The organism is Vibrio sp. MACH09, assembly GCF_033238805.1.
In the GTDB taxonomy this organism is placed as follows: Bacteria; Pseudomonadota; Gammaproteobacteria; order Enterobacterales; family Vibrionaceae; genus Vibrio.
The window spans coordinates 3,228,423-3,286,093 of record NZ_BSFZ01000001.1; the positions used below are offsets into that span (position 1 = coordinate 3,228,423).

Below are 57,671 nucleotides of genomic sequence, written 5' to 3' on the forward strand. Positions count from 1 at the left end.
TGGTAAGCGTCCCCCCGAAGGTTAAACTACCTACTTCTTTTGCAGCCCACTCCCATGGTGTGACGGGCGGTGTGTACAAGGCCCGGGAACGTATTCACCGTAGCATTCTGATCTACGATTACTAGCGATTCCGACTTCATGGAGTCGAGTTGCAGACTCCAATCCGGACTACGACGCACTTTTTGGGATTCGCTCACTTTCGCAAGTTGGCTGCCCTCTGTATGCGCCATTGTAGCACGTGTGTAGCCCTACTCGTAAGGGCCATGATGACTTGACGTCGTCCCCACCTTCCTCCGGTTTATCACCGGCAGTCTCCCTGAAGTTCCCACCCGAAGTGCTGGCAATCAAGGATAAGGGTTGCGCTCGTTGCGGGACTTAACCCAACATTTCACAACACGAGCTGACGACAGCCATGCAGCACCTGTCTCAGAGCTCCCGAAGGCACACCTGCGTCTCCGCTGGCTTCTCTGGATGTCAAGAGTAGGTAAGGTTCTTCGCGTTGCATCGAATTAAACCACATGCTCCACCGCTTGTGCGGGCCCCCGTCAATTCATTTGAGTTTTAATCTTGCGACCGTACTCCCCAGGCGGTCTACTTAACGCGTTAGCTCCGAAAGCCACGGCTCAAGGCCACAACCTCCAAGTAGACATCGTTTACGGCGTGGACTACCAGGGTATCTAATCCTGTTTGCTCCCCACGCTTTCGCATCTGAGTGTCAGTATCTGTCCAGGGGGCCGCCTTCGCCACTGGTATTCCTTCAGATCTCTACGCATTTCACCGCTACACCTGAAATTCTACCCCCTCTACAGTACTCTAGTTTGCCAGTTTCAAATGACCTTCCCAGGTTGAGCCTGGGGCTTTCACATCTGACTTAACAAACCACCTGCATGCGCTTTACGCCCAGTAATTCCGATTAACGCTCGCACCCTCCGTATTACCGCGGCTGCTGGCACGGAGTTAGCCGGTGCTTCTTCTGTCGCTAACGTCAAATAATTGCGCTATTAACGCAACTACCTTCCTCACGACTGAAAGTGCTTTACAACCCGAAGGCCTTCTTCACACACGCGGCATGGCTGCATCAGGCTTGCGCCCATTGTGCAATATTCCCCACTGCTGCCTCCCGTAGGAGTCTGGACCGTGTCTCAGTTCCAGTGTGGCTGATCATCCTCTCAGACCAGCTAGAGATCGTCGCCTTGGTGAGCCATTACCTCACCAACTAGCTAATCTCACTTAGGCTTATCCAATCGCAGAAGGCCCGAAGGTCCCCTCTTTTCCCCCGTAGGGCGTATGCGGTATTAGCTATCGTTTCCAATAGTTATCCCCCTCGACTGGGCAAATTCCTAAGCATTACTCACCCGTCCGCCGCTCGACGTCCAATAAATCATCCGAAGAATCTTTATTGCCGTTTCCGCTCGACTTGCATGTGTTAGGCCTGCCGCCAGCGTTCAATCTGAGCCATGATCAAACTCTTCAATTTAAAGTTTTGATTTTGTTTCTCTATTAAGAGAAACGGGACTCAACGAATACTGACTTCAAAACTGCTCTTACTCGAAAGTAAGAAGTAATTTTAAAGCTATTACCATTCCAACAGAATGATAATGAATTGACTGTGCTCGATAGCCATTTCTAATAAAAGAAGTGCTATCAAATTGGTCACTCAGTTCATTGAAACCGTTGTTGATTTCGTGCCCGAAAGCAGAGAATCATCTTCGATTGTCATCAACGAGTGCCCACACAGATTGATAGGTTTAAATTGTTAAAGAGCAACTTCAATAAGTAGTAAAACTTTACTTTTAAGCCTTTCAGCTTTCTCATCGAAGTGGGCGGCCATTTTAGCGAGATAACGTAATGTGTCAAACACTTTTTTAAATTATTATCTCAAGACCGAATTTTCTTCCCTTCTCTGAATCCCTTATTTGATAAGGTCTCGTCGTTGGGAGATGCGCATTATAGGGAGATTTCTTTTTGGTGCAACATCTTTTTTTAAATAATTACGATTTTTCTTTTTTCCGGCTAATTTTTCTTCTCTTTGCACAAAAAAAGGCCTAAAAAGGCCTTTTTCGATCAGATATCTTGCCTATCATTATATAAATGAATAAGCATCAGAGAACATACGTTCCACTAAAGCATTTTTTTCCTTAGTAAATTGCTCTCTGGCTGCGCCGGCCATCTCAAACCTGCCCGCAATGTAAATGTCATAATCTTCTAAACTGTCAAAATCATGTTTGATTGCGGATAGAACATTACCTGTCTTCCCTTGCCAGTTTCGGCCAACTTGTTCAACAACAGGAACAAAAGTAATATTGCTGTGTTGTGCGGCTATTTCCATTAACTCTTTATAAGCGTAGAGCTGACAATCCGTTCGAGCCCCCCAATATAAGTAGATATCTCGGTTTATATTCTGGCTTAAGCAGTGATCAAGCATCGAGCGGACATAACTAAAGCCGGTTCCGCCAGCGATCAGTAACAATGGTCTATTTGACTCTTGTAACCATGCATCACCATGAGGAGCATCAATCTCTATAGTACTGTCTTGCTGCATAACTTGACGCATCTTCTCAACCACTTCCTGAGAATACGGGTTTTCATCAGCACTACCGATATGTAACTCTAATTCACCTTGATGGCGGCAAGGACTGCTTGCGATGGAAAATGGTCTTTTATCCTTCTCCCCCATAACAACCATCAAATACTGCCCCGCTTTAAAGTCTACGGATTGAATAGGTTGCAGCACTATTTGACATGTATTAGAGGCCAATGGCTCTATAGACTTTACTTTACAATTAACTATCATTATTTCCTCTTACTCTTCAAAGGTAAGTTTTATATTGGACTTAACATAAGCTAAGCAAGGAAACATCCAACCATCTGCTTGTTCTTTTTCTGTCAGCATTGGTTGCAATTGGTACTCTATGTTTCCTTCCAGTAACCGGCACATGCAACTAGAGCATGCTCCAATATGACAACGATGTGGAAACTTGATATTGCTGTTGAGTGCAGCTTCCAACAAGGTTGTCTCTTCTGACACCTCAAACTCTATATTTTGTGGATATAAAGTTACGATATGGTTCATAAAATATTTAACTCATCCCAAATAGCATCTATTTTCGCGACAAGTTGAGGATCTTTTTTAATCGGCCTTCCCCACTCTCGCTGAGTTTCGCCTTGCCACTTATTAGTTGCATCCAGCCCCATTTTTGATCCCAGCCCCGCGACTGGAGAGGCAAAATCCAAAGAATCAATAGGTGTATTATCAATCATAACGGTATCTCGAGCGGGATCCATTCGAGTTGTTATTGCCCAAATCACATCGTTCCAGTCTCGTGCGTTGACATCATCATCACAGACAATCACAAATTTAGTGTACATAAATTGCCTTAAAAATGACCACACTCCCATCATCACTCTCTTAGCATGTCCTGGGTACTGTTTCTTCATTGTCACTACGGCCATACGATACGAACACCCTTCCGGCGGCAAATAGAAATCAACAATTTCTGGAAACTGCTTTTGTAGTATAGGCACAAAGACTTCGTTAAGAGCAACACCTAGCACTGCTGGCTCATCTGGTGGTCGGCCTGTATATGTGCTGTGGTAAATAGGCTTATTACGCATGGTTACATGAGTTACTGTAAAGACTCGATGTTGCTCCACTTCGTTATAATAACCAGTATGATCCCCATAAGGCCCTTCATCGGCGAACTCTTCGGGATCGATATAACCTTCTAAAACAATCTCTGCCCCGGCAGGAATCTCTAGATCATTGCTTATCGATTTAACCACTTCGGTCTTACTGCCTCGCAGTAATCCAGCAAAAGCGTACTCAGACAAAGTATCAGGAACAGGCGTAACCGCACCGAGAATAGTTGCGGGATCAGCACCAAATGCAATCGTGACAGGAAAGCGCTCTCCTGGATTAGATTCCATCCAATCTTGAAGATCTAACGCTCCACCTCTATGCGCAAGCCATCGCATGATAATTTTGTTTTTACTTAGTTTTTGTTGTCTATAAATACCTAAGTTTTGACGTTTTTTATTTGGACCTTTTGTTATCGTCAAACCCCAAGTTAATAATGGAGCAACATCTTCAGCCCAACAGCTCATTACTGGTATCTTATCTAAATCTACCTCATCACCTTGCCAAATAATCTCTTGGCATGGCGCTTTACGAAGTCGCTTAGTGGGCATATTTAATACTTGTTTAAATACCGGTATTTTATCTATGGCGTCTTTAAGTCCTTTCGGTGGCTCTGGTTCTTTTAAGTAGGCCAACCACTTACCGACTTCTCTTAGCTCAGAGACATCTTCTCTCCCCATCCCCATAGCCACTCGCTGTGCAGTACCAAATAGGTTCGTCAGCACAGGTATGTCATAACCAATCGGGTTTTCAAATAACAGAGCAGGACCACCTGCTCTTAGTGTTCGGTCACTAATTTCTGTCATTTCATAGTGAGGATCGATAGGGTGAGTAATTCGTTTAAGCTGCCCCTGTTTTTCTAAGTAGGCAATAAACTCACGTAAGTCCTTAAAATTCATAGGGCTAAATATCACTAAATAAAAAAACAATATTATAACAAATGGCGTATATACCCAAGCAACTTAGCGGTTCGACCTTGGCTTAGGGTAAGGGGTATTGGTTAACGGTTCGAAACGATATCACTCTGATAACACTTTTTTAATTGCACGGCTATTTACCGAAGGGGTTGATATGAGTAACTCCTTCAACCACTTATCATAACCCTGCTTGGACAACTCACTTGCAGTGAAATAGGCTTTATCATTTTCTTTTACAGACAAACTTGCGACTAAAAAATCTTCTATCACTTCAACTTTCGGTCTTTTAGCGGCAAAATATTTTATCACTTCTTCATTTAAAGAAGGATTAGCAGCGGAACCTATGATCATCTTTATAGAAAACTCATCTGCTACTTCCATCAAACGAAACAACTCTTGCTTACTACTCTTATCCGTCTTCATTTTCCATAGCATGCTATAGAGCTTCGGCTGATTACTTAACTGGGCAAGTTTGACCATGACTGCATTGGAGGGAAGCCAAAAAATTATCTTGTTATCTGTTTGGAGCACTTGTTCGACAAGAAATAAAATAGCCGGAGGGGATAATCCATCCATCTCTGCGATCAAAAATTGCTCTCTAAGTTTATTTTCCGTCAAGCTACCTTCATTGAGCCATTTTTCTAAACTTAATTCTTGCCGCTCAACCGCCAAAATGAATTGGGTTACTTTTTGATCATACTGCCATTTTTTGACAATACGATTAGCTATCGAAGGATAAGAAAATGCAGGCGTCACAAACTCGTAGCCATCACCAAAATGGCGAAGATAAAATGCAGGTGCTATCAATGAGAGGCTCTGTACGTACTCTGCAACCTCTGCGGTAAGCAGCATCTCCTCTGTTTCAATATGCTCTAACAATAAAAAACGTACCGCTTCTTGCTCATTTGTAGGCAACTGACTTAATGCCTGAGCCATAGCATCAACATCGCCAATACGTGCAAAGCGCACTATGTCTGCTGTATTTTGCTGAACATTGTCACTTTCTAGCCATAACTGACGAGTGCTAGGGGTAATCTCTTGTGCAAAAGCGGTTTGAAATAACCAAGGTAGAATCAGTAGAAAGGTCCACAACATTCCATGTCGCATAGTGACTCTCCAAATAAGATTAATAAAAATTAGAGCAAAAAAAACACCACCCATAAAGTATGGCTGGTGTTCTTATATTCAGCTAGCTTAAATGCTACTGTCTTCGCATTGCATCAAAAAACTCGTTGTTGGTTTTAGTCATCGCAAGCTTGTCGATCAAAAACTCCATCGCATCGGTTTCACTCATAGGGTGAACGATTTTACGAAGTATCCACATTTTCTGTAGTTCGTCAGCCTTAGTTAGAAGCTCTTCACGACGAGTACCACTGCGATTAAAGTCAATGGCAGGGAATACACGTTTTTCAGCGATTTTACGGTTAAGGTGCAGTTCCATATTACCTGTACCTTTAAACTCTTCGTAGATAACTTCATCCATTTTAGAGCCTGTATCAACCAATGCAGTTGCAATGATAGTTAAACTACCACCTTCTTCAACATTACGTGCGGCACCAAAGAATCGTTTTGGACGATGTAAAGCATTCGCATCTACACCACCTGTCAGAACTTTACCTGACGAAGGAACCACGGTGTTATAAGCACGAGCTAGACGAGTGATTGAGTCCAATAAAATAATTACATTTTTCTTGTGCTCGACTAGACGTTTCGCTTTTTCAATCACCATCTCAGCAACTTGAACGTGACGAGAGGCTGGCTCATCAAAAGTAGACGCGATAACTTCACCTTTAACTAGGCGCTGCATTTCGGTTACTTCTTCTGGACGCTCATCGATCAAAAGCACCATTAACTCACACTCAGGGTGATTATAAGCAATGCTCTGCGCAATATTTTGCAGCAACATTGTTTTACCGGCTTTTGGTGGGGCAACAATCAAGCCACGTTGTCCTTTACCAATCGGAGATGCCAAATCTAAAACACGTGCCGTGATGTCTTCTGTTGAGCCGTTACCACGCTCCATCACCATGCGCTCATTAGCATGTAATGGTGTTAAGTTTTCAAACAGTATTTTATTGCGGGCATTATCTGGCTTATCGTCATTAACCGTATTTACTTTTAAAAGTGCAAAGTAACGTTCACCATCTTTCGGTGGTCGAATTTTACCGGAAATAGAATCGCCGGTTCTTAGGTTAAAACGACGAATTTGGCTAGGTGATACGTAAATATCATCAGGACCAGCAAGATAAGAACTATCCGCACTTCGTAGGAAACCAAAGCCATCTTGTAAGATTTCAAGAACGCCATCCCCAAAAATATCTTCACCGCTTTTTGCGTGAGCTTTTAGGATAGAGAAAATAATGTCTTGCTTACGCAGACGTGCAAGGTTTTCCAGACCTAGGCTTTCGCCAAGTTTCACAAGCTCAGAAACAGGCCTGTTCTTCAGTTCAGTCAGATTCATAGTAGTAGATACTTTAGTAGTCAAAATAGGATCTGTATGTGTTAGTTAAGATATTTTCGGTCTCAGGATCGACCAAGAAATGAACATTTGTTTATTTATCGTGCGATAAACTATCACTAAAAAGTAGTCTAGTCTAGTTTTACAAAAAACAAAACCGCGCATTTGTTAAGGTGCGCGGTTTCTCGCTCATCGAGTGCAAACTGTATTATAAGTTTGCGTCCAAAAACTCTTTTAATTGAGTTTTTGATAATGCACCAACTTTCGTTGCTGCAACACTTCCATCTTTAAAAAGAAGTAGTGTTGGGATTCCACGAATACCAAATTTAGGTGGAGTTCCTGCATTTTGGTCAATATTTAATTTACCAATGGTGAGCTTACCTTCGTATTCTTCTGCAATTTCATCTAGAATTGGGGCAATCATCTTACAAGGACCACACCATTCAGCCCAAAAATCAACAAGAACCGGGCCTGCAGCTTTGATTACATCACTATCAAATGCTTCATCAGAAAGCTGCAAAATCTTATCACTCATCTTCCACTCCAATGTGTTTATATGCTACTGGTTGGATGATAACCAGAAAATAGATACTCTATTGGAATGTATTTGCTTCCGTATTGCAACCCTAAACTGATATTCTATAACAATGAAAAAGACGCACATCACAGAGCAAAAGTTCGCCGACTTCGATTTACACTCGCAAGTCATTGAAGGATTGGACAAAAAAGGGTTCGAATTTTGTACCCCTATCCAAGCCTTGGCGTTGCCGGTACTGCTCACCGGCCAAGACATTGCAGGCCAGGCCCAAACTGGGACTGGTAAAACCTTAGCGTTTCTTACTGCTATTTTTAATCACTTACTGAAAACACCTGCTGTTGAAGGCAAAAAAGTTTCATCGCCACGAGCAATAATCATGGCGCCTACGCGTGAACTGGCTATTCAGATTTATAACGACGCTGAATCACTGGTTGAATCAACTGGCATCAAAGCTGGCTTAGCGTACGGTGGCGAAAGTTATGACAAGCAACGAGCTAAACTAGAGTCTGGCGTTGATATTTTGATCGGAACAACCGGTCGTATTATCGATTTCTATAAACAAAAAGTTTTCGACCTTAATCATATTCAAGCGGTAGTACTAGACGAAGCTGACCGTATGTTTGATTTAGGCTTTATTAAAGATATCCGCTTTTTGTTCCGTCGCATGCCGGAACCTCAAGATAGACTGAATATGCTATTCTCAGCCACCCTCTCTTATCGAGTACAAGAGTTGGCGTTTGAGCACATGCATAACCCAGAACATGTGGTAGTTGAACCAGAGCAGAAAACCGGCCACAGAATTCAGGAAGAGCTATTTTATCCTTCCAATGAACATAAAATGTCTCTACTGCAAACTCTAATTGAGCAGGATTGGCCAGATCGCGCCATTATTTTCGCGAATACCAAATACAAGTGCGACTCTATCTGGGGACACTTAGCTGCTGATGGTCACCGTGTAGGTCTATTGACTGGGGATGTACCGCAGAAGAAACGTGAAAAAATTCTTGAGCAGTTCACTAATGGCGATGTAGATATACTTGTTGCAACGGATGTCGCAGCTCGCGGACTTCATATTCCTCAAGTGACGCATGTATTCAACTATGATCTCCCTGACGATTGTGAAGACTATGTTCACCGTATAGGTCGTACAGGTCGTGCGGGCGCAAGTGGTCACTCTATCAGCTTTGCTTGTGAAGAGTATGCTATCAATCTAACTGCAATTGAAGAGTATATTGAACATACTATTTCTGTATCTGATTATGATGCTGACGCACTGATTGACGATTTACCTGCTCCTTTACGAAGCAGAAACCGTAACCCAAATATGCGCAGAACGAATACTGGCGGAGCACGAAACGGCAACCGCAATAAACGCAATTATCGTTCAAGACCACCTCGCAACTAAGGGAATACAACGCAAATATGAATCAAGCAGTGTCATCTCCGCTTTATGCAGCTATTGATCTTGGGTCAAATAGCTTTCACATGCTCGTCGTGCGTCATATCGATGGCAGTGTCCAAACTATGGCTAAGATTAAACGAAAAGTACGTTTGGCAGCCGGTTTGGACGAAAACAATGCATTAAGTATTGAAGCCATGCAGCGAGGATGGGACTGTTTAAGTTTATTTGCGGAAAGGTTGCAAGACATACCAAAAGAAAACATCCGTATTGTAGGTACCGCGACCTTACGTACCGCAACCAATGTGGATGTTTTTTTATCAAAAGCGAATAGCATTCTAGGTTACCCGATCGAAGTTATAAGCGGTGAAGAAGAAGCCGCGACTATATATCGAGGTGTGACTCACACATCAGGGGGAACGGGACGCAGGCTGGTGGTTGACATTGGTGGTGCTAGTACCGAAATCATCATCGGTAAAGGGTTCGAAACGAAAGCCCTCACAAGCTTAAAAATGGGCTGTGTCACTTGGCTCGAAAAGCACTTCAAAGATCGTCAACTAACCAATAGCAACTTTAGCAACGCTATAGATGCAGCAAAAAGCACCTTACAGCCTATTTTGCAACAATATCAATCTATCGGTTGGGATGTTTGTGTTGGTGCCAGTGGCACTGTACAAGCATTGCAAGAGATCATGTTGGCTCAAGGTATGGATGAAGTAATTACTTTGTCTAAGCTAAAACGATTGCAAAAACAGGCGATGAGTTCTGTTCACTTAGAAGAGTTGGAAATTGAAGGGTTAACCCTTGAAAGAGCACTCGTTTTTCCTAGTGGGCTATCTATTCTTATTGCTGTCTTTGAACTATTGGAAATCGACTGCATGACTCTGGCAGGTGGAGCATTACGAGAAGGTCTCGCCTACGAAATGATCGAGCCGATGCGTCAAAATGATATTAGAGCGAGAACCATCAACAGTGTTCAAACTCGGTATCAAATAGATAAAGAGTATGCTCATCAAGTTTCCGTTGTCGCCAACACACTATTAAAGCAGTGTGGGCCAAATTGGCTTCCTGAGTCTCACGCTAAAATGTTGCTGGATACCATAGCCCAACTGCATGAAATTGGTCTATCTATAGACTTTAAAAAAGGTGGTGAACATAGCGCCTATCTTTTACAACACCTTGATCTACCTGGTTATACAAGAGCTCAAAAGTGCTACCTGTCAGAAACCGCCAGACGATATAAAGATCAACTCACCACAATGCCTACCCAACATGCTCTGTCAGATACCAGTAGTAAGCGCATACTTCGCCTATTGCGGATATCAATAATACTCACGCATCGTCGTAATTTTGATCTTATCCCTCTCTATCATTTACATGCTGAGGAAGATAACTTGCAATTAAGTATCAGCAAAAAGTGGTTGGATGAAAATCCACTAACCAATGCAGAGTTAGAAATAGAATCTAATCGTCAGTCTGATTTAAATTGGCCGTTAACTGTCATAGCCACTGAATAGATAAGATGGACTAACAAAATATAGATGACATAAAAATAGGGCGAAAATCGCCCTATTTTTGTTTGCATCGAAAGCGCGCTATAAAAGCGTTTAGCTCGCTTCTACACCCGAAATAGTTAGTTTAGGATTAATACTTGTTAACTTTTTAATTAAGTAATTCAGTAATACACCATACATTGGTACAAACAAACCTAAACTAATAACCAGCTTGAAACCGTAATCAACCAACGCAATTTCTTGCCAGTGTTCGGCCATAAATGCGTCAGGACTGTTATAAAAAGCAATCGCAAAGAATGCTAACGTATCTAATGCGTTGCCAAACAAGGTAGAACAAGTTGGTGCAATCCACCACTGCTTCATTTGACGTAGTCGATTAAACACATAAATATCTAATATCTGTCCAAGTAAGTAGGCCATAAAACTGGCTATCGCAATTCGAGCGACAAACAAGTTGAACTCACTTAACTGAGCTAACCCTTGGAATTGTCCTTCAAAAAAGACAACCGACAAGAAATAAGAAACCAATAGCGCAGGCAACATAACAAAGAAAATAATATTTCTTGCTAGTTTGGCACCAAAAATACGAACCGTTAGATCAGTCGCTAGAAAAATAAATGGGAAGGTGAATGCCCCCCAAGTGGTATGTAGCCCGAAAACGGTAAAGGGTATTTGCACTAAATAATTACTAGAACTAATAATCACCAAGTGAAACAGAACAAGAATTGAAAGGGCTTTGCGCAATTGCGCAGGGGTAAAGTTACTCATGCTAAACCTTTTTGTTGATGGGGTGGAGGGAACCCAATTGTTGAAGTGCCAATCACTTCAAACCCGTAATATAAATCGCTCAACTGAGCGGGCGGCGATTATACCTTAATCATATCACGGTGCAATAGCGCAATAATAAGCAAACGTTTTAGTATGAAAATAAGCTAAATATTCCCAATAACATCACTATTAGTCGAATCGTTAAATACCCGCGCTAAAGAGTTTGGCAAGATAGTTCAACTCTTCTTTACTTTCATTAATTGACACCGCTTCTAGCCATATTGACTCTGTGTAATGCTCCGCTCTGAGAAAAAAACGACAGCCTTCAAAGTCAATCAACCAAGAGTGTAAATCAGCATCAAACTGCTTCTCTACGATAGTGGCAGAAAGAGTTCTAACTAACTCATTACCTATTACAGGAAAACTATCAACATCAAATGATGGGCCACTAAGTATTAGTTTGCCATCCGCAATATGCTCTTTAAGTTGCCAAACAACAGAGTTAGCCATGAGTTAAGTGCTCCTGAATAAGGTCGAGAAAATCATCAGCGTATTTATCCAGTTTTACCTGCCCGACGCCATTAACAGCCAGCATTTCACCATAAGATGTTGGTAGAATCTCCGCCATATCAATAAGTGTGGCATCACTGAACACAACGTAAGGAGGGATTCCAGCTTCGTCGGCAATGCTCTTACGCAGTTTTCTCAATTTAGCGAACAGCTTTTTATCATAATGCTTATTCGCCAACTTATCTGACTTAGCATTTCTAACCGAAGTATCCAAGCGAGGAACCGCTAGTTCTAATTCTCTATCCCCTCTGAGCAGTGGACGAGCCTCTTCTGTAAGCTGAAGCGTTGAATTTCGAGTGATGTTTTGGCTCAAAAGCCCTTTGTGTATCAACTGACGGATAATACTAATCCAATAGTCATGACTATGTTCTCGTCCAATGCCATAGGTAGAAATCTTATCGTGACCATTTTCTCTCACTCTAATATTCTGCATACCTCGCAATACTTCAACCACATAACCCATGCCAAATCCTTGCTTTACTCGGTAGACACAGGACAACGCTTTTTGCGCCGCTTCTGTGGCGTCAAAATGTTTAGGAGGGTCAAGGCAAATATCACAGTTTCCGCATGGCTCATGACGATATTCGCCAAAGTAATTAAGAAGCACCTGTCTGCGGCACGTTTGCGCCTCTGCAAACGCCCCCATCGCATTGAGTTTATGACTCTCTACCTGTTTTTGCGCGCCATCTGGCTTTTCATCTAATATACGGCGCAACCATGACATATCCGCAGGGTCATATAACATCATCGCTTCTGCTGGTAAACCATCTCGACCCGCTCGGCCAGTTTCTTGGTAGTAGGATTCAATATTTCTAGGTATATCAAAATGCACCACAAAACGAACATTAGGCTTGTTAATACCCATTCCAAATGCAACAGTGGCCACGACAATTTGTATATCATCTTTTTGAAAGGCATCTTGAACATAAGCTCTTTCATCTGCATCCATACCTGCATGATAACCTGCCGCCCTAATATGGTTATTGCACAGTTTCTCGGTCAACATTTCCACTTTCTTGCGGCTGCCACAGTATATAATGCCGCACTGCCCTTTTTGATTAGCAAGAAAACGAATAACCTGAGAAACAGGCTTATGTTTTTCGACCAAGTTGTAACGGATATTCGGTCTATCAAAGCTACCTAGATATTGGCAAGGATTCTCTAGGCTTAAACGAGATAGTATATCTTCACGCGTCGCTTCATCTGCCGTTGCAGTAAGAGCCATAAAGGGGACGTATGGGAAATGCTGTTTTAATTGCCCCAGAGCAGCGTACTCTGGTCTAAAGTCGTGGCCCCACTGAGAAATACAGTGTGCTTCGTCAACCGCGATCATTGATAAGTTAAGGTGCGAGAGACGCTGAAGAAACTCTTGAGTTAACACTCGTTCAGGAGAAACATACACTAGCTTAAGAACGCCGCTATTCATTCTGTTATAAATAGCAATCAATTCATCTCTGGGTAAAGAGGAGTTGATACACTCAGCTGCGACACCGTCTGCTTTTAATTGATCGACCTGATCTTTCATTAAAGAGATCAGCGGAGAGATAACCAGTGTTAAACCATCTTTTACTAACGCCGGAATTTGATAGCAAAGTGATTTACCACCGCCCGTAGGCATAATAACCAAACTGTCTTGGTTTGATAAAGCTGACTCAATTACTTCTTGTTGGCCGCTCCGGTACTCTTGGTAACCGAATACCTCATTGAGTACACGTTCAGCATCATTAGATTGCAAAGGTTCAGCCAAAAGTGTCGAAGTCATGAGGTTCCTAACATTTAGTCATTGAAACATCTTCATTATGAAGATAAGGCGCACATTGTAGTTTGCTTTGTAACTGAATAAAACATCAAATTATTAGGAGAAATTGAGATCTCACTCTTATACTTAGCATCTTGCTTCTCTTTATCACGTCTAATCAGGTCTTTACGTCAATGACAACAGAACAACAAACACGATCTCGCCAGGGGGTATTGCTGGCAATAGCTGCATACACCATGTGGGGGTTTGCGCCTATTTACTTCAAAGCGCTTGGTGAAGTAACACCTTTAGAAATACTTAGCCATCGAGTGATTTGGTCTTTCGGTTTTCTGGCTCTGCTCATTCACGTTAGTCGCCGCTGGCGTGTAGTACAAAGCGTTTTACGTAATAAAAAAACTTTACTGGTTCTTATCTCTACAGCGATTTTAGTTGGCGTCAACTGGTTAGTCTTCATATGGGCCGTCAATTCCGACCACATGCTAGATGCCAGCTTAGGCTATTACATTAACCCATTATTCAATGTTCTACTGGGGATGTTATTTTTGGGCGAACGGTTAAGAAAGTTACAGTGGCTGGCCGTAGTACTGGCTCTAGTTGGTGTAGCTATTCAAGTTATCGCTTTTGGAAGCATACCCGTCATTGCTCTGATACTCGCGACCAGTTTCGGCTTATACGGCTTATTACGAAAAAAAATCAACTTAGATGCACAGACAGGACTTTTTATTGAGACGCTGATCATGTTACCTATCGCAGCATTCTACTTACTGTTTATTACAACTAGTCCTACTGCAGATCTCAGCCAAAACCCAATGTCACTTAACATTCTATTAATTGCGGCAGGTTTAGTCACAACCTTACCTCTACTGTGTTTCAATGGTGCTGCCACACGAATGATGCTTTCTACATTGGGATTCTTCCAATACATTGGCCCAAGTTTGATGTTTCTACTGGCAGTTTTGGTCTATAACGAACCTTTTAGCTCAGATAAAGCCACCACATTTACGTTTATTTGGAGCGCGCTTGTTTTATTTAGTTTTGACGGTATTCGTCACGCAAAAAACAGACGAAAACAGTAACGCAGCATAAAAAGTCAACATTTGTCACCTTCTATGCAGATGCTAGGTTACGATTTACCTGCATCTGTTTGTAAGAGATCTCTCACATGACCGTAAGAGTTCCCTACTTCTCGTTATCAGACTTAGATTAGATCCATTTGAATTGACCTTATTTATCAACAACTAACGTTAATCCAACTTATTAGACAAGTATTGATATTGCCATTCAGCTATTGCTGTTAGTCCTATATTCGCTAATATTTAACTTGTCGGAAGGATGCTGACACGGAATAGAGAGACCTAAGGATAGGTAATCTTCAGGATGAAGATTTGGTTATTTAGGATGAATAACCAGCAAGGAAAGCAAAATGGACATTGAATGGACGCAATAGTGACTAGGATGGTTACTACTAAGGAAAGACAATGGACACCTCTGGATGAGGCAAGGACTGAACATCAGGATGATGTAAAGGACACCGCTCAAGGAACAAGTGAAGCACGCTAACGAGGATTGTTGGCTGATCAGGATAAGATCAAGGACACCGCTAGGAAGGCGATGAAAAGGAATGCGCTGAAGGATAACAGCACACTATCAAGGATTTGATGCATGGAGCACATTTAGTAGCCGGATTGCTGCGAGTAAGACTATAACCCCGATACGCAAGTATCGGGGTTTTTCTTTTTCATATGTTGTATTGAGTTAGCGCATTATAGTACTTGCAACTTTGCGTATTGCGTCACTAACCATTTAATACCTTCACCATTGAAAGCGACTTGTACACGACTCTGAGGACCACTACCTTCAAAGTTAATAATGGTTCCTTCACCAAACTTAGGGTGTTGCACTCTCTGTCCCAGATTAAAGCCGGTTTCATTAAAGCTCTCTTTCACCGCCGTTTGGCTAAAACGCCCAGAAGAGGTGGATCGACTCACTTGAGCTTTCATTCTTACTTCTTCTAAGCAAGACTCGGGTAACTCACGAATAAATCGTGACGGCTTATGATATTTATCTTGGCCATATAAACGACGCATTTCCGCATAGGTAATGTAGAGTTTAACCTTCGCTCGTGTCATGCCGACATAACATAAGCGACGTTCCTCTTCTAAACGACCCGCTTCCTCCGCGGACATCTGGCTAGGAAACATCCCTTCCTCGACACCAACCATAAATACCATCGGAAACTCTAACCCTTTGGCACTGTGTAGCGTCATGAGTTGAACCGCATCATCAAACTCATCAGCTTGCCCTTCTCCCGCTTCTAATGCTGCATGAGAAAGGAAAGCAGATAACATTGTCATTTCATCGGCTTCTTCAGGCCGCTCAAACTGTCGACATGCGGTGACTAATTCTTCCAGGTTTTCAATACGTGCCTTAGACTTCTCGCCTTTTTCTTGCTGATACATGGCAAATAAACCCGAAGATTTAATGACATGGTCCGCTTGCTCATGTAACGGCATTTCAGCGGAATCATCTTCTAACGCCACGATCAACTCAATGAAGCGACCTAAGGCGCTAGCAGCACGTCCAGCAAGCACTTTTTGCTCCAGTAAAGCGCTGCTCGCTTCCCATAACGTCTCGCCTCTGTCTCTTGCAGCAGCACGAATCGTTTCTAACGTCTTATCACCTAAACCACGGGTGGGTGTATTCACGACCCTTTCAAACGCTGCATCATCACGCCGATTTGCCATCAGTCGAAGGTAACTAAGCGCATCTCTGATCTCCTGACGTTCGAAGAATCGCATACCACCATATATTCGGTATGGTAAACCAGCCTGAATCAATGCTTCTTCCAAAACTCGCGACTGAGCATTGTTTCTATATAACATTGCACATTCGGATAGTGAGCCATCACTCTCTTGCCAAGCCTTTATTTTACTAACGGTAAATCTAGCTTCATCCAATTCATTGTATGCTGAGTAGACTGATATTTTCTCACCGTCATTGCCGTCGGTCCAAAGCTCCTTGCCCATACGCTCAGTATTATTAATAATTAGTTCGTTGGCAGCTTTCAAGATGGTTTTTGTTGAACGATAATTTTGTTCAAGACGAATGGTAGATACAGATAAAAACTCTTCTGTAAATTTATGAATGTTTTCTACTTTTGCGCCACGCCAACCATAAATCGACTGATCATCATCCCCTACAATCATCACTCGACAGTCCTTGCCTGCCATCATTCTCAACCAAGCATATTGGATATTGTTGGTGTCTTGAAACTCATCAACCAATATATGCTTAAAACGAGCCTGATAGTGTTGTCGGATAAACTTGTTTTCCCTAAGCAACTCAGTTGTTCTAAGCAAAATTTCAGCAAAATCGACCAACCCAGCTCGGTCACAGGCATCTTGATATGCTCTATACACTTGCAACCAAGTTTGAGTAACGGGGTCATGATAACTATCAATGTGTTGCGGTCTCAGCCCTTCATCTTTTTTACCATTAATCCACCAACACGCTTGCTTAGCTGGCCACTGCTTTTCATCCAAGTTCTGTGCTTTAATGATTCGACGTAGCATTCTCTGCTGATCATCAGAATCTATAATTTGGAAATCTTGCGGTAATTTGGCGTCGAGATAATGGGCCCGTAAAATACGATGGCAAATACCATGAAAGGTCCCGTTCCACATACCAGATGCACTGCCCATCATTAATTCTTCTATTCGCCCACGCATCTCAGCGGCCGCTTTATTAGTAAAAGTAACCGACATAATCGAAAATGGAGAAGCGTTCTCGATGGCGATAAGCCACGCTATTCTGTGTACCAATACACGAGTTTTACCACTACCAGCACCGGCAAGCACCAGCATATTATCCAGAGGAGCAGCAACAGCCTCACGCTGTTTATCATTTAGGCCATCGAGCAATAGAGATGCGTCCATTATATTTCCTGACGGTTATTTACTGTTTATTTATACATGATTGGCTGATTATACATCAATCTGTGGTGTAATGAGGAAGACATACATAATATTTTTAAAATTATTTAACTCATATAAAACAAATAGATAGAGTAGAAATGGTAATGATAGTGATTATTTTTTATCAATCAGTGAAAGTTTTTTATTAGAAAATTGCTCCTATACTGTAAGCAAGTTGATAGATGCTCAACAAAAATAAATATCAACTTAGCTCATTTAACTTAAGGATCTAGTTTAGAGGAATATTATTATGAAAAAATCAAACTTTGCAGTAACAGCAGCTGTTTCAAGCCTTCTAGCCATTGGTGCCACAGCACTGACTACAACACAAGCAATCGCAGCAGATAAAGAGAAATGCTACGGTGTGGCAAAAGCTGGTAAAAATGACTGTGCAACGAAAACAAGTTCTTGTGCAGGTACTTCTAAAGAAGACAACCAAACCGACGCATTTATAGTGGTTCCAAAAGGTCTTTGTGATCGTTTGGCTGGTGGTAGCACTTCATCTAGCTAATTTTTACCAGCCAGTCACACCCTCCCCTACTGGTGGCTGGCTTTTTTTGTCTTTTTTGTTTTTTACTTGAGGCATAGCTATGAAAAGTGATTTCCACCCCCAAGTTGGCGTCGGCTTACGAACTCCCCATTTAGATTTTTTTAAGCAGAATAAACCCAATCTAACTTGGCTTGAAATACATAGCGAAAACTATTTCCAACCGAACTCTCTGCTACGAAACGATTTGCGTCAGCTTCGTGAGTTTTATGAGATAAGCTGCCATGGTGTAGGATTATCATTGGGATCAGTTAGCCCAGTAAGCGAATCACATTTAGCTAAATTGAAAGCCTTGGTGGATGATATTGAACCCATCTTAGTTTCAGATCATTTGAGTTGGAGCGAGAATGGTGGCCATTATTTTAACGACTTACTCCCTCTTCCTTATACCGAAGAGGCGCTTAGAGTATTTTGTCGTAATGTACTCGAAGTACAAGACTATTTGCGCCAACCTATTTTAATTGAAAATCCATCCAGCTATGTTCGGTTTGACCATTCAACTATCGACGAATGGGTATTTCTGTCCGAGGTACAAAAACGAACAGGCTGTTATATCTTACTCGACTTCAATAACATCCATGTTTCTTCTTTTAATCACGGTTTCAGTTGCAGTGAATATCTAGCGGGTATAGACCCTCAAGTCGTTAAGGAAATTCACCTAGCAGGCTTTACGAAAAAAGTGACCGACAAAGGGGAAGTTTGGATCGATACTCACAGTAAACCTGTCAGTGATGAAGTATGGCAGCTCTTCTCTCAGTGGACGACTGCAAATGGCAGTAGGAAAACACTGATTGAATGGGATTTGGATATACCTGAGCCAGAGGTCTTACTATCAGAGGCAGAGAAAGCTAGCACGTTACTTAATGGTATCGCTCATTCTAGCCAGCCTCCTTTTGAGGTTGCATCATGACAATCTCATTATCTCAGCTACAATCACAGTTTTCGGATGCTCTCCATTATCAAGCGAAAGGAGAGCAGTGTCATATCGTATCGGATCATTTCTCAGCGGATGAACGGATGCAGATATACCGTAATAATTTCGTAATGAGCTTAACCGATGTATTAATGGCTGGATACCCAATGACTGCCGCGCTTGTAGGTGAAGAGTGTTTTAATGGGCTAGCCCGTCTTCATATACTTAAGCACGCTCCTAAAGAGGCTGATGTTAGCTTATATGGCGTCGATTTTTTTAAAACCATTTCTGATACATCAGCCGTTATTGACGCAGTACCTTACCTTGCAGATATAGCACTTTTCGAATGGAAGAAAGATTATTCTAGCCAGATATTTGGCCAACAAATTGACGAATGCCATTTCTCTTCATTTGACCAACTCACTTCTTTATCGCAAGTTCAGCAGCAAAGTATTCTGCTTGTAGCAAACCCTTCTTTACAGTTGTTTGAGAGCAAATTTGCCATCACAGCGATAGAACAAGCAATAATAACTAGTAACTTCGATGAGCTTGATATTCATCAGCCTCAACAAGGAATTGTCGTCACATCGAATAACGGTGAAGTTAAGTCATACACACTCTCTATAAATGAATATCGCTTATTGCAAGCGCTAGTCAAAGGCCAGAGTTTACAGCAGATTTCAGCGGATCTACTTGAACATCTTAACGCGCTACTTACTCTTGATATATTTCTTGGATTTAACATCAACTCAGATGAGGAGAAAAACAATGTTTAATCGCTTTATTCCCATTGTCACTACCTATGATAGTGCAGTGATTCGCCTGCAAGCTGTTGTCGTTCCTCTGTTGTTGTTGTTTTGTCGATTATGGGTTGCTTATGTTTTCTTTAATTCGGGGCTTACCAAAATTGCATCTTGGGACAGTACCTTGTACCTATTCGAGTTTGAGTATCAAGTACCTGTTATTCCATGGCAATTGGCCGCTTACACAGGAACAATAGCGGAACTCGTGTTACCTATTTTTGTCGCGTTAGGTTTATTCACTCGACCAATGGCTATTATTTTATTCGCCTTTAATGCAATTGCGGTGATCTCTTATCCATTATTGTGGGAAAAAGGATTTTATGACCATCAGCTCTGGGGATTAATGATATTAATTAATATTGTCTGGGGAGCAGGTGTCATCTCTTTAGACAAGATATTGAAGACTAAAGTTATTAAGTAATATTCTGCTATATTGAGTTCAATAAAAAACAGCCTCTTATTTTGAGGCTGTTTTTATTTATTTAAGTAGGCTTGTAACTCTTCAGCAGAAATACCGCTGTCAGCAAGTTCTTTTGCAATCAATTCCACTTGCTCACCTTTACGTGATTCTATTACTTTTTGAAACTGATAAACTATATCACGCAAGATGTGCAGCGGGACTTGCTTCGCTGCACTGCGAATCCGTTCTTCACTTTGATTACCAAGTTCAGCAAGTAATTTGCCAAACATAATTTTTTCCGGCGACTCTTCTAATTGCTCAAGTACTCGAGCCATTTCATAAGTAGTTAAAGACATTCGGACGAATATTCCAGGTAGTTAATATATTTTGTTTGAACGCTAAATATACACCTTATTCCGTGGTAGTAAAACAGGTGTCGGCTATTTAACTCAATTATCTTTATTTTTACATATTAGTTGCTTATCTAATTACATTAATTAATAAGTTGGACTAAAAATATTAAGTACACTACCCCGTATAAGACTCGTGCCACTGTTTACCCAACTTACTAACCAGTATTATCAACGCAGGTGCAATAAGCATCATCTGCAGTGATATCGTCATCTGAAGAGTGAGATCAAACCTTTGTAAGGTGCCAACCAATAAGCCAGCACCACTCATTTGAAACAATCCCAATAGAGCAGCTGCGGTTCCCGCTTTATCTCCAAATGGAGCAAGCGCTTTACCAGCAGCAGCCCCTAAAATGAGAGCAAAACTAGTCGATGATATAAATATTGGCAGCATAAATGCCCATGCATATTCATTACTTGGCAATATCAACATGAGTCCACTGGCTAACAACATCATGCTAATGCCAACGATGAGAGCGCGTTTAGTGCCCAATTTATCCATCAATTTAGGTGCAGAAAAAGCAGAAATGATATTAAACACCGCATTGGCTCCGAACCAGTACGTGAACTCATTCATGGTTAAACCAAGCTGCTTCATAAGTACGATTGGTGCCGCAGTTACGTAAGCTAAGATCACCGCCATTGCCAACATACAAAGTGAAGCGTGAAAGGTAAAAGTGGGGTTTCTTAGAACCGCTAGATACCTGTTCAGCTTGAAATACGAGTTACCCGGCTCCTGCTTCGGATTCGTTTCCTTCATTGAGATGAGTAGCACCGTGCCAATTACTGCCGCATATAAGGCCATAAAGCTGAAATTGCTTCTCCATCCAAGTTGTTGTGTTAAGTAACTACCTAAAATTGGAGCTAATGCAGGAATAAAGCAGATCGCACCATTCAGGTAGCTGATCATTTTGCCACTCTTCTCAGGGCCAAACATGTCTCTCACTGTAGCAAATGCAGCAACCGATGTTGCACATGCGCCTAGCCCCTGAAGCAGTCTTGCTAAGAGTAGCCACTCTATATTAATAGACCACCACGCAAGTAAAGAACTTAATCCGTAAATGGCTATACCGGTTATGGCTACCGACTTTCTGCCATATTTGTCAGCTAACGGCCCAGCAAAAATCTGCCCAATACCCATTGAAAAAAGGAACCAAGTAATAGTGTCTTGTACCATTGCATGTTTCACGTGAAACACATCTGCGATCATAGGAAGAGCAGGTAGATAAATATCTATTGCTAAGGGGCTAAACAGAACCAAACTAACCAGCATAACTACTTGCCACTTATTAATATTAGTATTACTCAACTAGACACCTTCATCCTACATTACAATTTGGACACGAAGTTTACATGGCTACTGATATGCAAGGAAATGGCTTATACTCATTGCTATTATTCCTAAATGGAAATTCAGGTGAGCATAGACAAATTAGCAAGAATAGATTTAAACCTTTTGGTTTGTCTAAAAGTTCTATTCGAAGAAGAGAATGTTACCAGAGCCGCTGAGAAACTCTGCCTAAGTCAATCTGCTATGAGTAAGTCATTAGCTAAATTACGGGTACAATTTAATGACCCTCTTTTCACTCGTACCTCTCACGGTTTAAAGCCTACTTCTAGAGCGCAAGCAATTAAACCAAAGCTAAACGCATTGGTTAATCAGTTAAGTGAAATTCACGGGCCCGACAAATTTGAACCCCATTTATCGAATCGCCGATTTAATATCGCGTTAGTAGAAAGTGGATACCCCTTAATCCTCCCCCACTTTCTTCCTTCTCTTTTTGTCGAAGCGCCAAATATTAAAATTAGTACTCATATCTGGGATGACTCCACTTTTAACAAGTTAAAAACTGGAGAGTTAGATATCGGTATTACCGGAAAAGATATTCAGTTTTCCGACGCAGCTCTGACAATGCATCCACCTCAAGGTATAAATGAGCATGTACTTTACCAAGATAATCAGGTTTGTGTGGTTAGAAAGGATCACCCTGTTCTCCAACAAGAGTGGGATCTGCCTAAATACCTTTCATTAAGACACGTACAAGTACGTTGCGATGGTAACGAGAAATGGCTACTAGACTTCAAGCTAGCCAATTTAAATCTACATCGAGATGTCGCAATTACCGTTCCCGATTTTAATAGCGCAGCAAGCTTATGTACCTATACTGATTTCGTGTTTACCGCACCCAGTCACTTCTCAAATCTTGTCGCCAAACACTTTGACTTGGTTGTGTTGCCACTACCTCTTGAGTTTCCACCTATGGCGTATACACTATTTTGGCATAAGGATAATCAGGCTGACCCAGCTTTAGACTGGCTAACCAAGATAATAGAAAATCGAACATTACACCTTGGACAATCTACCCATCAAGAGTAGATATAGACGAATTAGATAAAGGATTCAGATATGCTTTCAACTATAGAATCACGTGTTCATGCTATAAGAGAATGGCTGCTAACAAGTGATTTAGACGCTTTGATCATACCCCACGAAGATGAATTTCTTGGCGAGTATTTGCCAGCAAGAAACGAACGATTGTTATGGGCAACCGGATTTACTGGCTCCGCAGGGGTTTCAGTTATAACAAAAACGGACGCAGCAATATTTGTTGATGGACGCTACACCGTTCAGGTCCAAAAACAAGTACCAGCGGATATTTTTGAGTATCGTCACTTGGTAGATGAACCTATCCAACAATGGTTAGCTAACAGAGCAGACGCCCTGTCTAAGGTCGCCTTTGATGCGCGCCTACATACTGGTGTGTGGCTACAAAGAACAAAAGTGTCTCTACCGGAGTCAATCACATTAGTTCCTTTAGAGTCCAACCCTATAGATGCCCTTTGGCAGGACAGACCTGATTTTGCCAACTCACCAATTAGATTACTTGATATCACATCAGTTGGTATTAATAGCTTAGACAAGCGGAACTCCATTGCTCAATCTCTAAGAGAACAACACGCAGATGCCGCTATCATTACCCAACTGGACGCTATCTGTTGGTTGCTTAACATTCGAGGATTAGATGTCCCTCGCCTTCCAGTTGTGTTATCTCATGCCCTACTATATTCAGATGGTTCGTTAGATCTATTTGTAGACCCATCAAGAGTGCCAGATACACTCAATAACCATGTTGGGGTTGGAGTTCAAGTCTATAACCCTAATGAGTTGGAAAATCGACTCCATATGCTTAAAGGCAAAAACGTTATTATAGACCCGTCAAGCAGTAACGCATGGTTTGAAATGAAGCTTATAGAAGCAGGTGCAACCATTACAAAATCTGACGACCCTTGCTCTCTACAAAAAGCCGTCAAAAACTCAGTGGAAATAGACGGAATGAAGGCGTGCCACATTCGCGACGGCGCTTCAATGGTGACGTTCCTGCATTGGTTAGACAATGAAGTCGAGAAGGGTCAACTGCATGACGAAGCGGTTCTTTCGGACAAATTGGAGCAAATCCGTCGTCTGGATGATAGCTTAGTCGATTTAAGTTTTGACACTATTTCCGCAGCAGGTGACAACGCGGCCATGTGTCATTACAACCATGACGACCAAGAGCAGCCGGGTCGTCTAACAAACAACTCTCTTTACTTAGTGGACTCTGGTGGTCAGTACTTAAATGGAACCACCGACATCACTAGAACCATCGCCATTGGCGAGCCAAATGATGAAATGAAGAAACAGTTTACACTGGTGCTTAAAGGGCATATTTCCTTGTCATCTGCTCTATTCCCGAAAGGAACAAGTGGTCATCAACTTGATGCGCTAGCCAGACAACACTTATGGCAATATGGATTCGATTTTGATCACGGCACAGGTCATGGTGTTGGCCATTTCTTGAGTGTCCATGAAGGCCCGCAAAGCATATCAAAAAGACCAATCACAGTAGCACTTCAAGCAGGTATGGTGGTTTCTAACGAACCTGGCTACTACCGTGCAGATCATTTTGGTATCCGTATAGAAAACTTAGAATTGGTGGTAGAAAAAGAGACTGGCGGTGATTTTGTTGCCTTAGGCTTCGAATCGCTAACACGGTGCCCTATTGATAAGCGCAACATTGTCGTTTCGATGTTGACAGACAAAGAGATAGATTGGCTAAACAAATACCATCGACATGTATGGAATGACGTTAGTCCGTTGGTTAGTGAGGATGCTAGAATTTGGCTTAGCTCAGCAACATCACCTATTACACCTGAAGATTCTACAAACTAGACATAAAGCTTGAAACACATTCGGCTTTGTGACGTGTTGTTCACTAACACTTTCCAGCACAAAGCAATACGCCGCAACAAATGTTGCGGCGTATTATGTTTCACGTGAAACATCTTCTACCCTTTGAACAGAATCTGAAATCCAATCCAAGCAGCAGAAATACTTAAAGTAACATTAAGTAGTACATTTAATCCCATCTTAAAAAATGCTCCCTGTTGCATTAACAACACATTGTCCATCGAAAAGGTCGAAAATGTGGTGAGTGCACCTAAAAATCCAAGGCCAATAATTTGCCTCCAAGGTTCTGTCGCAAGTAGCTCATTTTCGAAAGCGGCAATTAATAATCCCATAATGAAGGAGCCAACAACGTTTACCGTTAGCGTGCCGTATGGGAATCCTCGGCCAAGAAGAACAACACATAATTCTGAAATAAGATAACGAGAACAGGCACCGAAAGCACCACCGATAGCAATAAAACCCAAAATGGTAAGTTGACCCATAACGCCCTCAAAAATACGAAAAGACATGACACAGTTGCCACGATGAAAATAACAACACAATAAAAATTCGGCTATTTCTAACCAAATCGACCTGACCTATTCGTCGCCAAACTTGTGTCTAGTAAAACAGATATATTGTCAGAATGAATAAAACATCGCAAACGAAGAAAAATATCGCCAATTATTTTAAAGCGACTTATATCGGCTAACAGCTTAATACCTCTGCTTGTTAGTACTGAGAACAAGAGAACGGCGACAAAATAACCCAAAAAAACAACACAGTTAGCCACAAAGAATGCTCAGAATAAAAATGTTACAGGAGTCACTTTTATAGCTTGCCAACAGAGAAAACGACAATTAAGTTATAAAAAACTATTTAATATTATCATTTAGACTATACGTTCTGCCCTGCGACAAAACCGCTACTCCAGCAGAACTGAAAATTATAGCCGCCAAGATGCCCTGCAACGTCCAACACCTCTCCAACAAAGTAGAGACCAGCAACAGACTTACATTCCATTGTTTTAGATGAGATACCATCAGTATCTACTCCACCTAAAGTTACCTCTGCGGTTCGGTACCCTTCCGTACCATTAGGCAAAACTTTCCAGTTATGAAGTTTTTCAGAGATAGAATGTAATTGATTCCCGGCAAATTGTTTTAAAGGCTTATCATCGATCTCTTCCCTACTAAACAGCATCTCCACCAAGCGTTTAGGTAAAACCTTAGCCAGTGTGTTCTTTAATGATTGATTGGGATGTTTCTTAACCGCTTCGGCTAACAGTAAAGCAGTATCTACCTCAGGCAACAAATCAATCGTAATGTATTGACCTGCCGTCCAGTAAGAAGAGATCTGTAACACTGATGGTCCCGACAAACCTCGGTGAGTAAACAGCAAAGCCTCTTTAAACGTCTGCCCATTTGTTGCGGTGATCTCCACTGGTATCGCGATACCAGATAACGCAGCCATATGTTCCTTGTCTTCCTTATGCAAGGTAAACGGTACAAGTGCAGCCCTTGTTGTAACGACTTTAAGGCCAAACTGTTCTGCAATTTGATAACCGTATGAGGTCGCGCCAAGTTTAGGCATAGATAACCCCCCAGTCGCGATAACCAAGGAATTACATTGAATTAGGTCATTATCTACTTCAAGTAAAAAACCATCCTGAGAAGGGTTTATAGAAGCTATCTGGGCTTGGTAACGAAATGAAACGGACTTATTGCATTGATCCAGTAGCATGTTGACGATCTGTTTAGCAGAATCGATACAGAACAGCTGACCATGCTCGCGCTCTTCAAATGCAATGTTATAGCTAGAAACTAAAGAGATGAAATCCCAATTGCTGTATTGAGACAAACAAGATTTAACAAAGTGAGGGTTCTGACAAAGGTAGTTATTAGCACTAACGTCATAGTTGGTAAAGTTACATTTACCGCCACCAGATATTAGTATTTTCCGTCCGGGCTTTTTAGCATGCTCTAAAACCAAAACTGAACGGTTTCTTTTACCGGCCTGCGCCGCACACATTAACCCAGCAGCTCCAGCACCAATAACGACAACATCAACCTTTTTCAATATTCGTAACCCCTAAAATAAACAAAAGGATGTACGCTAACGTACACCCTTCATACTAGGGTCACATTCTAACTTCTCTTGTACAACTTGCCAAATGGCAAAGTTATCAAACTAAGAAGGAAGCAAGTAAAGTCACGCCAATTAAGGCAACAAATAAAATAAAAAGCTCTCTGACCTTAACACACTTGCTAACAAATACATCATCATGATGATGAAGATACTCTCTGTCCTTCAGGTAATGAAACAGTCTGACTTGTTTCACTACGTTACCATGAGTGGTAAAGAAGCCGCCACCATCGACTTGCTGATAAAGTAATGGGTGTGCTTCGCGCATAACATAAATAAGAGAGCGCAATGCGGTTAAATACCGCGCTAGGTTTACGCTTACGATTATCATAAGCGTAAATATAATTGTATCTCCACTGATCATCTTCTCCTCCCTACATCTTCTAAGATGCCGAAAGAGAAGACAAATCTGCTTCCCTATTTGCTGAATATGCTATTCAGCGGCGACATCCATCACTGAAGATGAACCTTCTTGTGCCATTGCTGCCAGGTCCTTATCGATAAAGAATAGTGCTTTACCATCTTCACCAACTAGTTCTAGCTTGTCCAATATCCCTTTAAACAATTTCTCTTCTTCATGCTGTTCAGCAACGTACCACTGTAAGAAATTGAACGTTGAGTAGTCTTGAGATGTAAACGCAACATGAGCCAGTTTATTGATTCGTTCCGTAATCATTTGTTCATGTTCGTAAGTCTCACGAAACACTTCCCCAAGGCCTGCAAAATCAAATTTAGGAGCTTCAATAGCACCCAAAATTGGCATAGCGCCTGTCTCACTAACATAAGTAAACAGTCGCTGCATGTGCTCCATCTCTTCCTTGGCGTGAGCTCTTAAAAACAGAGCCGCACCATCAAAACCGTTATCTTCACACCAAGCACTCATTTGTAAGTATAGATTGGATGAGAAAAATTCTAGGTTAATTTGCTCATTTAATTGATCGATCATTGTCTGAGATAGCATGAAAGCTCCTTTTTAACAGGGATAAACCCAATTTTTAACTTTAGTCTAATAGGTGCTAAATAGACGTCGATAACACCTAATGAGAGATCTAATGATTCACTGGTAATCACAATTTGAATAAAACTATACCATGTTCCTATCGTTATCACCGAAAGCAAATCTATAAATAAGACGATGTTATGAGATCGTAACTGCAAAAAAAATCTCAGTTAGCTGCTAATCTATTTATATTGGCCCTGAAATGGAGGTAGTCTAATGAGTTATAAACATATTTTGGTCGCAATTGATCTTTCTGATGAGAGCAAAACCTTAATAGAGAAAGCGGTAGCACTCGCAAAACCATTAGAAGCAGACGTGTCTTTTATTCATATCGATGTAAATTACGCAGAGATATACACAGGCTTAATTGATATCAACCTAGCCGAGACACAAAATCATGCGATGGAAGCATCCCTAGAACAACTAAAAACCTTAGCAGAGCATGCTAACTTTCCGATTAAACATACTTTAGTCGGAAGTGGCGATTTAGGTTATGAATTAAAAGATGCAATACGAGATAAAGAGGTCGATCTGGTTATATGCGGTCACCATCAGGATTTTTGGAGTATGATCCTATCTTCCACTAAACAGCTTCTAAATAGTGTTCCCATCGATATGCTGGTCGTTCCTCTGCATGATGAGTAACAAATTAGATAAATAGCTACAAGACGTATAGGGGCCTATCGGGCCCCTAACTTAAATACCGTTAATGCAACTGCTTGGCCGTACTCTCTGAAGGATGCTTCACTGCGACCGTTGTAAACTTATCTGTTTCAACTTCTAGCTTCGCAAACTGCTTTTTGATTTTCTTCTGCTTCTTAAGCAACTGTTTCTGTTTTTTTGCCAGCTCTTTTAGCCGCTTATGATACTTTTTCTGTTTCTTAAGTGATTTCTTCGCTTTCACTACCGCTAACTTATCGACTAAGCCATTCGCTAGGTGCCTCGGCATATCAGCATCAAAACTCACAGGCTCTATAGGTAATAAACGCGTTTGTCCCTCACTAGCAGAAGCGTGGTCACCACACGATAACGAATGATGACTTGATGCCGAAGGCACTGCGGTAGGTTTGCATAAGCTTTGTTTATCAGAAGAAGAGCGAGCACATGAACGACACAAAAATTTTGGTTGTAAAACTAAACTATGGATAACATTTAGATTATCCGCTATCTCTACTCGGTTATATTTACACAATCTTTTTGTCATAACGACCACCACATAATGTCATTGCAAACACTCTCAGCAAACAGCTCAAAATGTTGATTGAGAATTATTAACAATTAGGTATACAGTGTTCAGTATGGTAATTCAAGTTTTGCAGCAAATTAACTGGCTTTCATTGCCTCTTTTACGTAAACATCAAATCGATTTTTTTTCGTCTCTATTGCCATGGTAGGTTTTTCGTCGTCTAACCAACCTGCATAGCTGGGCCTTTTCACCACAACTCTCTTCGTTGCCAGAGCCAACGCTGGCTTTAACAGTCCGTCAGCGTCGTCATCAGCACCAACGAGGGACTGAAATACTCTCATCTCTTTTTTAATCTGCGCTTTTCTTTTCCCCTCAGGATGAGGGTACATAGGATCCAGATACACCACATCCGGCCGGACGAAGTCTTTATCATCGGCTAGGTTGTGTAAAATGGTATGACTGGATTGATGAATCATAGACAACCTTTCGGACACCCAGCCACCAATTTCAGTATCGCATTTCGCACGACTCAAACCGTCATCTAATAATGCCGCGACAACAGGGTTACGCTCAACCATCTGCACGTAACAGCCAAGAGAAGCCAGTACAAAGGCATCTCGCCCTAACCCTGCGGTAGCATCCAATACTGTAGGAACAACCCCTTTATTCAAGCCTGCTGCCTTCGCTATTGCTTGTCCTTTTCCACCGCCGAATTTACGCCGATGAGCCACAGCACCACCGACAAAATCCACATAGATTGCCCCTAACTTCTCTTCATCTAGCTTACGCAGTTCTAGACGACTATCTGTTAATACCAGAGCAAGCTCTCCGGATTGATCGGACAACAACCCCCACTTTGACGCTAGAGAAGAGATATTGTGTTCTCGCCCTTCGGCTTCACAAAGCAACTGAATTCGCAAAAAATGGACTCCAAATATAATTACATCGGTGCAGAGCGAAGCTCTTCGACAAGTTCATTTAGGGGCTTAGGCTTGCTAATAACATACCCTTGAGCATAATCGACCCCTAGCTCAATTAAGTTGGCGATAATATCACTATTTTCGACAAATTCAGCAACGGTTCGCTTACCCATCTGTTTCGCTAAATCGTTAATAGAACGTACCATAATATAATCGGTCTCATTCACGTCCATATCACGGACAAATAGACCATCTATTTTCACTATATCTACAGGTAGTTTTTTTAAGTAACCAAATGATGAAAGCCCAGAACCGAAGTCATCTAATGCAATACAGCAGCCTAACTGTTTTATCTTACTAAACAGCTCAATAGCTTGTTTCATATTCCCCATTGCTGCGGTCTCAGTGATCTCAATACATATTTTATGATTAGGAACACCGCTATGTTCGATAATATCCAACAAGAAATCGACAAAAGCTCTATTACCCATTGATTGACCAGATAAATTAATGGAACACATACCCAGTTCATCAAAACGAGTAAAATTGGTTTCAAGCCAGGTTAATGTCTTAGTAACAACCGCCTTATCAATCAGGTGAGCAATATTGTATTTCTCAGAAGCAGGCATAAAAATACCGGGGGAGATAACATTATTGTCTGCATCTTGGATTCTAACTAAGATTTCAAAGTACATTGTAGACATCTGCTGCTCTTCTGAAAGCGGCAATATTCGCTGTGCATATAACGTCAGTCGGTCGTTAGCGAGCGCTTCATGGACAATGTTTACACTCTCCATTTCAAGCTGTCTTTGTCGTAACTCCTCGTCATCTTGGTGGTACAGATGAAACCTATTTCTTCCTTCATCTTTGGCAGCATGACAAGCGGTATCCGCTTGAGCATGTACCATTTGCGGAGACTCAGCAGTATGGTCAATTAAACGTATACCGATTGAGCAAGAAATATTGATGGTTAATTGGTCCCAGTTAAAGGCCTTGCTACCGAAACCATTGATAATCAATTTAGCAATTTTTATCGCATCAGCTTGGGTGCAGTCTCTTAACAGGACGGCAAATTCATCCCCCCCCATTCGCGACAACACCGAATTATAAGGAAGAACTGACTCAACAATCATCGCCGAAAACTTAATAGCGGCATCACCAGCATCATGGCCGGCGGTATCATTTAGCACCTTCAACTGATCAAGATCTAAATACAACATTGCATGTGTACGTAAGTTATCACTTACTTCGCTTATAGATTGTACTAACTCTATTTCAAAATGGTTACGATTAAAGGTTTCTGTTAATAGATCATAACGCGCTTGGTACTCAAGCTTCTCTGTTAAACTGTGAACTTCTGTAATGTCTTCTCCCACCAGCAAATACTGCCCCGAACTGCTAAGTGAGCGAACATTTTCCCTAATCCATAAGTGGCTATTATTATGATGACGATATCGAATTTCTCGCTTTCTAATACCGTTAATTGACTGCAATGGATCCGCAATAGTACTTTGAACCGGTTCTGCATCTTGATCGACATATAGCTCATTTAACTTATGGCCGAGAAGATCAATTTCTGCATACCCTAGTAATTCTGTTGCAAAGCGATTAATGGCTTGAATTCTAAAGTGGCTATCGAGCGTCAGCATCATAATAGGCTGTTGCTCATAATAATTACGCATTGACGCTTCTCGCTCGATCAGTTTTTGCTGAGCCAGCTTGCCTTGAGTAATATCGTTCGCTTCCATCAAGAATTGTGGTTTCTTAGCTGTTCCAGCAGGAAGCGCACTTATCACCACGTCGAGCAATACATTACCAGAACGCTTGCATAGCGCTTCTAACTCAAACCGAGTTGAGGATGACATCTCATCGGCAAAAAACTGTTTAAACGCTTCTTTTCCATTGTTTTGCCAAGCAGTAAAGTGCCAAATAGGCGGCTCTAATTCCGCGCCTCTTTCAAATAACAGATCGTGAAGTTTATGATTACTAGAAATGACTCGCCCATCTTCACCCAAAATAGCAATGTATTGCTGACTTTTTTCCAGAACAGACTCAATAAGCATCTGGCTTCTTCGCGCACTTGCTTCACTCATGGCGATACGGCGAAGGTAGTAAAGAAGCACCACAATAACAGCGAACATAATTGCAAATAGAATCAACACCAACTGCACTTGCTTACTCATAGAGTCTGGCTTGTTTATCAAGGTAACAGCATTGTTATCCTCAATATTTAGCCCCCAATGCATCAGCGCTTGGTAATCTAGAACCGTTGCTGGCGTAGCGTAACGAACATTGGGTAGTGACCCCTGTTCACTACCCAATGCATCCACTACAAGCTCTCCTGTAGAGCGACCTTGTGATAAGCTGTTATGAACAACCCCGCCGACGGCTCCTTCCCCTAAGACGCTATCGTGAAAGACATAAACCGGCACAGACGCAATTTCATCCATGACTTTCCATACTTTCTCTTCATTACGAAATGCGCTTTGATCTAGATAAAAGTTCCAAAACAGAACGGCACTATTCGAGGGGAGATGAGAAGTAAATTGCACCAGTTGCTGAAAACTTTCGGGAACAAAATGTTCGACCAAGCTATCTTCATGCGGATTATTGGCTAAATATTTTTCAATGGAAGCACGAACACCACTCCCTGTCACCGACTGACCGGAAATGATATATATCTTCTCTACCTTAGGTTGTAGCCTCTGAATAAGCCCTATATTTCCAGCAACTTCTACCTTAGAAACCACGCCAGTTGCATTTAAATTGGCATGCATACTCGGAGAATAACCATTGATGCCACTAAATATCACCGGGGTATCTTTAATATAACTAGCAAGACGGTTAACTAGATTCAATGCGGTATTATCTACCGCAACAATGGCCCGAAAGCGCTCTCGTTGAAATTTCTGCTGATATAGCTGTATTAACTGCTGTAAATAGGCCTCAGATTGATGACGTTTAGTATCTAAGTAAACAACACGATTAACGATATTATTGCGTTCTAACACCTCACTTAAGCCTGATTGAAATTGATCAGACCAGGCATATCCCTGATGATATGACTGAATCACGAGTACGTCCTTTTCTTCAGCAAATAATACTGAGCTCCAGACTAAAATCAGTGTCATTACAAAAAATCGCACGTATATTTACTCATCCTCTGACAGATAACTTATTCACTTAGCAACAAATAATGAGCGCTAAGTAATGCAACGTAAAAGCAAGTATAGTATCACTGTTAATGATAAAATATACTTTCACTTATAACAGCTTCCAAACATTCAGGTTTAAATATGCACCCTAACGCAAGGCTAGACAACTTAGATCGCGATATTCTCAAAACGTTACTGGCCGATGCACGACGTCCATATGCCGAAATGGCTAAGCAATTTGACGTTAGTCCTGCCACAATTCATGTTCGTATCGAAAAAATGAAAGCATCTGGCATTATTGAAGGAACTGAAGTGATTGTTAACCCCAAGAAGTTGGGCTACGACGTATGTTGCTTTATCGGTATTAACCTTACAACGGCCAGAGATTATCACTCAGCACTCGATAAGCTAACGGCACTAGATGAAGTTGTTGAAGCGTATTACACCACTGGAGCTTACAATATTTTTGTGAAGCTAATGTGCAAATCTATCGAAGAGTTACAGCACGTATTAATTAACAAGCTACAAGCTATTGATGAAGTTCAGTCGACGGAAACGCTTATTTCTCTGCAAAATCCAATCAACAGAAATGTTAGCCCTTAACCGCTGCTAACTAACGTTTTTGTTTCAATATTGAGCAAAAAAGGGCAATTATGCCCTTTTTCTATTTATAACATTAACCGCAACAGAGCGTTAATCTAAGATGCTACACCTCAATACCAGAGTGCTTTAATAATGCATCTATACTCGGCTCTCTACCTCTAAAGCGTTTAAACAGCGTCATCGGTTCTTCACTGCCACCCATCTCTAAAATATGGGTTAAAAACTCATTTCCGGTTGCTTTATCAAAGATCCCTTGTTGTTCAAATTTAGAAAAAGCATCAGAAGAGAGCACTTCTGCCCACAAGTAGCTGTAATAGCCTGCGCTATAGCCACCAGCAAATATATGACTAAAGGCATGAGAGAATCGATTCCACTCTAAGCTAGGCAATACCGCAACTTTCGACTTCACTTCTTGCAAGGTCTCTAGAACCCTTGCTCCAATTTCAGGGTCATATTCAGTATGCAAAGTAAAATCAAACAAACCGAACTCTAATTGGCGCAAAATAAACATGGCCGACTGAAAGTTCTTCGCCGCCAACATTTTTTCTAACATATCGGTCGGTAACGGTTCACCAGTTAGATAATGTCCGGAAATAAACGCTAACGCCTCTTCTTGCCAACACCAGTTTTCTAAGAACTGACTAGGTAGCTCTACCGCATCCCATGGAACCCCATTAATGCCTGATACCGATGAAACATCAATTTTTGTCAACATATGATGTATTCCGTGCCCAAACTCATGGAATAAGGTGACCACTTCATCATGAGTAAACAGAGCCGGTTTATCCCCTACGGGTTTATTAAAGTTACAGGTTAAATAGGCGACTGGAGATTGCAGTTGACCGTCATGGGTGACTCGTCTTACTCGACACTCATCCATCCAAGCGCCACCGCGTTTATGTTCTCTTGCGTACAAATCTAAGTAAAAACTTCCTCTAAGCGTTCCATCACCATCAAAGATATCAAAAAATCGTACCGACTCGTGCCAAGTGTCCACACCTTGCTTTTCTGTTACCGTCATACCAAATACTCGATTCAGCACTTCAAATAAGCCATTGACCACTCGTTTTTCAGGAAAATATGGACGCAGCTCTTCATCGGATATCTGGAACAGATGCTGCTTCTGTTTCTCGCTATAATAAGCGATATCCCATAGGTTCAGCTCAGTAACCTCAAATGCCTCTTTAGCGAATGCCGTTAACGCTTGCACCTCTTTTTCACCTTGAGGTTTCGCTTTCAGCGCCAAGTCATTTAAAAAACTCATCACTTGCTCTGGGGTTTCTGCCATCTTAGTCGCCAGAGACTTTTCACTGTAGGATGCAAAACCCAGCAATCGAGCGATTTCATGGCGAAGCTTCAACTGCTCAGCCATTATCTCTGTATTGTCCCACTCCCCAGCTGTTGGACCTCGATCTGATGCACGAGTAACATACGCTTCATACATCTCTTTTCTTAGGGCTTGATTGTCACAGTACGTCATTACAGGCAAATATGACGGCATATCAAGAGTAAGTAACCAGCCATCCAGCTCTTTAGCTTCCGCTGCCGCTTTGGCTGCTGCCATCGCAGACTCAGGAAGACCTTGCAACTCTTGCTCATCGGTAATCTGTTTATTCCAGCCCATAGTCGCATCAAGAACATTGTTAGAGAACTGAGAACCTAACTCAGACATTCTCTTACTGATCTCACCATATCGATGCTGTTCATCCGCTGGCAAACCAATTCCCGACAGTTCAAAATCACGTAAAGCATCGGTAATGCTTTTCTTCTGCTGCTGGCTTAATGCATCAAACGACTCACTCGCTCGAATAGCCTTATAGGCGTCATATAAGCCTTTGTGCTGCCCTACCCATGTGCCATATTCTGACAACAAAGGTAAACAACTCTCATAGGCTTCTCTTAAATCTGCGCTATTCACCACTGAATTCATATGGCTCACAGGTGACCAAATTCTGCTAAGTCGATCATCAACTTCCGCTAATGGCGTGCAAATGGTATCCCAACTTGGGTTCTTATTATCTTGCAAAACCTGCTCTACTTTGACTCTACAGTCAGCGATAGCTTGCTCTATTGCAGGTTTAACATGTTCTGGCTTAATTTGAGAAAATGGAGGTAAGTCGGAAAAATTGACGAGTGGGTTGGACATACGACATTCCTTTTTTAATTGGTATTATCTAAATGTAGGCTGCTTATACTGTTTTCAATAGTAGCGTATAATCAATGTTATTGATTTTTCATCTTCTATCACACTCTAATTCAGAGCGTTATGAGAGTCTAATTTGTTAAGTTACAGACACAGTTTTCATGCGGGTAATCACGCAGATGTTTTAAAACATATTGTCCAAAGCCTTATTTTGGACAGCTTAAAAAACAAAGAGAAACCCTTTGTTTATCACGACACTCATTCTGGTGTTGGTCGTTATGACCTAACCCATGAGTGGGCAGAAAAGACCGGCGAATATAAACAAGGAATAGATCGAGTATGGCAGCAAAATGAATACCCTAGCGGCATTCAAAGTTACCTAGACTCAGTCCGCAAGCTCAACGAAGACTCAACCCTTCGCTATTACCCCGGTTCACCGCGGGTAGCCAGAGCTCAAATTCGCTCTCAAGATCGAATGATATTGACTGAACTTCACCCGAGCGACTTTCCTCTACTTGAACAAGAGTTTCATCGTGATAGACAGGTCAAAATCTACCACGAAGATGGCTTTAAACGTTTAAAAGCCAGTTTACCGCCAAAAGAGCGTCGTGGTTTAGTGCTTATCGACCCACCATACGAACTCGCCAAAGAGTACCGTGATGTCGTTACCGCAATAGCACAGAGCCATAAACGCTGGGCGACCGGCATTTACGCCATATGGTACCCGGTGGTTAATCGCTGCGATATTGACGATATGTTAGAAGGACTTCAATCACTCGGTATACCAAAAATATTACAGGTAGAACTGGGCGTATCGGCTGATAGCAATGAACGAGGTATGACCGCATCAGGAATGATTGTGATTAATCCTCCTTGGACGTTAGAAAAACAGATCAATGAAATTTTACCGTTTCTTAAGCAAGCAATTGCTCCGGTCACCGGTCACTATAAAGTAGAGTGGGTTGTTCCTGAATAATGTTGAACTTTTCAGCAATTGACCCAATATGATTACTACATAAAAAAGAAAAATTGGAGAAAGTAATGGCAACACATTTTGACTATATCTGTATTGGTGGTGGCAGTGGTGGCATTGCTTCAGCTAACAGAGCAGCGATGTATGGCGCAAAAGTCGCGCTAATTGAAGCAAAAGATCTCGGTGGTACATGCGTAAATGTAGGTTGTGTTCCGAAAAAGGTAATGTGGCATGGTGCCCAAGTTGCCGAGGCGATCAACCTTTATTCAGAAGATTACGGTTTCGACGTCGAATATAAAGGCCTTAACTGGGATAAGTTGGTCGAGAGTCGTCAAGCTTATATTGGCCGTATACATCAGTCTTATGACAATGTATTAGGTAATAACAAAGTTAATGTAATTAAAGGCTTTGCAAAGTTTGTTGATGCGAACACCGTTGAAGTCAACGGAGAGCAATACAGTGCCGATCATATTTTAGTAGCCGTTGGTGGCCGACCAAGCATTCCAAACGTTCCTGGCGCAGAGTACGGTATTGATTCTAACGGTTTCTTTGATCTTACCGAACAACCAAAGCGCGTCGCTGTAGTCGGTGCGGGTTATATTGCCGTTGAAATCGCGGGCGTATTGCATGCGCTAGGTAGTGAAACTCACCTGTTCGTGCGTAAACAGTCCCCTATTCGTACTTTCGACCCAATGATCATCGATACTTTAGTGGATGTGATGGCAGAAGAAGGGCCTACACTGCACACCCATTCTGTGCCAAAAGAGATCATCAAAGAACAAGATGGTAGCTTAACTCTTCACTTAGAGAATGGTGAAAGTCAAAATGTAGACACGCTAATTTGGGCGATAGGCCGTCATCCCGCCACCGATGCTATCAACTTAGCCGCAACGGGTGTTGAACTAAATGACCGTGGCTACATTAAAGTTAATGAGTACCAAGAGACCAACGTAAAAGGTATCTACTGCGTAGGCGATATCATGGAAGGTGGCATTGAGCTTACTCCGGTAGCTGTGAAAGCTGGACGCCAACTTTCTGAGCGTTTATTTAACAATAAACCAAACGCTAAAATGGATTATGAGTTGGTCCCGACGGTTGTGTTCAGTCACCCTCCTATCGGCACAATTGGCTTAACCGAACCAGAAGCGGTTGCGCAGTATGGCGAAGAAAATGTCAAAGTGTACTCATCTGGCTTTACTTCCATGTATACCGCGATCACTAAGCACCGTCAGCCATGTAAAATGAAGCTGGTTTGTGCGGGTGACGATGAGAAAGTGGTTGGCTTGCACGGAATAGGCTTTACCGTTGACGAAATGATCCAAGGTTTTGCCGTCGCCATTAAGATGGGAGCCACTAAAGCTGACTTCGACAGCGTAGTCGCCATTCACCCTACGGGCTCTGAAGAGTTTGTAACAATGCGCTAAGCCATAATACTAACGCCGTATTCTTCGCTTGCCACAGCGATGAATACGGCCTTTAATGGCGACATTCAAGATAGGCTATGGTTTACTGGAAACAAATAAAGCGAAATATCAACTTTATGTTACTTCACACAGACAACGTTCAGTAAAGACGTGCCTGTTAACTGAGTAACCTTACCACTGGTAAATAATCCTTTTTTGCCATCTCCCCAGTACGGAACATGAATAGGCCACTGTTTGTTTACCATCACTGTTGAGTTAATCAGTGCTCGCCACTCTTTAGTACTCACTAAACGCATCTGCTGGGATTCACACACTTGCTTTGCTTGCTTATAATCAAGACGGTTCCAGCCAATACCATATTCCATGTAATACTGAGCATTACCTTCCATTAAAAAAGGAATGGCGTAATACGCTTCTCCTATTTTGGCTTCACGACGAAGCACAATGCTTCCAACAGATGTTTTCTTTATTTTCTGATTACTGTTTGCCACTTTACTGACCGGCTCTGCTTTTCGCTTCGGCGCTGGCGGTGCGGCTTTAGCTTTCTTAGGTACCACTTTAGCTACGGGTGCTTTTGCAGGTGAGGGCTTTTTCTTCGGCTTCATGGTACTTTTTGGCTTGGTAATTTCATTCCCCACACTGCGTATAAATGCTTTCTTATACGCTTTTAACGTTTGAACCTGTTTCAGATCTTGATTTGCCGCTTTATAACTTTCATACGGCCCTACTAAGCAACGAAAGCCTTTATCTTCTGGTTTCATCCACACATCGGTAGAAATTTTTCCATATAAACTTTTTGCAATTGATAAAGACATTGGCTTTGACATGAGTCCGCACTGTATCCAGAAGAAACCATCGTCTTTCACTGGGCGATTGCTTCCCCATAAACCATTACCTATGGGACACTCAGCAGACAGCAGTGGTAATTCACTGTTAGAGTTTTGTTTCGCTTCACAGACATACTTACTGGCATCCGCTGCAACAGCAGAATAGCTACCAATAACTGTGACGATAAACAGCAATACTCTCAAGTTTCTAACTAGAACACTAATCATATACGTATCTCTAAAATCTTTATCCATCAGTATGATATAGACTATTGAAAAATAAAAAAGAGCCACCTATAGGTGACTCTTCTAGTTTAGAAAGCTTTTTGGCTAAAGATCAATTGCTTTGGATCACCCTTTATAAATTTTAGGGTTAAATACATCACGTAACCAGTCACCAAGTAAATTAATTACCAATACCAATGTTACCAGTACAAATCCTGGGAATGCTGTTATCCACCAAGCACCAGAGAAAATGTAGTTGAATCCAATACTAATTAACGCTCCCAAAGAAGGCTGATCCACAGGCAGACCTAGACCAAGGAACGACAGCGCCGCCTCTGACATAATGGCGTTAGCAACCTGTACCGTTGAAATAACCAAAATAGGAGACAAACAGTTTGGCAATATATGTCGGAACATAATCTTAGGCGCTCTAAAGCCCATCACACGCGCCGCTTCCACATACTCTTTCTTCTTCTCTGCCAATACTGAAGCACGAATGGTACGGGCATACTGTGGCCACTCTGCCACACCAATGATGACCACCAGCATAATCACTGCGTATTGACTATAAAACTCACTACCAAAACTGGCTTTGAATATTGCCGAGACAATGATCGCCACCATCATGGTAGAAAATGATAACTGCACATCAGCAAATCGCATTAAGAAGCTATCAATACGACCACCAAAGTAACCAGCAGATAATCCGATAACAATACCAAGGAACAACTGTAACCCTACCGCAAGAAAACCGATAGTAAGTGACAATCGCGAGCCGTATAGCATGGTCGATAAAATATCTCGTCCCTGTTCATCGGTACCTAATAGGAATCGCTCATCACTGTCTTCCATCCACACGGGTGGCAGTTCTGAGTCCATAATATCGATAGACGAAAGGTCATAGGGATCACTTGGTGCAATTAATGGTGCAGCTAACGCAAATACCAAAAAGATCATAAAAACAGCAAAGCTGAACATGGCAACTTTGTCACGCAAGAAATAGTAAAGAAAATCCGATTCTTTAAAGCGCTGCCATGGACTAGGAACAGTGTTTGATTGATTCATCGTTATGCTCCTTTTCCAGTAAGATTTACCGTTGGGTTAATCACGCCATACAATAAGTCAACAATGGTATTGGTCACCACAAAAACAAGCCCCACAAAAATGACATAAGCCGTAATCAATGGCGTATCAACACGATTGATCGCTTCTAAAAATAGGAAACCAGTGCCGGGCCACTGAAAAACCGTTTCAGTTAGTATGGTATACGCAACCATGGTACCAATTTGAACGCCACCAACGGTTAATACTGGCAACATGGTGTTTTTCAATGCATGTTGGTAATAGATTTTCTTCATTGGCAAGCCTTTCGCTTTGCCGAATTTAATGTACTCAGAACTTAGCACTTCCAACATTTCTGAACGTACTAGTCGAATAAACAGCGGTAACATTATCGACGCCAATGCAATGCTCGGCAGTACTAGGTGCGCTAATCCGTCCAAGGTGAAATAACCCGATTCCCAGCCGAGTACATTCGCCGTCTCACCGCGACCATAAGAAGGCAGCCAGCCTAGCTCTATGGAGAATATATACATCAACATAATTGCGGTAAGAAATACTGGGATAGAGATACCGACACTACTCAGTGCCATAATCACCTTGGTAAAGAAACTTTTGGGGTGAATAGCAGAGTAAACACCAAGTGGGATAGACATCACCACAATAATTAGCGCTGCACCAAAAACCAACTCGAGTGTGGCAACTAATTTATCTAAAATCACTTCTGTTGCAGGTTTTTTAAAGAAGTAAGACGTACCTAAATCACCTTGCAAAGCGTTACTAACAAAGCGGCTGTATTTAGCCAAAAACGGGTCATTTAATCCAAGCTCATCACGCAAAGCTTGACGTTCCGCTTCAGAAACAGACTGGCCCACCAGCTCACGTAACGGATCTCCCAGGTTATCCTGAATAGAAAACGCAACTAAACTGATCACAAACATCACTATCAGTGCCTGATACAGGCGCTTGACCAGAAACGAAAACATTCCTTGCCCCTTAATAATCCATTATCTTCTTGTCAAAGAAGTTTTTCAGTCAATCTTCTGTCTAAAAATGGCGCTCAATCCGACTGAAATAAGATAGAGCACCATAAAACTTTCAACACATCCAAATCAATGAGTTAGATGTAAGTTGGTCTCTGAACACATAGGTGTTAAGTGTTCAGACACGCAACCTTTTAACATATTTACTTGACTACTAGGTCACCAAAATATGGGAAGTTCATACCATTAATGATTGGACCGATTTCTACGTTGCTCTTAGCAGCCCATGATGGATCTTGCCAATGCAATGGAACAAATGCAGCTTCATCATATAGCGTTGCTTCAACTTGTTTCAGAGTCGCGCTACGTTTCTTAAGGTCTGTTTCGGCATTAGTGCCAATAACCATTTTATCTAACTCAGCATTAGAGTAACCACCACAGTTATATTGACCTTTACCTGTCGCTTCATCACGAGTCATCGTTAAGAACTCAGAGAAGTTTGCGGAATCTTCCGTATCTGGGTGCCAGCCGATCATCAACATATCTGCAGCACACTTATCAAACTCAGGCCAGTATTGCGCTTTAGGCATGGTTTTTAGGTCTACTTTAATGCCAATCTTAGACAGCATCGCTGAAACCGCTTGAGCAATCTTCGCGTCATTCACGTAACGGTTGTTTGGAGCCATCATAGTAAGTGAGAAGCCATTTTCATAACCCGCTTCTTTCATCAGCGCTTTGGCTTTCTTCAGGTCGTAACGAGGTTTAAGATCTTCATTGTAACCGGCATAACCAACTGGGCTTTGCTGAGCCGCCGCCGTTGCTGCACCTTTCATGATTTTCTTAGTAATACCTTCATTATTTACCGCATAAACAATAGCTTGACGAACACGTACATCTTTCAGTGCTTCGTTACTATTTTGGTTCATTTGGAATGTGATGATACGAGTACCCGGCATTGTGTACAGGTCAACATTGCTTGCATTTTCAATACGCTTGTAGTCGTTAGGAGCCACTGGCGCAATCATATCAACGTCACCAGAAAGAATAGCAGCTACTCGAGTGGCATCTTCTTTAATCGGTACAAGTGTTAGTTTATCAACGTTACCTTTTGAAGCTGTATCCCAGTAATCAGCGAAACGTTCAAATTCAACCTTAACGCCTTGCTCACGAGAAGTGATCGTAAATGGCCCTGTACCGGAAACGTTAGTCGATGCATAAGAGTTACCATGCTTCACTAGCTCGTCTTTAGATTTGCCATCTTCCGTTTTACCTGAGTAGAACTTGCTATCCATTGGGAAAATGTAAGTTGCTACGTTTTCGATAAGTGGATAAGTACCGTCGGTTTTTACTTCAACGGTATAATCATCAACTTTCGTCAAAGAGACTAAAGGAGCAAAGATACCTTTAAAGTCTGGCGATGATTTTAGACGAGCAAAAGTCCAAACAACATCATCCGCAGAGAAAGTATTGCCCGAATGGAATTTCACGCCTTTACGAAGAGTAAAGCGCATCGTTTCGTTATCAATACGCTCCCATGACTCAGCTAGACGCGGCTCAAAATCCATTTCTTGAGTAAAACGTACTAGAGGGTCAAATACCATATGGGACATCTGAAGTGTACCGCCTGAAAGTTGTTCATGCGGATCTAGTGATACTGGGTCTGCGGCATATCCCACTGTGATGTCAGCGGCTGCAGCTCCAAAACTCAGGCCAGCAGCCATTAGAGCAACTGCTAATTTAGTCTTGATGGTTCTCATTGCATAACTCCTTATGCGGGAATTCATATCCCTGTTTGTTGTTTTGCTAGTGTTTAGGTGATTAATCTAAAGTAATTTGCTTACTCAAGAATCAATTTACTACCTCAGCAACGGCTGCTAAGGTAGAAAAATTAAGCGATATCTTCTCTTAACCCTGTAAATTCAGGCATTAGAGAGATTAGTTGTTTACTGTATTCATGCTGAGGGTCATTAAAAAGCTGCTCTGTAGGCGCGACTTCCAACAATTTCCCCATCTTCATAACACCAATTCGATCACACATTTGACGTATTACTGGCAAATCATGGCTTATGAAAAGCATTGTCAGGTTTAACTCATCCTGTAAGTCTTTCAATAAGTTCAAGATTTGTGCCTGTACCGACACATCTAAAGCAGAGGTAGGCTCATCACAAATAAGCAGACGAGGTCGAGTCGCAAGTGCGCGCGCAATGGAGATACGTTGACGCTGACCACCAGAAAACTCATGCGGATATTTAAGGCCGGCCATACGTCCCAACCCTACATGGTCAAGCAGATCATGAACAATCTCACGAGTTTGAGCCTCGTTGCGGGTCAGTTTATGGAAACGAATAGGCTCTGCGATGATATCGAAGATTTTCATGCGAGGGTTCATTGACGTATACGGATTCTGGAAAACCATCTGCATCTGACGACGCATTGGACGGCGCTCTTTTTCCGACTTCAATCCTGTCAGGTCGATTCCCTCAAACGTCACTTTCCCCGCATTAGGCTCATATAACCCAGCAATAACACGAGCGATCGTTGATTTGCCGGAACCGGACTCGCCAACCAAACCAAATGTTTCACCTTCATGTACTTCAAAGCTCACATCATCAGATGCTTGCACATACTCTCGACGACTCTCAAAGAGAGAATCCTTAGTAACAAAACGGAGGTGTACATTTTCCACATTAAGAAGTGGGCCAGTATAAGCACGTTGGTCTTGGCTCTGGCCTAACCAGTGGTTTTTTACATCTAAAGGCGCCATTTCTGCCGCTTCTTCAATATAACTAACCAGAGGAAAGCGATCTAATTTTCTGTCTGAACGAGGGACAGCGGAAATAAGGCTTCGAGTATAGGAGTGATCAGGGTCGCCAAGTACCTTGTCAGTATTACCGAACTCAACCAAATCACCGCGATACATAACCGCTACTTTATCAGTGACATTCGATACAACACCCATATCATGGGTTACCAACATGCAACCTACATTATTTTTAACGCAAAGGTCTCGGATAAGGGAAAGAATTTGGTCTTGAATTGATACATCTAACGCTGTGGTAGGCTCATCGGCAATAATTAGGTCTGGCTCACCAGCCAGTGCTATCGCGATAACTACACGCTGTCTCATACCACCAGAAAACTGATGTGGAAACTGCTTTAATCGATTCTCAGGCTGAGGAATACCGACCTGATTCATTAATGAAAGTGAACGCTGATACGCTTCTTCATCAGAAACATTCATATTCGCATGAATAGTTTCTTTAAGCTGATGCTCAACGGTAAACAAAGGGTTCAACGAGGTCATTGGATCCTGAAAAATAAACCCAATTTTTGAACCGCGAACCTTTCTCATTTCTGACGACGATAATCCTGAGATTTTTTCACCATCAAGGAAAACTTCACCATCAGCAATTAAGCCAGGAGGGCTCAATAAATCGATAACGGCATTACCGACCGTTGATTTACCCGCACCTGATTCACCTACAACACCAACGATCTCACCTCGTTCAACATTAAACGAAAGTTCTTTTACCGCGGCATGCACACCATGCCTTGACGGATATTCGATCCGAAGGTTTTTTACTTCTAAAAGAGACATTACCAGACCTCTACTGCGGCGCTACTGCCTTGTCTGCAAACATTGAATCCATTCATTACCAGAATAAAGTCCTGATAATCTGATAGCTATTCAATTTGGCAAATAATTCACGAAAAAGCAACAAATATAGAATAAAAAAGTGTATTACGTCCGTTTTAAAGCATGGGGAATCAATATTTATTCATTTTTCATTCATTTTATTCGCTCAGGCCAAACAGATAACCGCTCTCACATAGACCAAAAACAAAGAACATATCACTACAAAAACAACAATACGCAGTAAAAGCAAAAGGTAATACAAACGTCTAATTTTGAATTTTTATTCTATTTGTTATTTAACAAGCAAGTTACATATACTTTGTTACATAAAAAAAATAGAGTAAATAACCAATTAAGCAAAGATAGGCAGACTTTATAGTCATACGTACTAATAAAAGATAATACCAACAACCAGCTACGACTATTTATGAAAAGAGCGGATATCTCTATTTAGTGCATTTATCATACAAAGCAGTTTTTTATAAAGAGGTGCAATAATAAATCATTTTCTAGTGACGAAAAAATCCTTACTACTCGTGTAGTCATAACGATATTTAGTTGATACAAGCTTGTTGAGTAACATCATTGATTTTATATAGACAAAAACGCTCTCCAATACTTGCTATGCATTTTGTTATGACGAAAAAAAACCCCGTCTTACGACGAGGTTTCTTTATGTGGTCGGTGAAGAGGGATTCGAACCCCCGACCCTCTGGTCCCAAACCAGATGCGCTACCAAGCTGCGCTATTCACCGAAATATTCTGTTGCTTGTTTAGAATTTCGTACCGAGGGTCACCCTCTAGTCCCGCTATTCCAAACTTCAGGATGCGCTACCAAGCTGCGCTATTCACCGAAATATTTGTTACTTGTTCAAAATTTGCTATTTCATCTCGACTTTCATCAAGACAGGAAGCGAATGCTACCTAAATAAATGGGGTGGCTAACGAGACTTGAACTCGCGACAACCGGAATCACAATCCGGGGCTCTACCAACTGAGCTATAGCCACCACTGAGAGTAAAAGCCTCGCCATTCAGACGAGGCTTTTAATATGGTCGGTGAAGAGGGATTCGAACCCCCGACCCTCTGGTCCCAAACCAGATGCGCTACCAAGCTGCGCTATTCACCGAAATATTCTGTTACTTATTCTAAATTTGCTATTTCATCTCGACTTTCATCAAGACAGGAAGCGAATGCTACCTAAATAAATGGGGTGGCTAACGAGACTTGAACTCGCGACAACCGGAATCACAATCCGGGGCTCTACCAACTGAGCTATAGCCACCACTATGTCTGCCGACAATACTACCTTAAATACTTCCGGAAATGGCGCGCCCGAAAGGATTCGAACCTTCGACCTTTGGCTCCGGAGGCCAACGCTCTATCCAGCTGAGCTACGGGCGCATGCCCTATCGGCGGAGTGGAATAATACGTATATCGCCATACTCCGTCTAGTTTTTTTTGCAGTTTTTTTATTAATTGTTGTCTTTTTCAGCAGTTAAGATGTGATAAAGCACTGATCATTTCAATCTGAATGTTTATTGCAACAAATTAACAGGATATAATCACTCAAAATTTACACCCGATTAACATCGTGTTTTCAAAAGATATAATCAATGAAAACACTATAACAATATTTGCGGTGTATCGCCCAATAAAAAAGATAATAGTAAAGTGAGCTAAAAATATGTCCTCAAGAATCCTTGGCGTGCTAATCGCCACTCTAACTTTTTCCGCATATTCGCTAGCCAGCAGTGTCAGTGAAAAGGAATACAATGATATCGCTGAACGTATTAAACCTGTTGGTGATGTCTATCTCGTTGGTGCAGAGCCTGTGGTAGAAAAGCCAAAAGGTCCTAGAACAGCAGAAAGCACATACGGTACATACTGTGTGGCTTGCCACGGCACTGGCGTCTCAGGTGCACCAATTAAAGGTAATGCGGAACAGTGGGCACCGCGTATTGCACAAGGCATGGACGTAATGACGGACCACGCTATCAAAGGTTTCAATGCCATGCCGGCAAAAGGAACATGTATGGATTGTAGCGATGACGAGATTGTTGCAGTAATCAATCATATGATTGAAGGTTTATAACCCTACACAATAACAAAGGCCATGGCTCTATCTAGAACCATGGCCTTTTTGTATGCAATTTTCATTAGCGACTATTTTTTAAACATCGCTTTTAAGTTCGCAATATGAGCCTGTCCTTTCTCCATTCTTTCCTCTTGACTCACCGGTTTCTTAACACTCTCCCAGTCCACATCATCAAAAGGTAACTCATCTAAAAAACGGCTATGTTGTGGCTTTAACAATTCACCAAATTGTCTTCTCTCTTTACAGAGAGTAAAAGTAAGCTCTTTTTGTGCTCGAGTAATACCAACATAAGCTAAACGGCGCTCTTCATCGACATTTTCTTCATCAATGCTGGTCTGGTGAGGTAATATCCCCTCTTCTGCACCCATTAAGTAAACATGAGGAAACTCAAGTCCTTTCGACGCGTGTAGAGTCATTAGCTGTACTTGGTCTGCATCACTTTCATCTTCACCTCTTTCCATCATGTCGCGTAATGTTAGTCTCTGCACAACTTCTTTTAAGGTTTTTTCTTCTTGGTCATAGTTATCACCTTCTAGATCCGCAACAATCCAACTATAAAGATCCGACACATTCTTCATGCGCATCTCAGCCGCTTTTGCACTTGAAGATGTTTCATATAACCAATCTTCATAGTTAATATCACGAACCAGAGAACGAACCGCTTCAACAGTATTACCTCTTTCCGCATTATCAGATATAGCCACAATCCAAGCGGTAAATTTTCGTAAGACTTCTAGTCCTCGACCGGAAAGAGTCTGTTCAAGGCCCATTTCAAAACTGGCCTCAAATAAGCTTTTTCCTCGCATGTTTGCATAGCTACCCAGTTTCTCTAATGTCACAGGCCCAATCTCTCGTCTAGGCGTATTCACTATTCGAATAAAGGCATTATCATCATCGGGATTAACCAGCACACGAAGGTAAGCCATAATGTCTTTAATTTCAGCGCGGGCAAAAAAGGAAGTTCCACCAGAAATACGATAAGGGATTCTATTTTGCATCAAAGATTTTTCTATCAACCTAGATTGATGATTACCACGATACAATATGGCGTAATCTTTATATTCAGTACGATTAAGGAATCGATGTGCAATCAATTCACCGGTGATTCGCTCTGCTTCATGCTCTTCATTGTTAGCCACCAGTACTTTCAGCTTTTCACCATCAGGTAACTCAGAAAAGAGTTTTTTCTCGAAAACATGGGGATTATTAGCAATTAAGATGTTTGCCGCTCGCAATATTCTGCTGGTAGAGCGATAGTTTTGCTCCATCTTAATGACGTTCAAATTTGGGTAATCTTGATTCAACAACACCAAATTCTGCGGCTTCGCCCCACGCCAGGAGTAGATAGACTGATCATCATCTCCTACCACAGTTAGACGACCTCGCTCTCCGACAAGCAGCTTAACCAAATCATATTGGCTGGTATTTGTGTCTTGATATTCGTCCACAAGTAGATAGCGTATTTTCGCCTGCCAGCGCTCTCTTACTTCCGTATTACTTTTAAGCAGTTGCACCGGTAACGAAATTAAATCATCAAAATCCAATGCGTTATACGCTCTCATCTGCTTTTGATACACCTCAAAGCAGAAAGCAAATAACTGTTCTTGTTCAGAGCGCGCCCTTCCCTTAACTTGTTCAGGGGTTAACATGTCATTCTTCCAGTTAGAAATGGCACTTAATAAGGAACGAAGTAGGTCCTTATCGCCATCCAACTGCTCTTCTGTCAGCTCTTTTAACAGCGCCATTTGGTCTTGGTCATCGAATAAAGAGAATCCAGCCTTCAAACCAAGGACTTTATACTCTCGACGAATAATATTGAGTCCTAAGGTATGAAAAGTAGAAATCATCAATCCTTTTGCTTCTTTCTTTCCTAACGTTTGACCGACCCGCTCTTTCATTTCTCGAGCCGCTTTGTTAGTAAAGGTCACCGCAGCAATATTGCGAGCCTTATAGCCACATACCTCAACCAAATAAGCAATCTTATTGGTGATAACACGCGTCTTTCCTGAGCCGGCACCTGCTAATACTAAACAGGGTCCGGACACATATTTCACCGCTTGGTCTTGGCTGGGATTTAACTTCACTATTTTTAACCTAAATGAGTGCTTGAACTTTTGACTATAATAATCATCAAAGGAGCCGAAAGCTACGTAAGAATAACCTCAATAAATTAATGATAAAAAATGGTGTTCGTTTAAATATACAAATGTATAATATAAAAATGAATGAACGTTCATTCATTTTTATTGGGAGCAATAATGTCAGAACCAATTGAAGATAAGCGAACGCGAATTCTTGATGCCACCGAAAAATTATTGGCAAAAGATGGTTTTCAAGGCTTATCCATGAAGAAGCTTGCCAAAGAAGCGGATGTCGCAGCTGGAACTATTTATCGCTATTTTGAAGATAAACATCATCTAATTGAAGAGACTCGTTTATATGTTTCTCAACGAGCAGCAGACTATATTCAATCGAATCTAACTGATGATATGTCTTTAAAAGAACAATATCGTACTATCTGGCTGAATATTTGGAACTTAAATAGCACCGAATCAGCGGTAAAAAGTCACTTTCTTTATGAACAATTTGACTACACTAATGAAAGTAAAATTTTTCAACTCGAAAAAGAGATGTTTTACAAAGTAGTAGATTTATTTGAGACAGGGAAAGCAGAAGGGCTGTTTAAGCCATTAGAAGGCTACATCCTATTTAGCGTGAGCCTTGACTCAAGTATTGCTCTGGCTAGGAAACAAAAAAATAGATGCATTCAGATGGATTCAAACGCAATAGAACAAGCGATTGAAGCCAGCTGGGATGCCATAATTCAACACTAAATTTGGAGTTCTAATAAGAATGAAAAAGTGGACTTTTTTTATGCTACTTATCGCAGTATTACTGTTTGGTAGCGTGATCGGCTTTAACCTGTTTAAGCAGAAAAAAATAGCTGAGTATATGGCAAACATGCCAGAACCTGTTTTCCCTGTTACCGTTGTCGATGTTGAATCGGTAGACTGGAAACCAACAATCCATGCTATTGGCTTTATCGAACCCTATCTAGGGGTTACGCTGACGGCGGAGTCCAATGGTGTAATCGACAATATCAAATTTGAATCAGGTGATACTGTTAAATCAGGCGACATGCTTGTTGTACTAGATACCGCAGTAGAACGTGCAAACTTAGCTAGCTCTCAAGCTAAGCTTCCAGCAGCAGAATCAAAGTACAAGCGTTATAAAGGCTTATTGAAAAAAGGCTCGATATCTCGTGAAGCTTATGACGATGCAGAGGCCTCTTACTTCTCTCTTAAAGCAGATATTCAAAGTTTAATGGCCTCTATCGATCGCCGTGAAATCGAAGCACCTTTTGATGGTGTTGTCGGTATTCGAGATGTTTACTTAGGACAGTACCTACAAGCAGGAACTAAAATTGTTCGCTTAGAAGACACCAGCGTTATGCGTCTTCGTTTTACTGTCCCTCAAACGGACATATCGCTTATTCACATCGATCAAAAAGTGAACATTAAAGTTGACTCATACCCTGAAGATACGTTTGAAGCATCGATCTCAGCAATCGAACCAGCAGTAGACTACCAAAGTGGTTTGGTTCAGGTTCAAGCTGATATCCCAAACAATGGTGGAAAACTACGTAGTGGTATGTTTGCTCGTGCAAACATTATCTTGCCAACAATTGCTGATCAAGTCGTACTGCCTCAGACCGCTATTACCTTCACCTTATATGGCGACAGTGTATACCTAGTATCAGACATTGATGGCGAAAAGCGTGTTAAGCAAGAAGTGATTACTGTAGGAGAGCGCAGTGGTTCTATTGCTCATATCCTTAAAGGCGTTAAATCTGGCGATCAGATTGTAACCTCTGGTCAAGTTCGCCTAAGTAATAATGCCAAAGTGAAAATTGTAGAAAGTGATGCAATTACACCGCCTGAAGAAACACCAATGCTGTAATTGGAGAGACTATGCGCTTTACTGATGTATTTATAAAACGTCCTGTTCTGGCGGTATCTATTAGCTTTTTGATCGCGTTGCTTGGCTTTCAAGCACTGTTCAAAATGCAAGTACGCGAATACCCAGAAATGACCAACACGGTTGTGACCGTAACCACAGGATATTATGGGGCCAGTGCCGACTTAATTCAGGGCTTTATCACTCAGCCTCTGGAACAAGCGGTTGCTCAAGCCGACAATATTGATTACATGACTTCCCAATCGGTACTTGGTCGTTCGACTATTACCGTGAACATGAAGTTAAATACCGATCCAAATGCGGCACTTTCTGACATTCTGGCGAAAACGAACTCTGTTCGTTCTCAGCTACCAAGTGAAGCAGAAGATCCAACCGTGACGATGTCAACGGGCTCAACGACTGCTGTATTATATCTTGGTTTTATTAGTGATGAGTTAGCATCAAGTCAGGTAACTGACTATTTAGAACGTGTAATCAACCCACAGTTATTTACTGTAAATGGCGTATCTAAAATAGACATCTATGGTGGCTCGAAATACGCAATGCGTATTTGGCTCGATCCAGCAAAAATGGCAGGATTAAACCTAACCGCTACCGATGTTATGGGTGTACTTCAAGCGAACAACTTCCAGTCCGCCACGGGCCAGTCTATTGGTGAGTTTGTTCTCTATAATGGCAGTGCCGATACACAAATATCAAATGTTGAAGAGCTGGAACGCTTAGTAATAAAAGATAAAAACGGCGATCTTATCCGTCTATCTGATATTGCAAAAGTAACCTTAGAAAAAAGCCATGATGCATTCCGTGCCAGTGCCAATGGCCAAGAAGCGGTGGTTGTCGCCGTCAATGCTGCGCCAAGTGCAAACCCGATAAATATTGCCCAAGATGTTCTTAAGCTATTACCTGAGCTAGAGAAAAACATTCCTGCCAATATCAAAATGAACGTCATGTATGACTCAACAGAAGCCATTAATGAGTCGATACAAGAGGTAATTAAAACCATCATTGAAGCAGCACTTATTGTATTGGTGGTTATTACGATCTTCTTGGGTTCATTTAGAGCGGTACTTATCCCGATTATCACTATACCTCTCTCTCTGATTGGTGTTGCGATGGTCATGCAGGGACTGGGGTTCTCATGGAACTTAATGACGCTGTTGGCAATGGTATTGGCCATCGGTCTGGTTGTTGATGACGCAATTGTGGTGCTAGAAAACGTTGACCGTCATATTAAGCTAGGAGAGTCACCATTCCGTGCGGCCATTATAGGTACACGAGAAATTGCTGTTCCGGTTATCGCAATGACCTTAACACTAGGAGCCGTATATGCACCAATTGCAATGATGGGTGGTATTACAGGCTCGCTCTTCAAGGAGTTTGCTCTAACTCTGGCTGGCTCCGTATTTGTATCAGGCATTATCGCACTCACATTGTCACCAATGATGTGCTCTAAGATGCTTCTTGCTCACGCAGAACCAAACCGTTTTGAGAAAGCAGTACATAATGTTCTCGATAGAATGACCAATCGTTACTCAAAAATTCTATCTGTCGTTATGACGCGCCGTCCGGTCATTATTGCATTTGCCGTAATTGTATTTGCCAGCTTACCTTTGCTGTTTAAATTCATTCCTAGTGAACTTGCACCTTCAGAAGATAAAGGTGTGGTTATGCTTATGGGTACAGGTCCGTCTAATGCAAACCTAGACTACCTACAAAACACCATGAATGATGTCAATACGGTGCTAACAGACCAACCAGAGCTTAAATATGCTCAAGTATTTGTTGGTGTTCCAAGCTCTAACCAAGCATTTGGGATCGCAACAATGGTGCCATGGAGTGAGCGTGAAGCAAGCCAAGCTGATGTAACTGGACGTGTAGGACAATTAGTTAAAGATATTCCGGGTATGGCTGTAACGGCATTCCAGATGCCAGAACTACCTGGCGCGGGTTCCGGTCTACCGATTCAGTTTGTTATCACGACCCCGAATAACTTCGAAAGCTTATTTCAAATTGCTTCTGATGTCCTTGTCGCGACCTCTACTAGCCCATATTTTGTCTATTCAAATATTGATCTTAACTATGATTCAGCAACAATGAAGATCAATATAGATAAAGACAAAGCCGGTTCTTATGGCGTCACTATGAAAGACATTGGTAGTACATTAAGTACGATGATGGCTGATGGTTATGTTAACCGCATTGACTTTAATGGGCGCTCTTACGAAGTTATTCCTCAGGTAGAAAGAAAGTATCGTTTAAACCCTGAATCAATGAATAACTATTATGTTCGTTCATCTAACGGTAACCCTGTCCCACTTGGCAGTTTAATTTCGATTGATGTTGTTGCTGAGCCTAGAGCTCTACCGCACTTCAATCAGCTTAACTCAGCCACGATTGGTGCAGTACCAAGCCCGGGTGTTGCCATGGGTGATGCTATCGCGCAATTTGAACAGTTCGCACAGGATATGCTGCCTTCTGGATACAGCTATGATTACATGGGTGAAGCGAGACAGTATGTTACAGAAGGAAATTCGCTATACACCACCTTCGGCTTAGCGCTTGCCATTATTTTCCTTGTTCTTGCCATTCAATTTGAATCGGTAAGAGATCCATTGGTTATTATGGTATCGGTCCCTCTTGCAATATGTGGTGCTTTAATTGCGCTAGCTTGGGGCGCTGCGAGTATGAACATCTACTCACAGGTTGGTTTGATCACCCTTGTTGGCTTAATCACTAAACACGGTATTTTGATTTGTGAGGTAGCGAAAGAAGAGCAACTTCACAACCAGAAAAACCGTATGGAAGCGGTCATGGAAGCGGCTAAAGTGCGTCTTCGTCCAATATTGATGACAACAGCTGCGATGATAGCGGGTTTAATACCATTAATGTACGCCACTGGCGCAGGTGCTGCTCAGCGCTTTAGTATTGGTATTGTTATCGTTGCGGGTCTTGCGATTGGTACTCTATTTACTCTGTTTGTACTACCAGTTATCTACACCTATCTGGCAGAAAACCACAAACCACTTCCTGTTTTCCTTGAGGATGATGAGTTAGAAGAGCTTGCACTAATTAACAAGGCTGACGCTCAAGAGAAAGAGATGGCGAAACAATCTGTTCTCGAATAACTGAAATGAAAACAGAATAATTTTTAAGGCTACTTCGGTAGCCTTTTTTACATCTATTGCACTTACATTAGCGATATCTATAAATGCCAATGGTTAATCTCAAATTTTTGTCATCAATAATTTTTTGTCATCAATATAGCGACAACACAGATTAGATTGCATAAAATAAGCGCAAATTGTAAGGAGTTAACCACCAATGTTTGACCCAAAGAAGCTAGAACAAATTGCAAAACAGATTCATGAATCAATGCCGGCACCGGTAAAAGAGTTGGGGGCTGATGTCGATCAAAAAGTTCGTCAAGTTATTCAAGGCCAATTAAATAAGCTGGATGTTGTTAGTCGAGAAGAGTTTGACGTTCAAACACAAGTCCTACTTAGAACTCGTCAAAAACTAACAGAAATGGAACAGAAGCTAACAGACCTTGAGCAGAAGCTGTCAGAAAAATAAGTCGTCCGACTCACTTTGCTTCATGCTCTGGAAAGACTCTATTTTTAACAATGTAAACGGTATAAAAAAGGCTTGGTTTTCACACCAAGCCTTTATTTTTATCTATCCGACTAAAACGAATTAACCGCCTACGGCAATGCGCTTCATATCCGTCATGTAGCCACGCAACTCTTCACCAATATACTCTACCGGGTGGTTACGAATAGCATCATTCACTTCAATCAATGTGGCGTTATCTACTTGATTAGAACTCTCTGCCAAGCCTTTACCAATAACGTCAGTTGAAACATTAGGCATAAACTTCTCTCGTAAAAGAGGTGTCGCCACATTCGCAAATAAATAGTTACCATATTCAGCAGTGTCAGAGATAACCACATTCATCTCATATAGACGTTTACGTGCAACAGTATTCGCGATCAACGGTAGCTCGTGTAGTGACTCATAATAAGCTGACTCATCAATAATTCCAGAAGCAGTCATTGCTTCAAATGCTAATTCTACACCAGCACGAACCATCGCAATCATCAACACACCATTGTCGAAATACTCTTGCTCAGAAATCTCTACATCCGACTCTGGATAGTTCTCAAATGCAGTTTGACCCGTCTCTTCACGCCAACCTAATAGGTTAACATCGTCGTTGGCCCAATCAGCCATCATGGTGCTAGAAAACTCACCGACAATGATGTCGTCCATATGCTTGTTATAAAGTGGACGCATTAGCTCTTTAAGCTCTTCAGATAGCTCAAACGCTTTCACTTTTGCTGGGTTAGAAAGACGATCCATCATATGAGTAATACCGCCAAACTTTAGTGCTTCAGTGATGGTTTCCCAACCGTACTGTAAAAGCTTACCTGCATAACCGGCATCAATACCGTCAGCGATCATTTTTTCATAACAAACAATTGAACCCGCTTGAAGCATTCCACAAAGTATCGTCTGCTCACCCATCAAGTCCGACTTAACTTCTGCTACAAATGAAGATTCCAAACAACCAGCACGATGACCACCTGTTCCGGCAGCCCATGCTTTAGCAATATCCCAGCCTTCACCTTTAGGATCATTCTCTGGGTGAACAGCTATCAATGTAGGTACACCAAATCCACGCTTATACTCTTCACGAACTTCTGTTCCTGGGCACTTAGGTGCAACCATTACCACAGTAAGGTCTTGACGGATCTTCATGCCCTCTTCAACAATATTGAAACCATGAGAATAACCAAGAGCAGCGCCCTCTTTCATTAAAGGCATTACCGTTTCAACAACATTGGTATGCTGCTTATCTGGAGTTAGGTTAACAACCAAATCAGCTTGCGGGATTAGTGTTTCATAACTACCTACTTCAAAACCATTATCGCTCGCATTTTTAAATGATTGACGTTTCTCATCAATCGCTGCTTGGCGTAGAGCGTAAGAGACATTCAAACCAGAATCGCGCATGTTTAAGCCCTGATTAAGACCTTGCGCACCACAACCGACGATAACTACTTTCTTACCTTTTAAGTAATCCGCCTCTGTTGCAAACTCTTCGCGATCCATAAAACGACAACGACCTAATTGGTCCAATTGCTCACGCAGGTTTAACGTATTGAAATAGTTAGTCATTACTAAAGCTCCTAAAAAAATCTGTCCATTGGTCAGCGGCTTATGCGCTGAATAAACCCATACTAATTCAGGATTTAGCTTGCGGAAAGTGATATATTCACAATAACTTATTGCAATAAATGCAACGTGACTTATGAACATAAAAATCCTGCAACTATTTATCCACCTTTGTGACAGCAAAAGCTTCAGTAAAACCGCAGCAACCATGCATATAAGCCCGTCGGCGTTAAGTAGACAAATACAGAAACTGGAAGAAGAGTTAGGAGAACCATTGTTAATTCGAGATAATCGAAGTGTTGAATTAACCAATGCAGGAAAAACACTGTTACCAGTCGCTCACTCCATTACCAATGAGTGGTTCGACTTTAGAACAGAACTTTCAAATGCAACTAAAGAGCTTCAGGGAGAAATCCACCTATTTTGCTCTGTTACTGCAAGCTACAGCCATCTCCCAGACCTATTAAATGACTTTAGGCTAACTTACCCTCAAATAGAGATAAATCTTTCAACTGGGGACCCTGCACAAGCAATAAACAAGATATTACAAGGTGATGCTGACATTGCGATTGCAGCCAAGCCTGATCACTTACCAGCAAAACTCGCCTTCGAAGTGATTGGTCATATCCCCTTATCCGTTATTGCACCAATAGGGATCAGCAGTTTTTCTCAAGAGTTGAAGAAAGATAAGCCTAACTGGTCGCTAATACCGTTCATTCTTCCTGAAGCAGGAACCGCGAGGGAGAGAGCGAATCATTGGTTTAAGAAGATGAAAATAAAACCAACCATCTATGCACAAGTATCTGGGCATGAAGCAATCGCCAGCATGGTTGCTTTGGGTTGCGGTATAGGAATAGCACCTGACGTCGTCATCAATAACAGCCCAGTTAAAGATAAAATACAACGGTTAAAACTGGATTCTGTGGAACCTTTTGATTTAGGTATATGCTGCCATCGTTCAAAACTGAATGATCCGCTCATCAAAGCATTATGGAAACTAGCGGAAAGAAAACTTATTCCTGCCTAGATCAAAAAAGCCTCCCGATAGGGAGGCTTCGAAAAATGAACCTAGCGATGTCCTACTCTCACATGGGGAAACCCCACACTACCATCGGCGCTATTGCGTTTCACTTCTGAGTTCGGCATGGAATCAGGTGGGTCCACAATGCTATGGTCGCTAAGTAAAATTCTACTCGATAACTACATCTTTTTTAGTTATCTAAATCTGGTGCTGATAGGCGGATTTGAACCGCCGACCTCACCCTTACCAAGGGTGCGCTCTACCAACTGAGCTATATCAGCAGGTCTCTATCTCTTATAAAGAGT

Annotated in this window: 45 protein-coding genes, 6 tRNA genes, 2 rRNA genes and 1 pseudogene (1 of these 54 only partly in view); 19 read left to right on the top strand and 35 right to left on the bottom strand. The window is 41.8% G+C overall.

What is annotated here, in order from left to right:
• The 7 genes and pseudogenes from CHJ_RS14585 to trxA form a co-directional block, all read right to left on the bottom strand.
• Positions 1–1,477, bottom strand: a 16S ribosomal RNA gene (locus tag CHJ_RS14585); it reaches 74 nt to the left of the window's first position.
• A 606-nt stretch (positions 1,478–2,083) separates the two neighbouring features.
• Positions 2,084–2,794, bottom strand: coding sequence for an NAD(P)H-flavin reductase (gene fre / locus CHJ_RS14590; RefSeq protein ID WP_317918008.1), 711 nt, complete (start codon positions 2,792–2,794; stop codon positions 2,084–2,086).
• A 9-nt stretch (positions 2,795–2,803) separates the two neighbouring features.
• Positions 2,804–3,073: a 2Fe-2S iron-sulfur cluster-binding protein gene (locus CHJ_RS14595; RefSeq protein WP_171754726.1), complete on the bottom strand. Its 270-nt coding sequence runs from the start codon at positions 3,071–3,073 to the stop codon at positions 2,804–2,806.
• Positions 3,074–3,087: 14 nt separating this feature from the next.
• Positions 3,088–4,536 (bottom strand): annotated as a pseudogene (ubiD, locus tag CHJ_RS14600) (4-hydroxy-3-polyprenylbenzoate decarboxylase); the annotation flags it as partial.
• 120 nt (positions 4,537–4,656) lie between these two features.
• On the bottom strand, positions 4,657–5,661 hold the full coding sequence (locus tag CHJ_RS14605; RefSeq protein WP_317918009.1) for a hypothetical protein: 1,005 nt from the start codon (positions 5,659–5,661) through the stop codon (positions 4,657–4,659).
• Positions 5,662–5,755: 94 nt separating this feature from the next.
• Positions 5,756–7,015 carry a transcription termination factor Rho gene (gene rho / locus CHJ_RS14610; protein WP_171754723.1) on the bottom strand — a complete coding sequence of 420 codons (1,260 nt, stop codon included), beginning with the start codon at positions 7,013–7,015 and terminating at the stop codon, positions 5,756–5,758.
• A gap of 205 nt (positions 7,016–7,220) precedes the next feature.
• Complete coding sequence (gene trxA, locus CHJ_RS14615; protein WP_171754722.1) at positions 7,221–7,547, bottom strand: thioredoxin TrxA; 327 nt, start codon at positions 7,545–7,547, stop codon at positions 7,221–7,223.
• A gap of 112 nt (positions 7,548–7,659) precedes the next feature.
• On the opposite strand from trxA, the gene rhlB reads away from it, so the two are divergent.
• Both rhlB and gppA read left to right on the top strand, forming a co-directional pair.
• On the top strand, positions 7,660–8,955 hold the full coding sequence (rhlB, locus tag CHJ_RS14620) for an ATP-dependent RNA helicase RhlB (RefSeq protein WP_171754721.1): 1,296 nt from the start codon (positions 7,660–7,662) through the stop codon (positions 8,953–8,955).
• 17 nt (positions 8,956–8,972) lie between these two features.
• The gene (gppA, locus tag CHJ_RS14625) at positions 8,973–10,466 is read left to right on the top strand and encodes a guanosine-5'-triphosphate,3'-diphosphate diphosphatase (protein ID WP_317918010.1); all 1,494 of its coding nucleotides are present in this window, start codon (positions 8,973–8,975) and stop codon (positions 10,464–10,466) included.
• A gap of 90 nt (positions 10,467–10,556) precedes the next feature.
• Here gppA and CHJ_RS14630 read toward each other — a convergent pair whose 3' ends face one another.
• The 3 genes from CHJ_RS14630 to recQ all read right to left on the bottom strand — a co-directional run bounded on the left by CHJ_RS14630 (position 10,557) and on the right by recQ (position 13,563).
• Complete coding sequence (locus CHJ_RS14630) at positions 10,557–11,231, bottom strand: 7-cyano-7-deazaguanine/7-aminomethyl-7-deazaguanine transporter (protein WP_317918011.1); 675 nt, start codon at positions 11,229–11,231, stop codon at positions 10,557–10,559.
• A gap of 201 nt (positions 11,232–11,432) precedes the next feature.
• On the bottom strand, positions 11,433–11,741 hold the full coding sequence (locus CHJ_RS14635) for a DUF3630 family protein (RefSeq protein WP_317918012.1): 309 nt from the start codon (positions 11,739–11,741) through the stop codon (positions 11,433–11,435).
• Complete coding sequence (gene recQ, locus CHJ_RS14640; RefSeq protein ID WP_317918013.1) at positions 11,734–13,563, bottom strand: ATP-dependent DNA helicase RecQ; 1,830 nt, start codon at positions 13,561–13,563, stop codon at positions 11,734–11,736. The genes CHJ_RS14635 and recQ overlap by 8 nt, the downstream gene beginning before the upstream one ends.
• Positions 13,564–13,733: 170 nt before the next feature.
• Here recQ and rarD point away from each other — a divergent pair, with 170 nt between their 5' ends.
• Positions 13,734–14,636 carry an EamA family transporter RarD gene (gene rarD / locus CHJ_RS14645; protein ID WP_317918014.1) on the top strand — a complete coding sequence of 301 codons (903 nt, stop codon included), beginning with the start codon at positions 13,734–13,736 and terminating at the stop codon, positions 14,634–14,636.
• Between the two features lie 687 nt (positions 14,637–15,323).
• On the opposite strand, the gene uvrD is transcribed toward rarD, so the two are convergent.
• A complete protein-coding gene (gene uvrD, locus CHJ_RS14650; RefSeq protein WP_317918125.1) occupies positions 15,324–17,498 on the bottom strand; it encodes a DNA helicase II in 2,175 nt (724 codons plus the stop codon).
• Positions 17,499–17,784: 286 nt separating this feature from the next.
• On the opposite strand from uvrD, the gene CHJ_RS14655 reads away from it, so the two are divergent.
• The 4 genes from CHJ_RS14655 (at position 17,785) to CHJ_RS14670 (ending at position 20,218) form a co-directional block, all read left to right on the top strand.
• The gene (locus CHJ_RS14655) at positions 17,785–18,045 is read left to right on the top strand and encodes a DUF2282 domain-containing protein (protein WP_171754714.1); all 261 of its coding nucleotides are present in this window, start codon (positions 17,785–17,787) and stop codon (positions 18,043–18,045) included.
• A gap of 79 nt (positions 18,046–18,124) precedes the next feature.
• Positions 18,125–18,991 (top strand): DUF692 domain-containing protein, encoded by an 867-nt coding sequence (locus CHJ_RS14660; RefSeq protein WP_317918015.1) that lies wholly within the window; start codon positions 18,125–18,127, stop codon positions 18,989–18,991.
• A complete protein-coding gene (locus tag CHJ_RS14665; RefSeq protein WP_317918016.1) occupies positions 18,988–19,770 on the top strand; it encodes a DNA-binding domain-containing protein in 783 nt (260 codons plus the stop codon). Before CHJ_RS14660 ends, CHJ_RS14665 begins: the two co-directional genes overlap by 4 nt.
• A complete protein-coding gene (locus tag CHJ_RS14670; protein ID WP_171754711.1) occupies positions 19,763–20,218 on the top strand; it encodes a DoxX family protein in 456 nt (151 codons plus the stop codon). Before CHJ_RS14665 ends, CHJ_RS14670 begins: the two co-directional genes overlap by 8 nt.
• Before the next feature lie 53 nt (positions 20,219–20,271).
• On the opposite strand, the gene CHJ_RS14675 is transcribed toward CHJ_RS14670, so the two are convergent.
• Together CHJ_RS14675 and CHJ_RS14680 are read right to left on the bottom strand one after the other, a co-directional pair.
• Positions 20,272–20,553, bottom strand: coding sequence for a hypothetical protein (locus CHJ_RS14675; RefSeq protein ID WP_171754710.1), 282 nt, complete (start codon positions 20,551–20,553; stop codon positions 20,272–20,274).
• Between the two features lie 172 nt (positions 20,554–20,725).
• Positions 20,726–21,880, bottom strand: a complete 1,155-nt coding sequence (locus CHJ_RS14680) for a multidrug effflux MFS transporter (RefSeq protein ID WP_411861566.1) — start codon at positions 21,878–21,880, stop codon at positions 20,726–20,728.
• Positions 21,881–22,024: 144 nt separating this feature from the next.
• Here CHJ_RS14680 and CHJ_RS14685 point away from each other — a divergent pair, with 144 nt between their 5' ends.
• Both CHJ_RS14685 and CHJ_RS14690 read left to right on the top strand, forming a co-directional pair.
• Positions 22,025–22,984 (top strand): LysR family transcriptional regulator, encoded by a 960-nt coding sequence (locus tag CHJ_RS14685; RefSeq protein WP_317918018.1) that lies wholly within the window; start codon positions 22,025–22,027, stop codon positions 22,982–22,984.
• A 30-nt stretch (positions 22,985–23,014) separates the two neighbouring features.
• Positions 23,015–24,817: an aminopeptidase P family protein gene (locus tag CHJ_RS14690; protein ID WP_317918019.1), complete on the top strand. Its 1,803-nt coding sequence runs from the start codon at positions 23,015–23,017 to the stop codon at positions 24,815–24,817.
• 116 nt (positions 24,818–24,933) lie between these two features.
• Here CHJ_RS14690 and crcB read toward each other — a convergent pair whose 3' ends face one another.
• The 4 genes from crcB to ftnA form a co-directional block, all read right to left on the bottom strand.
• Positions 24,934–25,317, bottom strand: coding sequence for a fluoride efflux transporter CrcB (gene crcB / locus CHJ_RS14695; RefSeq protein ID WP_171754729.1), 384 nt, complete (start codon positions 25,315–25,317; stop codon positions 24,934–24,936).
• A gap of 394 nt (positions 25,318–25,711) precedes the next feature.
• Positions 25,712–26,896, bottom strand: coding sequence for an NAD(P)/FAD-dependent oxidoreductase (locus CHJ_RS14700; RefSeq protein ID WP_317918126.1), 1,185 nt, complete (start codon positions 26,894–26,896; stop codon positions 25,712–25,714).
• Between the two features lie 103 nt (positions 26,897–26,999).
• Entirely contained in the window at positions 27,000–27,323 is a 324-nt protein-coding gene (uspB, locus tag CHJ_RS14705) for a universal stress protein UspB (protein WP_171754707.1), read from the bottom strand.
• Positions 27,324–27,392: 69 nt separating this feature from the next.
• Complete coding sequence (gene ftnA / locus CHJ_RS14710) at positions 27,393–27,920, bottom strand: non-heme ferritin (RefSeq protein ID WP_171754706.1); 528 nt, start codon at positions 27,918–27,920, stop codon at positions 27,393–27,395.
• Between the two features lie 255 nt (positions 27,921–28,175).
• Here ftnA and CHJ_RS14715 point away from each other — a divergent pair, with 255 nt between their 5' ends.
• Positions 28,176–28,604 (top strand): universal stress protein, encoded by a 429-nt coding sequence (locus CHJ_RS14715; RefSeq protein ID WP_171754705.1) that lies wholly within the window; start codon positions 28,176–28,178, stop codon positions 28,602–28,604.
• Positions 28,605–28,665: 61 nt separating this feature from the next.
• Here CHJ_RS14715 and CHJ_RS14720 read toward each other — a convergent pair whose 3' ends face one another.
• From CHJ_RS14720 to CHJ_RS14730, 3 genes are all read right to left on the bottom strand, one after another.
• Positions 28,666–29,163: a hypothetical protein gene (locus CHJ_RS14720; RefSeq protein WP_317918020.1), complete on the bottom strand. Its 498-nt coding sequence runs from the start codon at positions 29,161–29,163 to the stop codon at positions 28,666–28,668.
• A gap of 119 nt (positions 29,164–29,282) precedes the next feature.
• Positions 29,283–30,020, bottom strand: coding sequence for a class I SAM-dependent methyltransferase (locus CHJ_RS14725; RefSeq protein ID WP_411861567.1), 738 nt, complete (start codon positions 30,018–30,020; stop codon positions 29,283–29,285).
• Positions 30,021–30,085: 65 nt separating this feature from the next.
• A complete protein-coding gene (locus tag CHJ_RS14730; RefSeq protein ID WP_317918022.1) occupies positions 30,086–33,211 on the bottom strand; it encodes an ABC transporter substrate binding protein in 3,126 nt (1,041 codons plus the stop codon).
• Between the two features lie 150 nt (positions 33,212–33,361).
• On the opposite strand from CHJ_RS14730, the gene asnC reads away from it, so the two are divergent.
• Complete coding sequence (gene asnC, locus CHJ_RS14735) at positions 33,362–33,823, top strand: transcriptional regulator AsnC (protein WP_171754701.1); 462 nt, start codon at positions 33,362–33,364, stop codon at positions 33,821–33,823.
• 103 nt (positions 33,824–33,926) lie between these two features.
• Here the strand turns inward: asnC and prlC are convergent, their stop codons facing one another.
• Positions 33,927–35,969 (bottom strand): oligopeptidase A, encoded by a 2,043-nt coding sequence (gene prlC, locus CHJ_RS14740; RefSeq protein WP_171754700.1) that lies wholly within the window; start codon positions 35,967–35,969, stop codon positions 33,927–33,929.
• Positions 35,970–36,102: 133 nt separating this feature from the next.
• On the opposite strand from prlC, the gene CHJ_RS14745 reads away from it, so the two are divergent.
• On the top strand, positions 36,103–36,942 hold the full coding sequence (locus tag CHJ_RS14745) for a 23S rRNA (adenine(2030)-N(6))-methyltransferase RlmJ (protein WP_317918023.1): 840 nt from the start codon (positions 36,103–36,105) through the stop codon (positions 36,940–36,942).
• Between the two features lie 65 nt (positions 36,943–37,007).
• Positions 37,008–38,363 carry a glutathione-disulfide reductase gene (gene gorA, locus CHJ_RS14750; protein ID WP_317918024.1) on the top strand — a complete coding sequence of 452 codons (1,356 nt, stop codon included), beginning with the start codon at positions 37,008–37,010 and terminating at the stop codon, positions 38,361–38,363.
• Positions 38,364–38,482: 119 nt separating this feature from the next.
• Here the strand turns inward: gorA and CHJ_RS14755 are convergent, their stop codons facing one another.
• The 10 genes from CHJ_RS14755 to CHJ_RS14800 form a co-directional block, all read right to left on the bottom strand.
• Positions 38,483–39,418: an SPOR domain-containing protein gene (locus tag CHJ_RS14755; protein WP_317918025.1), complete on the bottom strand. Its 936-nt coding sequence runs from the start codon at positions 39,416–39,418 to the stop codon at positions 38,483–38,485.
• A 123-nt stretch (positions 39,419–39,541) separates the two neighbouring features.
• Complete coding sequence (locus CHJ_RS14760) at positions 39,542–40,480, bottom strand: ABC transporter permease (protein WP_171754696.1); 939 nt, start codon at positions 40,478–40,480, stop codon at positions 39,542–39,544.
• 2 nt (positions 40,481–40,482) lie between these two features.
• A complete protein-coding gene (locus tag CHJ_RS14765) occupies positions 40,483–41,460 on the bottom strand; it encodes an ABC transporter permease (protein WP_171754695.1) in 978 nt (325 codons plus the stop codon).
• 200 nt (positions 41,461–41,660) lie between these two features.
• Entirely contained in the window at positions 41,661–43,214 is a 1,554-nt protein-coding gene (locus CHJ_RS14770; RefSeq protein WP_171754694.1) for an ABC transporter substrate-binding protein, read from the bottom strand.
• A gap of 131 nt (positions 43,215–43,345) precedes the next feature.
• The gene (locus CHJ_RS14775) at positions 43,346–45,055 is read right to left on the bottom strand and encodes a dipeptide ABC transporter ATP-binding protein (RefSeq protein WP_171754693.1); all 1,710 of its coding nucleotides are present in this window, start codon (positions 45,053–45,055) and stop codon (positions 43,346–43,348) included.
• Between the two features lie 717 nt (positions 45,056–45,772).
• A tRNA-Pro gene (locus CHJ_RS14780) sits at positions 45,773–45,849 on the bottom strand.
• Positions 45,850–46,027: 178 nt separating this feature from the next.
• Positions 46,028–46,103 (bottom strand) — tRNA-His (locus CHJ_RS14785).
• Positions 46,104–46,146: 43 nt separating this feature from the next.
• Positions 46,147–46,223, bottom strand: a tRNA-Pro gene (locus CHJ_RS14790).
• An 80-nt stretch (positions 46,224–46,303) separates the two neighbouring features.
• A tRNA-His gene (locus CHJ_RS14795) sits at positions 46,304–46,379 on the bottom strand.
• Between the two features lie 42 nt (positions 46,380–46,421).
• Positions 46,422–46,498, bottom strand: a tRNA-Arg gene (locus CHJ_RS14800).
• Positions 46,499–46,781: 283 nt separating this feature from the next.
• Between CHJ_RS14800 and CHJ_RS14805 the strand changes: the two genes are divergently transcribed.
• A complete protein-coding gene (locus tag CHJ_RS14805; RefSeq protein ID WP_171755289.1) occupies positions 46,782–47,189 on the top strand; it encodes a c-type cytochrome in 408 nt (135 codons plus the stop codon).
• 71 nt (positions 47,190–47,260) lie between these two features.
• On the opposite strand, the gene rep is transcribed toward CHJ_RS14805, so the two are convergent.
• Positions 47,261–49,276 (bottom strand): DNA helicase Rep, encoded by a 2,016-nt coding sequence (rep, locus tag CHJ_RS14810; protein ID WP_317918026.1) that lies wholly within the window; start codon positions 49,274–49,276, stop codon positions 47,261–47,263.
• A gap of 171 nt (positions 49,277–49,447) precedes the next feature.
• Between rep and CHJ_RS14815 the strand changes: the two genes are divergently transcribed.
• The 4 genes from CHJ_RS14815 (at position 49,448) to ubiK (ending at position 54,743) form a co-directional block, all read left to right on the top strand.
• The gene (locus CHJ_RS14815) at positions 49,448–50,026 is read left to right on the top strand and encodes a TetR/AcrR family transcriptional regulator (protein WP_411861568.1); all 579 of its coding nucleotides are present in this window, start codon (positions 49,448–49,450) and stop codon (positions 50,024–50,026) included.
• 19 nt (positions 50,027–50,045) lie between these two features.
• Entirely contained in the window at positions 50,046–51,152 is a 1,107-nt protein-coding gene (locus CHJ_RS14820; protein WP_171755286.1) for an efflux RND transporter periplasmic adaptor subunit, read from the top strand.
• A gap of 11 nt (positions 51,153–51,163) precedes the next feature.
• Positions 51,164–54,295: a multidrug efflux RND transporter permease subunit gene (locus CHJ_RS14825; RefSeq protein WP_317918028.1), complete on the top strand. Its 3,132-nt coding sequence runs from the start codon at positions 51,164–51,166 to the stop codon at positions 54,293–54,295.
• Between the two features lie 196 nt (positions 54,296–54,491).
• Entirely contained in the window at positions 54,492–54,743 is a 252-nt protein-coding gene (ubiK, locus tag CHJ_RS14830; protein WP_171755284.1) for a ubiquinone biosynthesis accessory factor UbiK, read from the top strand.
• Positions 54,744–54,863: 120 nt separating this feature from the next.
• Here ubiK and ilvC read toward each other — a convergent pair whose 3' ends face one another.
• Complete coding sequence (ilvC, locus tag CHJ_RS14835) at positions 54,864–56,348, bottom strand: ketol-acid reductoisomerase (RefSeq protein ID WP_317918029.1); 1,485 nt, start codon at positions 56,346–56,348, stop codon at positions 54,864–54,866.
• 133 nt (positions 56,349–56,481) lie between these two features.
• Between ilvC and ilvY the strand changes: the two genes are divergently transcribed.
• Positions 56,482–57,372, top strand: coding sequence for an HTH-type transcriptional activator IlvY (gene ilvY / locus CHJ_RS14840; protein ID WP_317918030.1), 891 nt, complete (start codon positions 56,482–56,484; stop codon positions 57,370–57,372).
• Positions 57,373–57,411: 39 nt separating this feature from the next.
• Here the strand turns inward: ilvY and rrf are convergent.
• A 5S ribosomal RNA gene (rrf, locus tag CHJ_RS14845) occupies positions 57,412–57,527 on the bottom strand.
• 44 nt (positions 57,528–57,571) lie between these two features.
• Positions 57,572–57,647: transfer RNA gene (locus tag CHJ_RS14850), tRNA-Thr, on the bottom strand.
• Between the last annotated feature and the right edge of the window lie 24 nt (positions 57,648–57,671).

Coding starts and splice junctions, on each gene's coding strand:
- fre (WP_317918008.1), bottom strand. CDS start 2,794: ATGATAGTTAATTGTAAAGTAAAGTCTATAGAGCCATTGGCCTCTAAT.
- CHJ_RS14595 (WP_171754726.1), bottom strand. CDS start 3,073: ATGAACCATATCGTAACTTTATATCCACAAAATATAGAGTTTGAGGTG.
- CHJ_RS14605 (WP_317918009.1), bottom strand. CDS start 5,661: ATGCGACATGGAATGTTGTGGACCTTTCTACTGATTCTACCTTGGTTA.
- rho (WP_171754723.1), bottom strand. CDS start 7,015: ATGAATCTGACTGAACTGAAGAACAGGCCTGTTTCTGAGCTTGTGAAA.
- trxA (WP_171754722.1), bottom strand. CDS start 7,547: ATGAGTGATAAGATTTTGCAGCTTTCTGATGAAGCATTTGATAGTGAT.
- rhlB (WP_171754721.1), top strand. CDS start 7,660: ATGAAAAAGACGCACATCACAGAGCAAAAGTTCGCCGACTTCGATTTA.
- gppA (WP_317918010.1), top strand. CDS start 8,973: ATGAATCAAGCAGTGTCATCTCCGCTTTATGCAGCTATTGATCTTGGG.
- CHJ_RS14630 (WP_317918011.1), bottom strand. CDS start 11,231: ATGAGTAACTTTACCCCTGCGCAATTGCGCAAAGCCCTTTCAATTCTT.
- CHJ_RS14635 (WP_317918012.1), bottom strand. CDS start 11,741: ATGGCTAACTCTGTTGTTTGGCAACTTAAAGAGCATATTGCGGATGGC.
- recQ (WP_317918013.1), bottom strand. CDS start 13,563: ATGACTTCGACACTTTTGGCTGAACCTTTGCAATCTAATGATGCTGAA.
- rarD (WP_317918014.1), top strand. CDS start 13,734: ATGACAACAGAACAACAAACACGATCTCGCCAGGGGGTATTGCTGGCA.
- CHJ_RS14655 (WP_171754714.1), top strand. CDS start 17,785: ATGAAAAAATCAAACTTTGCAGTAACAGCAGCTGTTTCAAGCCTTCTA.
- CHJ_RS14660 (WP_317918015.1), top strand. CDS start 18,125: ATGAAAAGTGATTTCCACCCCCAAGTTGGCGTCGGCTTACGAACTCCC.
- CHJ_RS14665 (WP_317918016.1), top strand. CDS start 18,988: ATGACAATCTCATTATCTCAGCTACAATCACAGTTTTCGGATGCTCTC.
- CHJ_RS14670 (WP_171754711.1), top strand. CDS start 19,763: ATGTTTAATCGCTTTATTCCCATTGTCACTACCTATGATAGTGCAGTG.
- CHJ_RS14675 (WP_171754710.1), bottom strand. CDS start 20,553: ATGTCTTTAACTACTTATGAAATGGCTCGAGTACTTGAGCAATTAGAA.
- CHJ_RS14680 (WP_411861566.1), bottom strand. CDS start 21,880: ATGCTGGTTAGTTTGGTTCTGTTTAGCCCCTTAGCAATAGATATTTAT.
- CHJ_RS14690 (WP_317918019.1), top strand. CDS start 23,015: ATGCTTTCAACTATAGAATCACGTGTTCATGCTATAAGAGAATGGCTG.
- crcB (WP_171754729.1), bottom strand. CDS start 25,317: ATGGGTCAACTTACCATTTTGGGTTTTATTGCTATCGGTGGTGCTTTC.
- uspB (WP_171754707.1), bottom strand. CDS start 27,323: ATGATCAGTGGAGATACAATTATATTTACGCTTATGATAATCGTAAGC.
- ftnA (WP_171754706.1), bottom strand. CDS start 27,920: ATGCTATCTCAGACAATGATCGATCAATTAAATGAGCAAATTAACCTA.
- CHJ_RS14715 (WP_171754705.1), top strand. CDS start 28,176: ATGAGTTATAAACATATTTTGGTCGCAATTGATCTTTCTGATGAGAGC.
- CHJ_RS14720 (WP_317918020.1), bottom strand. CDS start 29,163: ATGACAAAAAGATTGTGTAAATATAACCGAGTAGAGATAGCGGATAAT.
- asnC (WP_171754701.1), top strand. CDS start 33,362: ATGCACCCTAACGCAAGGCTAGACAACTTAGATCGCGATATTCTCAAA.
- prlC (WP_171754700.1), bottom strand. CDS start 35,969: ATGTCCAACCCACTCGTCAATTTTTCCGACTTACCTCCATTTTCTCAA.
- gorA (WP_317918024.1), top strand. CDS start 37,008: ATGGCAACACATTTTGACTATATCTGTATTGGTGGTGGCAGTGGTGGC.
- CHJ_RS14755 (WP_317918025.1), bottom strand. CDS start 39,418: ATGATTAGTGTTCTAGTTAGAAACTTGAGAGTATTGCTGTTTATCGTC.
- CHJ_RS14760 (WP_171754696.1), bottom strand. CDS start 40,480: ATGAATCAATCAAACACTGTTCCTAGTCCATGGCAGCGCTTTAAAGAA.
- CHJ_RS14765 (WP_171754695.1), bottom strand. CDS start 41,460: ATGTTTTCGTTTCTGGTCAAGCGCCTGTATCAGGCACTGATAGTGATG.
- CHJ_RS14770 (WP_171754694.1), bottom strand. CDS start 43,214: ATGAGAACCATCAAGACTAAATTAGCAGTTGCTCTAATGGCTGCTGGC.
- CHJ_RS14775 (WP_171754693.1), bottom strand. CDS start 45,055: ATGTCTCTTTTAGAAGTAAAAAACCTTCGGATCGAATATCCGTCAAGG.
- CHJ_RS14805 (WP_171755289.1), top strand. CDS start 46,782: ATGTCCTCAAGAATCCTTGGCGTGCTAATCGCCACTCTAACTTTTTCC.
- CHJ_RS14820 (WP_171755286.1), top strand. CDS start 50,046: ATGAAAAAGTGGACTTTTTTTATGCTACTTATCGCAGTATTACTGTTT.
- CHJ_RS14825 (WP_317918028.1), top strand. CDS start 51,164: ATGCGCTTTACTGATGTATTTATAAAACGTCCTGTTCTGGCGGTATCT.
- ubiK (WP_171755284.1), top strand. CDS start 54,492: ATGTTTGACCCAAAGAAGCTAGAACAAATTGCAAAACAGATTCATGAA.
- ilvC (WP_317918029.1), bottom strand. CDS start 56,348: ATGACTAACTATTTCAATACGTTAAACCTGCGTGAGCAATTGGACCAA.
- ilvY (WP_317918030.1), top strand. CDS start 56,482: ATGAACATAAAAATCCTGCAACTATTTATCCACCTTTGTGACAGCAAA.